46 protein-coding genes and 5 tRNA genes (1 of these 51 cut by a window edge) are annotated in these 55,793 nt (G+C 41.5%); 47 read left to right on the top strand and 4 right to left on the bottom strand.

What is annotated here, in order from left to right; translation table 11 throughout:
• The 19 genes from PE36_RS03945 to PE36_RS03855 form a co-directional block, all read left to right on the top strand.
• Window positions 1–565: NUDIX domain-containing protein (locus tag PE36_RS03945; RefSeq protein ID WP_006030664.1), on the top strand; the 565-nt coding region annotated here is incomplete at its 5' end.
• 232 nt (window positions 566–797) lie between these two features.
• Window positions 798–874, top strand: a tRNA-Pro gene (locus PE36_RS03940).
• A gap of 2 nt (window positions 875–876) precedes the next feature.
• Window positions 877–953, top strand: a tRNA-Arg gene (locus PE36_RS03935).
• Between the two features lie 48 nt (window positions 954–1,001).
• Window positions 1,002–1,077: transfer RNA gene (locus PE36_RS03930), tRNA-His, on the top strand.
• Window positions 1,078–1,148: 71 nt separating this feature from the next.
• Window positions 1,149–1,233, top strand: a tRNA-Leu gene (locus tag PE36_RS03925).
• Window positions 1,234–1,237: 4 nt separating this feature from the next.
• A tRNA-Pro gene (locus PE36_RS03920) sits at window positions 1,238–1,314 on the top strand.
• Between the two features lie 124 nt (window positions 1,315–1,438).
• Window positions 1,439–1,774 carry a hypothetical protein gene (locus PE36_RS03915; protein ID WP_006030663.1) on the top strand — a complete coding sequence of 112 codons (336 nt, stop codon included), beginning with the start codon at window positions 1,439–1,441 and terminating at the stop codon, window positions 1,772–1,774.
• Between the two features lie 369 nt (window positions 1,775–2,143).
• Window positions 2,144–2,797: a GntR family transcriptional regulator gene (locus PE36_RS03910; protein ID WP_006030662.1), complete on the top strand. Its 654-nt coding sequence runs from the start codon at window positions 2,144–2,146 to the stop codon at window positions 2,795–2,797.
• A gap of 375 nt (window positions 2,798–3,172) precedes the next feature.
• Entirely contained in the window at window positions 3,173–5,194 is a 2,022-nt protein-coding gene (locus PE36_RS03905; protein ID WP_006030661.1) for a TonB-dependent siderophore receptor, read from the top strand.
• A gap of 19 nt (window positions 5,195–5,213) precedes the next feature.
• The gene (locus PE36_RS03900; RefSeq protein WP_083797971.1) at window positions 5,214–6,314 is read left to right on the top strand and encodes an ABC transporter substrate-binding protein; all 1,101 of its coding nucleotides are present in this window, start codon (window positions 5,214–5,216) and stop codon (window positions 6,312–6,314) included.
• A complete protein-coding gene (locus tag PE36_RS03895; protein WP_006030659.1) occupies window positions 6,311–7,360 on the top strand; it encodes an iron ABC transporter permease in 1,050 nt (349 codons plus the stop codon). The genes PE36_RS03900 and PE36_RS03895 overlap by 4 nt, the downstream gene beginning before the upstream one ends.
• 2 nt (window positions 7,361–7,362) lie before the next feature.
• On the top strand, window positions 7,363–8,136 hold the full coding sequence (locus tag PE36_RS03890) for an ABC transporter ATP-binding protein (protein ID WP_006030658.1): 774 nt from the start codon (window positions 7,363–7,365) through the stop codon (window positions 8,134–8,136).
• A gap of 74 nt (window positions 8,137–8,210) precedes the next feature.
• Entirely contained in the window at window positions 8,211–8,930 is a 720-nt protein-coding gene (locus tag PE36_RS03885; RefSeq protein WP_006030657.1) for a DUF3450 domain-containing protein, read from the top strand.
• Complete coding sequence (locus tag PE36_RS03880) at window positions 8,930–10,342, top strand: MotA/TolQ/ExbB proton channel family protein (RefSeq protein ID WP_006030656.1); 1,413 nt, start codon at window positions 8,930–8,932, stop codon at window positions 10,340–10,342. Before PE36_RS03885 ends, PE36_RS03880 begins: the two co-directional genes overlap by 1 nt.
• Window positions 10,326–10,853 (top strand): MotA/TolQ/ExbB proton channel family protein, encoded by a 528-nt coding sequence (locus PE36_RS03875; RefSeq protein WP_006030655.1) that lies wholly within the window; start codon window positions 10,326–10,328, stop codon window positions 10,851–10,853. The genes PE36_RS03880 and PE36_RS03875 overlap by 17 nt, the downstream gene beginning before the upstream one ends.
• A gap of 18 nt (window positions 10,854–10,871) precedes the next feature.
• Complete coding sequence (locus PE36_RS03870; protein ID WP_006030654.1) at window positions 10,872–11,276, top strand: biopolymer transporter ExbD; 405 nt, start codon at window positions 10,872–10,874, stop codon at window positions 11,274–11,276.
• Window positions 11,276–11,917, top strand: coding sequence for an energy transducer TonB (locus tag PE36_RS03865; protein ID WP_006030653.1), 642 nt, complete (start codon window positions 11,276–11,278; stop codon window positions 11,915–11,917). Before PE36_RS03870 ends, PE36_RS03865 begins: the two co-directional genes overlap by 1 nt.
• Before the next feature lies 1 nt (window position 11,918).
• Window positions 11,919–13,094 (top strand): lipopolysaccharide assembly protein LapB, encoded by a 1,176-nt coding sequence (locus tag PE36_RS03860; protein ID WP_006030652.1) that lies wholly within the window; start codon window positions 11,919–11,921, stop codon window positions 13,092–13,094.
• A gap of 173 nt (window positions 13,095–13,267) precedes the next feature.
• Window positions 13,268–16,030 (top strand): EAL domain-containing protein, encoded by a 2,763-nt coding sequence (locus PE36_RS03855; protein WP_232286521.1) that lies wholly within the window; start codon window positions 13,268–13,270, stop codon window positions 16,028–16,030.
• Window positions 16,031–16,306: 276 nt separating this feature from the next.
• On the opposite strand, the gene PE36_RS03850 is transcribed toward PE36_RS03855, so the two are convergent.
• Both PE36_RS03850 and PE36_RS03845 read right to left on the bottom strand, forming a co-directional pair.
• Complete coding sequence (locus PE36_RS03850) at window positions 16,307–17,542, bottom strand: NAD(P)/FAD-dependent oxidoreductase (protein WP_006030650.1); 1,236 nt, start codon at window positions 17,540–17,542, stop codon at window positions 16,307–16,309.
• 110 nt (window positions 17,543–17,652) lie between these two features.
• A complete protein-coding gene (locus tag PE36_RS03845) occupies window positions 17,653–18,579 on the bottom strand; it encodes a LysR family transcriptional regulator (protein ID WP_006030649.1) in 927 nt (308 codons plus the stop codon).
• A 244-nt stretch (window positions 18,580–18,823) separates the two neighbouring features.
• Between PE36_RS03845 and PE36_RS03840 the strand changes: the two genes are divergently transcribed.
• Together PE36_RS03840 and PE36_RS03835 are read left to right on the top strand one after the other, a co-directional pair.
• On the top strand, window positions 18,824–20,653 hold the full coding sequence (locus PE36_RS03840) for a 2-oxoacid:acceptor oxidoreductase subunit alpha (protein ID WP_006030648.1): 1,830 nt from the start codon (window positions 18,824–18,826) through the stop codon (window positions 20,651–20,653).
• Window positions 20,653–21,651 carry a 2-oxoacid:ferredoxin oxidoreductase subunit beta gene (locus PE36_RS03835; RefSeq protein ID WP_006030647.1) on the top strand — a complete coding sequence of 333 codons (999 nt, stop codon included), beginning with the start codon at window positions 20,653–20,655 and terminating at the stop codon, window positions 21,649–21,651. Before PE36_RS03840 ends, PE36_RS03835 begins: the two co-directional genes overlap by 1 nt.
• A 257-nt stretch (window positions 21,652–21,908) precedes the next feature.
• Here PE36_RS03835 and PE36_RS03830 read toward each other — a convergent pair whose 3' ends face one another.
• Complete coding sequence (locus PE36_RS03830; RefSeq protein WP_083797970.1) at window positions 21,909–22,385, bottom strand: ferrodoxin oxidoreductase beta subunit; 477 nt, start codon at window positions 22,383–22,385, stop codon at window positions 21,909–21,911.
• Between the two features lie 292 nt (window positions 22,386–22,677).
• On the opposite strand from PE36_RS03830, the gene fdhD reads away from it, so the two are divergent.
• The 24 genes from fdhD to PE36_RS03710 all read left to right on the top strand — a co-directional run bounded on the left by fdhD (window position 22,678) and on the right by PE36_RS03710 (window position 52,753).
• Window positions 22,678–23,694, top strand: coding sequence for a formate dehydrogenase accessory sulfurtransferase FdhD (gene fdhD / locus PE36_RS03825; RefSeq protein ID WP_006030645.1), 1,017 nt, complete (start codon window positions 22,678–22,680; stop codon window positions 23,692–23,694).
• A 35-nt stretch (window positions 23,695–23,729) separates the two neighbouring features.
• Window positions 23,730–26,045 carry an FdhF/YdeP family oxidoreductase gene (locus tag PE36_RS03820; protein WP_006030644.1) on the top strand — a complete coding sequence of 772 codons (2,316 nt, stop codon included), beginning with the start codon at window positions 23,730–23,732 and terminating at the stop codon, window positions 26,043–26,045.
• A gap of 776 nt (window positions 26,046–26,821) precedes the next feature.
• The gene (locus tag PE36_RS03815; protein WP_006030643.1) at window positions 26,822–27,127 is read left to right on the top strand and encodes a PTS sugar transporter subunit IIB; all 306 of its coding nucleotides are present in this window, start codon (window positions 26,822–26,824) and stop codon (window positions 27,125–27,127) included.
• A 232-nt stretch (window positions 27,128–27,359) separates the two neighbouring features.
• A complete protein-coding gene (locus PE36_RS03810) occupies window positions 27,360–28,700 on the top strand; it encodes a PTS sugar transporter subunit IIC (RefSeq protein ID WP_043993822.1) in 1,341 nt (446 codons plus the stop codon).
• 194 nt (window positions 28,701–28,894) lie between these two features.
• On the top strand, window positions 28,895–29,215 hold the full coding sequence (locus PE36_RS03805; protein WP_228140377.1) for a PTS lactose/cellobiose transporter subunit IIA: 321 nt from the start codon (window positions 28,895–28,897) through the stop codon (window positions 29,213–29,215).
• A 3-nt stretch (window positions 29,216–29,218) separates the two neighbouring features.
• Window positions 29,219–30,520, top strand: coding sequence for a 6-phospho-beta-glucosidase (locus tag PE36_RS03800; protein ID WP_006030640.1), 1,302 nt, complete (start codon window positions 29,219–29,221; stop codon window positions 30,518–30,520).
• Window positions 30,521–30,531: 11 nt separating this feature from the next.
• On the top strand, window positions 30,532–31,293 hold the full coding sequence (locus PE36_RS03795; protein WP_006030639.1) for a carbohydrate deacetylase: 762 nt from the start codon (window positions 30,532–30,534) through the stop codon (window positions 31,291–31,293).
• A 168-nt stretch (window positions 31,294–31,461) separates the two neighbouring features.
• Window positions 31,462–31,812 (top strand): hypothetical protein, encoded by a 351-nt coding sequence (locus PE36_RS03790; RefSeq protein WP_006030638.1) that lies wholly within the window; start codon window positions 31,462–31,464, stop codon window positions 31,810–31,812.
• 341 nt (window positions 31,813–32,153) lie between these two features.
• Window positions 32,154–33,629: a PepSY domain-containing protein gene (locus PE36_RS03785; RefSeq protein ID WP_043993820.1), complete on the top strand. Its 1,476-nt coding sequence runs from the start codon at window positions 32,154–32,156 to the stop codon at window positions 33,627–33,629.
• A 483-nt stretch (window positions 33,630–34,112) separates the two neighbouring features.
• Window positions 34,113–34,718, top strand: a complete 606-nt coding sequence (gene betI / locus PE36_RS03780) for a transcriptional regulator BetI (RefSeq protein WP_043993819.1) — start codon at window positions 34,113–34,115, stop codon at window positions 34,716–34,718.
• On the top strand, window positions 34,709–36,172 hold the full coding sequence (betB, locus tag PE36_RS03775) for a betaine-aldehyde dehydrogenase (RefSeq protein ID WP_006030635.1): 1,464 nt from the start codon (window positions 34,709–34,711) through the stop codon (window positions 36,170–36,172). Before betI ends, betB begins: the two co-directional genes overlap by 10 nt.
• A 9-nt stretch (window positions 36,173–36,181) precedes the next feature.
• Window positions 36,182–37,873 carry a choline dehydrogenase gene (gene betA / locus PE36_RS03770; RefSeq protein WP_006030634.1) on the top strand — a complete coding sequence of 564 codons (1,692 nt, stop codon included), beginning with the start codon at window positions 36,182–36,184 and terminating at the stop codon, window positions 37,871–37,873.
• Window positions 37,874–38,195: 322 nt separating this feature from the next.
• Window positions 38,196–39,413, top strand: a complete 1,218-nt coding sequence (locus tag PE36_RS03765; protein WP_043993857.1) for a choline transporter — start codon at window positions 38,196–38,198, stop codon at window positions 39,411–39,413.
• A gap of 170 nt (window positions 39,414–39,583) precedes the next feature.
• On the top strand, window positions 39,584–40,060 hold the full coding sequence (locus tag PE36_RS03760; RefSeq protein WP_006030632.1) for a MarR family winged helix-turn-helix transcriptional regulator: 477 nt from the start codon (window positions 39,584–39,586) through the stop codon (window positions 40,058–40,060).
• A 342-nt stretch (window positions 40,061–40,402) separates the two neighbouring features.
• Window positions 40,403–41,407, top strand: coding sequence for an ABC transporter substrate-binding protein (locus tag PE36_RS03755; protein WP_043993818.1), 1,005 nt, complete (start codon window positions 40,403–40,405; stop codon window positions 41,405–41,407).
• Between the two features lie 108 nt (window positions 41,408–41,515).
• Window positions 41,516–42,406 carry a proline/glycine betaine ABC transporter permease gene (locus tag PE36_RS03750; protein WP_006030630.1) on the top strand — a complete coding sequence of 297 codons (891 nt, stop codon included), beginning with the start codon at window positions 41,516–41,518 and terminating at the stop codon, window positions 42,404–42,406.
• 1 nt (window position 42,407) lies between these two features.
• Window positions 42,408–43,655, top strand: coding sequence for a glycine betaine/L-proline ABC transporter ATP-binding protein (locus PE36_RS03745; RefSeq protein ID WP_006030629.1), 1,248 nt, complete (start codon window positions 42,408–42,410; stop codon window positions 43,653–43,655).
• A 268-nt stretch (window positions 43,656–43,923) separates the two neighbouring features.
• A complete protein-coding gene (nosR, locus tag PE36_RS03740) occupies window positions 43,924–46,092 on the top strand; it encodes a transcriptional regulator NosR (RefSeq protein ID WP_006030628.1) in 2,169 nt (722 codons plus the stop codon).
• Between the two features lie 119 nt (window positions 46,093–46,211).
• Window positions 46,212–48,113, top strand: a complete 1,902-nt coding sequence (nosZ, locus tag PE36_RS03735; RefSeq protein ID WP_006030627.1) for a TAT-dependent nitrous-oxide reductase — start codon at window positions 46,212–46,214, stop codon at window positions 48,111–48,113.
• A 137-nt stretch (window positions 48,114–48,250) separates the two neighbouring features.
• Complete coding sequence (locus PE36_RS03730) at window positions 48,251–49,705, top strand: nitrous oxide reductase family maturation protein NosD (RefSeq protein WP_006030626.1); 1,455 nt, start codon at window positions 48,251–48,253, stop codon at window positions 49,703–49,705.
• Entirely contained in the window at window positions 49,702–50,616 is a 915-nt protein-coding gene (locus tag PE36_RS03725) for an ABC transporter ATP-binding protein (protein WP_006030625.1), read from the top strand. Before PE36_RS03730 ends, PE36_RS03725 begins: the two co-directional genes overlap by 4 nt.
• Complete coding sequence (locus PE36_RS03720; RefSeq protein WP_006030624.1) at window positions 50,613–51,431, top strand: ABC transporter permease; 819 nt, start codon at window positions 50,613–50,615, stop codon at window positions 51,429–51,431. Before PE36_RS03725 ends, PE36_RS03720 begins: the two co-directional genes overlap by 4 nt.
• Before the next feature lie 35 nt (window positions 51,432–51,466).
• Complete coding sequence (locus PE36_RS03715) at window positions 51,467–51,961, top strand: nitrous oxide reductase accessory protein NosL (protein WP_006030623.1); 495 nt, start codon at window positions 51,467–51,469, stop codon at window positions 51,959–51,961.
• 153 nt (window positions 51,962–52,114) lie between these two features.
• The gene (locus PE36_RS03710; RefSeq protein WP_006030622.1) at window positions 52,115–52,753 is read left to right on the top strand and encodes a hypothetical protein; all 639 of its coding nucleotides are present in this window, start codon (window positions 52,115–52,117) and stop codon (window positions 52,751–52,753) included.
• Between the two features lie 99 nt (window positions 52,754–52,852).
• Here the strand turns inward: PE36_RS03710 and PE36_RS03705 are convergent, their stop codons facing one another.
• Window positions 52,853–53,119 (bottom strand): hypothetical protein, encoded by a 267-nt coding sequence (locus PE36_RS03705; RefSeq protein ID WP_006030621.1) that lies wholly within the window; start codon window positions 53,117–53,119, stop codon window positions 52,853–52,855.
• A gap of 306 nt (window positions 53,120–53,425) precedes the next feature.
• Between PE36_RS03705 and PE36_RS03700 the strand changes: the two genes are divergently transcribed.
• Window positions 53,426–54,463 carry an AraC family transcriptional regulator gene (locus PE36_RS03700; RefSeq protein ID WP_006030620.1) on the top strand — a complete coding sequence of 346 codons (1,038 nt, stop codon included), beginning with the start codon at window positions 53,426–53,428 and terminating at the stop codon, window positions 54,461–54,463.
• Between the two features lie 134 nt (window positions 54,464–54,597).
• Window positions 54,598–55,793, top strand: partial view of an alkyl/aryl-sulfatase gene (locus PE36_RS03695; protein WP_043993855.1) — the 5' portion only. 856 nt of this gene lie beyond the right edge of the window; 1,196 of the gene's 2,052 nt are visible here — the first part of the coding sequence; its start codon is at window positions 54,598–54,600; the stop codon falls past the right edge of the window.

The following is a 55,793-nucleotide window of genomic DNA, read 5'->3' as shown; positions in this document are numbered from 1 at the left end:
TTTTGCAGACGTTGCAGCACCTTCAACCCGTTTAATTGACAGTGCGACTGTTAATATCGAAAGCAAAGATGTCGTTATCATGCAGCGTGCGCTGTTAGAAACAAACCCTAAATTTCGCCAGCTTATTCCCTATGTAGTGGTAAAGCAGGGTGACAAATACTTGGCATACGAACGTTCTAAATCCGGTGGTGAATCTCGTTTACATAACTTATTCAGTATTGGTATTGGTGGTCACGTTGATGCCGTTGATGCGGTTTATGATGAAAAAGGCGTATTCCAGTTAACTGATACGTTACGTACCGGTATGTACCGTGAATTACATGAAGAGTTAGGCTTAACAGAGAGTGATTTTCTTGGCATGACGACAATTGGTTACCTTTCTAAAGATGTAACCCCTGTTGATGAAGTGCATCTAGGTATTGTATTGGTTGCTGAAGTACACGCTGATCTGGTTGTAACTAGTAAAGAAGACGCGTTGAATCTAGCGGGTTTCTTAACTGCGGATGAATTAGCTAAGCTAAATTTAGAGTCTTGGTCTGAAACTGTGGTTGCAGAGCTAGTATAAATAGATTAGAACGTCGATAAGCAGGTTAATTTAGACCTGCTTTGTTATTTATTTGCGTTACTATTTAGTAAAAAGTCTGCAATTAGCATCGAAATCGTGCATATTGTTGTTATAATCTCGCTTGGTGTATAACTATTAGGCAGTTGTTTCTTCGGTTTAATAAACTATTTGACGCGAACAGAGCAACTCTGTAATATCCACCCTCGTTGACAGACGTTGTCTTCAACAAGTTCGGTGATTAGCGCAGCTTGGTAGCGCACCTGGTTTGGGACCAGGGGGTCAGAGGTTCGAATCCTCTATCACCGACCAATGACTCCTTAGCTCAGTTGGATAGAGCAACGGCCTTCTAAGCCGTAGGCCATAGGTTCGAATCCTATAGGGGTCACCATATTAAAATTGATTCGTTTACCAAAACGGGTTGATGTGAAAGTTTGTGGCGGTTGTAGCTCAGTTGGTAGAGCCCCGGATTGTGATTCCGGTTGTCGAGGGTTCAATCCCCTTCAGTCGCCCCATATTTGATGACTCACTCAGGTGATGTTATCGACCCTTGTCAGTATTACCTGCTGATAAGTTGATAGTTAGTGCGGAAGTGGCGGAATTGGTAGACGCGCTAGATTTAGGTTCTAGTATTGCAAAGTGTGAGAGTTCAAGTCTCTCCTTCCGCACCATGTTCGGTGATTAGCGCAGCTTGGTAGCGCACCTGGTTTGGGACCAGGGGGTCAGAGGTTCGAATCCTCTATCACCGACCAATTATTTTTCCAAGTGATTGGAATCTGGAAAAGCCTGCTCATTGAGCAGGCTTTTTTCGTTTGACGTTTTTCAAAATCGTGCTACTTATTGTTTAAGTAAGCATTTAACAACAAAGGCCTATTTATGACTGACAATACACAATTTTTAGAAAAGCTAAACAATGACATCGACATCAAGCTACAGTTCGTTGATTACGCTGAGTTAAAAGTAAATAAACATTTAGCTAAAGCAGACCAGCCAGAAACACAACACTTTGCAATTAGCGCTGCATTATTAGCACTAGAAGAAGCGCAAAACACAGCGACTTATTCTGCGCTATTGAAGTTGTTAGTTGTACAGCTTGAAACTTACCTTACGCTACCTGTTAAAACAGTTGCGGATGATTTTCGTTCTGAAATGACAGACAATATCGCGCAAATAAACGCGCTTGTAGCTGAAGTAGAAGCTGCTGCACTGTAAGACTGTTTTAACTTGAATGTGGAACCATGTTTGAGTTGATGGTGAATAGAAAGATAACAATCTGTTATCTAAGCATAATGCCGCTCGTTTAAGAACACTTGAACGATCTTACAGATAGATCATAATCCTCATTCTTATTTAAGAGTGAGGATTTTTTTTAACCAAGATATGAAAACGTATTAACAACTATTGATGCTAATTGGATTTATAAACCCCTTTTCTGCACTCCGTTTAACTTATTATCATGATGGGACTGTTGCGTAATCACTCACACAAAGATTGGCACCAATTTTCATTGCTATAACTCTTTGACTTGTATAATATTCTTTCAGTTAGTCATAATTCATTTATTTCTAGGTGTAACGTCGAGTGAAAGATAAAAAAATATCCGATCAGCTGATCTCTGAATTGGCGGATCTGTTACAGCACAAAATTCAAAATGGTGAATTTAAAGGTTGTGAATTTTTACGCCAGAATGAGCTAGAAAAGCTGCTGGACGTGAACCGTTTTACCGTGCGTCAGGTGTTAGGCGAATTAACCAATCGTAATGTCCTTGAGCATATTCACTATCGAGGTCATCGGGTTCGTGAGCATAGTGCGGAGGAAAGAGAACAAATTACCGAAGCACGGGCATTGTTGGAATTGGGCGCTGCCAGTCAAGTGCTTGCTAGAATTGATACACAGGGTTTAGTGTTACTTACTGAGCATGCTACAAACTTTGCCAAGGCCTTGGCTGAAGGGGACCATAAGAAACTGATCAAGGCTAACCTTGCCTTTCATCAGCACTATTATAGTTTTTGTACTAACCCTTTTTTGTGTGATTTAATTAATGATTTACGTGAGCAGGGCATACGGGTTAGTCGTCCTGGTTGGCTAAATGTTAAAGCCTCTGAACAGGCACGTGATGAACATTTTGCGATGGTTGAAGCATTGCAAAACAAGGATCTATTGAGCCTGAAAAACTTAATTTATCAACACCTTTACGCTTGGAAAAAATACGTAACGAAAGACCAACCGGCGTAATTTTCTGTTATCTACAACATTATAAATATGTATTTCCTTCGTTTTCTCCTCTGATTGTCTTGCTTGGTTATTTCTCTCTTACTGGGAGAGGAATATATCAACGTAAAATTTGGGCATTATTGCCAATTGTTGATTAAATATTAAGCTTATTTTTCTATAACAACTCAATTCCCCCTTCTTCATCCATGTTCATATTGTATTGATAATTATATTATTTTATCCAGCTTAGTCGTCCTTTATTGACTGGCGTGGTAGTAATTCTTTGCCACCCCTTTAATCGTTAATGAAAATTGTTATCATTTAGCTTTACTAATTGGCGCCAATGTATTAAATTTGCATCGTCAATTTTAAAGGGAAAGGATAGGGAACAGGATAATGAATGTAAAATACGGAAATATTTCGAAACTAAGTTTAGCGATTGGCTTAGTATTGGCAGCGAACAGTGTTGTAGCCCAAGACAATACCGAGACTATGGTGGTGTTCGGTGAGCAGCAACCTACTTATAAACCCGCTGATAACCAAAGTGCGCTAAAAGTAGACATGTCATTATTGGAAGTTCCACAAATGGTTTCTGTGGTTGGCCAGCAAGAGATACAAGATAAAGGCGCGTTAACGCTAGGTGATGCCCTAAAAGGTGTACCGGGTATTGCTTCTCCATCGGGTGAAGGTGCACGAGACCATTTCACTATTCGTGGCTTTGATGCGTTATACGATGTTTATCGTAATGGTCTACGTGATGGCGGCAGTAATCAGGCATTTCGTAGCATGGCTAACGTAGAACGAATCGAAGTCATTAAAGGCTCGGCTGGTGCACTTTATGGTCGCGGCAGTGCTGGCGGTTTAATTAACCTTGTGACCAAAAAAGCGGATGGCCGTAGTGTTGCCGATGTAAAATTACAAGCTGGTAGCTTTGACCGTACAGGCATTACTGCTGACTTGGGGGGTCGTCTAACTGATAATCTGAACGGCCGCATCAACCTGGAATATAAGCAGGGTGATAGCCATGTTGATAATGCCGATTACAATACCCTATTTATTGCCCCGACTTTCCGTCTAGAGCTAAGTGATAATACCCAAGTAGACCTTGACCTTGAATTCATGGATCAGGAAGTTTCTCCGGTTCGAGGTATCCCATCGGTAGACGGTCAACCTATTGATGTTGATAACGGTACCTCTTATGCAAGTTCTAGCGATTTTCAGGAAAATACGTCATTTAATGGTGCATTAAGTATTAAGCATTACTTTAATGACAATACGCAGTGGACCAATAAAATCCATTATTCACGTGTAGAAATGGAGCAAGCCGGTACCCGTAATGTGAAAGTTGTGGGTGATGTGTTAGAGCGTAAAGTGGTTGCCTTTGCTTTTGATCCGCAAGAAGACTCGGGTCTGCAATCTGAGTTAAATATTGAATTAGGTAGTCACCAATTATTAATCGGTGCAGATGCTAATCGTATGAAACGTGTGAGCACTTCGGGTGGCACTACTGCACCGGATGCCCCGCTGTATGCGTCGACTGATTTTAGTTATGACAGACCCGAACTAGCACTAAACCGTACCAATCAGGTGGATTCAACTGCGTTATATTTCCAAGATGTATTAAGCCTAGGCGACTCATGGAAAGTATTAGTCAGTGCCCGCTACGATTGGATCAAAAGCACCCAAGATAAACCGGGTGCCGAGAGCTTTGTTATTAAAGATGACAAATTAAGCCCACGTGCAGGTTTAGTTTTCCAGCCAACAGAAAATAGCGCCATTTATGCCGCTGTGGGCCGTTCTTACGCTCTACCTTGGGGTGGGATTTATGCTGCACCGACCAAAGGAGCGTTGTTAAAAACCGACCTCGCTGAGTTAGGTTTTAAACTCGATTTATTTGACAACCGTCTGGCGCTAAACAGTGCAATTTTTAATATCGAGCGAGAAAATCCAGAAACCAATGATCAAGGTGTTGTGACTGCAGTAAATAATGACCGTCATCGTGGTGTTGAATTGGAGTTAAAGGGTGAGTTAGCTGCAGACTGGTTAATTAGCTCGGGTTATACCTACCTTGATGCGGAAAACAAAGACACGGGTTACAAGGCAAATGATGTACCTGAACATACATTTTCGTTTTGGAATACCTACCAAGTGTCGAATGGCTTTAAAGTCGGCGGCGGCGCTAATTATATTGGTGAACGTTTTGTTGGTAGTAAAGAAGCGGTGAAATTAGACGCTTATACCACGTTGGACTTGATGGCTAATTATCAATGGGATGCGCATATGCTGCAGTTGAACGCGAACAATATCACCGATGAGAAATACTATTCGGGCGCAACGGGGAACTCGAGTGCTTTAACTCAAATTAACCAAGGTGCACCAGCCAACTTCTTGCTTACTTATAGCTATTCATTCAAATAAAGGACTATAACGTTAATTAATGAGACAGCTTATTTTGCTGATACTTTTAGTCTTACCCAGTGTGGGTAAGGCTTTTGTGGTTTCGGACCTGAGCGGCAGACAGGTCACATTCGAACAACCACCAAAGAATATAATTCTTTCCGAAGGACGTATGATGTACCTGGTGATGGCGCTGCAGCCTCAGTCTCCAGGGCATAATATTCGCGCTCTGGCGGATGATCTGGCTAAAGCGGACCGAGACACCTGGCAGAAACTCACTGAATTGTATCCATCCTTCGTTAATAAACCAACTGTGGCCAGTCCTAGCACGGGTCAATTTGACGTTGAGCAAGCCTTTAGCTTAAATGCTGACTTAGTCATATTTAGCCTTAATTATCGAGATAACTTACTGCAATCGGAAACATTAAATCGCCTTGATGCTTTGTCTATTCCCTATTTATTTATCGATTATCGTCACGACTTAAGCAATCACCTTCTACCCAGTATGCACATTCTCGGGCAAGTATTAGGGCAGCAAGCGCAGGCGCAGAAGTTTTCTAACTTTGTGCAAAAGCAATTGAATATTGTTGAGCAAAGGTTAGCGGAAAATAAACATAAGCAACCCTTAGTCTTGCTGGAACGTGCTGCAGGCATTAATGGCCCGGTTTGTTGCCGCGTGTTTGGTCAAGCCAATTTTGGTGCATTTGCCGAGATGGCTGGCGCGATAAATTGGGGCAGTAGCAAAACCTCGGGTGTCTCCGTGGATTTAAACCCGGAAACCCTGTTGGTGGAAGATTTTGATATCATTATCGCCACTACGGGTAACTGGTCGCATAAAAAACAAAGCATTTCTCCGCCTCTGGGTTATTCAGCGCAGCAATCACAGGTCGACTCAGGTATGCAAGCCTTAGTGCAGCGTACTGGTTGGCCACAAATGCCAGTGGTGAAAAATAAACAGGTGTATGTAATCTGGCATCAATATTATAACCACCCAGGTTATTTTGTTGCTATTCAGGTGATGGCTAAGTGGATGCACCCGAGTTTGTTTAGCGATTTGGATCCACAGCAAGTCTGGCAGGAATATCATCAGCAGTTTATGCCATTTCAATCTTCAGGTATTTTTTGGAGTCAATTACCGTGAGTAGTGCCCAGCTTGTTATTACTCAGCAGCGTTTTTTCTATCGTCGCCAGCGTTTAACTAAATCACTTATTTTATTGGCTTTAAGCGTTCTATTAGTGTTTAGTTTTATTTGGGATTTAAGCTCTGGGCCAAGCAGTTATGGGTTGCTTGAGGTAGGTGCATGTTTAGTGGATTGCCCTGATCCTAAATTAGATTTAATCCTGTGGCAGATACGTATGCCCATCGCCCTTATTGCTATTTTGGTGGGGGCGATGCTGGCTTGCGCCGGTGCGCAGATGCAAACTATTTTAAATAACCCGCTGGCCGATCCCTTTACCCTCGGGATCTCTGCTGCTGCCGCCTTTGGCGCTGCGTTAACTTTTGTTTTGGATTGGGCTGTGTTGCCCGTTGCTGGCGTATACATCGTCTCGGTTAATGCGTTTCTGTTTGCCATGCTCAGTGCACTGGTGTTGTTTGCCATCAGCAAAATGCGCGGCGTGGGTTATCAAACGTTGGTATTAGCCGGCATTGCCTTGATGTTCAGTTTTAATGCTTTGTTAGCCTTCTTACAATACATCGCCAGTGAAGATGCACTACAACAATTGGTTTTTTGGACCTTAGGATCTCTAGCGCGGGCCAGTTTTGAAAAGGTCATGATTTGCTCTGTGGTATTAGTCAGTATGTTGCTCTTTTTTTTCCGCTACCGAGACCAATTAACCGCGTTACGTTTTGGTGATGAACAAGCCCGAAGCATGGGTGTTAATGTGGACCGGTTACGTTTGTTTTCCTTGTTGGCTTGTGCGTTATTAGCCTCGGTTGCTGTGGCATTTGTTGGCACCATCGGTTTTGTTGGTTTAGTGGCTCCCCATATCGCGCGTTTATTACTTGGTGAAGACCAACGTTTTTTCTTACCCGGCAGTATCTTAGTCGGGGCGAGTTTGTTATCGCTAGCCAGTGTTCTCAGTAAATTAGTGATCAGTGGTGCTGTATTACCCATAGGTATCACCACGTCCTTGATTGGTATTCCTTGTTTCTTCATTTTAATTTTTACAATAAGGCAGAAATAAAGATGGCGTTATCAATGTCCAATATCCACCTCAGTTATGGCAAAAAAAAGGTCTTAAATAACCTTAATATCACCAGCATTAACCGCGGCGTATTAACTGCATTAATTGGCGCGAATGGGACGGGGAAATCGAGCCTGTTTCGCTTGATTGCGGGGATCACTAAAAATCGTAGCGGAACAATAATGCTAGAAGGGCAGGATCTCGAACGCATGCCCAGCAAACAGCGTAGTTTAGCGGTTTGTTACGTGCCTCAGCTAACCGATTACCATATTCGTTTAACGGTTTTTGAAGGCCTGATGCTGGCCCTGAATCTCGCATCGGCACCCATGAATCAACACTCGAAGGAGCAAAAAGTCAGTGATATTATGCAGCTTCTTAATATCAGCGAGTTAGCTAATCAATTTTTAGCGGATTTAAGTGGTGGTCAAAAGCAACTGGTGGCGATTGGTCAGGGCTTGATCCGCAATCCCTCGGTATTACTCTTGGATGAACCCACCAGTGCCCTGGATCTATCGCGGCAGCTACAGGTGATGATGTTATTAGCGGACTATGTAAAGCAGCATAATATGCTGTGTATTATTGCCATTCATGATTTGAATTTGGCCAGTCGCTTTTGCCCACAAATGATAGCCTTGCACCAAGGGGCTTGCTTGGCTCAAGGGCCTACGCCAACGACTTTGAATTCTCAGCTAGCCGAGCAGATGTTTAATATCAGGTTAAACAAGGTGGCGTCGAATTCGGGCTACGATTTGCTCGATGCGCAGTATATCGCTTAGTCATATTTTCACTCTAATGTTGGAACCTAATAAACGTGTATTTCCTCAATAAAAGTTTAATCGTTGTGGCCCTTATGGCTTGCTGTAGCCCAAGTTGGGCAACCTCGGTTGAAAGCTTACAAAAGCACAGTCTGAATAGTCAGGCCAGCAGTAAACAATCACAACTAGAGATTAATAAAATTGACGACCAGTTGATTCAAATTCGTCAGCAAGTTAAGGCGCTGCAGGATGAGTCGGAAAATCTGGAGTTGTATAACCGTTATTTACAGCGTTTATTAACGGATCAAGAGGCCGAGCAGACTTCGCTAGATGAACAAATCGTCAGTGTGAAGGAAACGCGTCAGGGCATTGTTCCTCTGATGGTACGTATGCTTGAAAATCTTGAGCGCTTTGTTGAACTGGATGCACCGTTATTAGCGCAGGAGCGTAAGGAAAGATTAACTCAGCTACAAAACATGATGGCTAAGGCCGATGTGAGTGAGGCTGAAAAATACCGTCGCTTGTTAGGATCCTATGTTATCGAAGCTGAATACGGCAATAAGATGGGCCAATACCAAGCTTCATTAATGATTGATGGTCAGCTGCGTACGGTTAATTACTTCTATCTTGGGCGCATTGTGTTTGTAGCAGTTTCACTCGATGGTCATCAGGTATGGACTTGGGATCGTCAACATAATCAATGGTTAAGTATTGATCCTACCTATGCGCGCGGCATAGAAAAAGCAATTCGAATCAGCAACAAAACAGATATTCCGGCGTTACTTGAACTGCCTCTGTTAAGCGAGGTTAACTAATGAAATTACTTACTAGTTTATTGTTTTTGATCAGCGTTAATCTTTATGCCAATACCTTGGATGAATTGTTATTAACCGTTAAATCTCAGCAACAGCAAACACGTTTACTGGAAAGTGAGCGCAAGCAACAATTCTCCGGGGATTTAAGTGAGTGGCAAGCCAGCTTAAATAAAGCGCAGCAGCGTTTAGCCATGGCCAAACAACAGGCACAAACCTTAGGTCTAGCCTTTGATGATAATGAGAAAAAACTCGCGCAGTTAGCAACTGATTTAGAACTAGCGAAAGACAATCTCGGTGAATTATTTGGTGTGGTGCGTCAAGTTTCCGGTGAGTTTGCTGCGGATATTGAGCAGTCGGTTATTTCGGTACAATACCCTGAGCGTTTATCCTTTGTTACCAGCCTTTCTAAACGCAAAGAATTGCCATCCCTCGCCGAGTTGGAGCAGCTATGGTTTGTTATCCAACAGGAAATGACAGAATCAGCCAAGATCAGTACTTTTAAAACCACGGTATTAGATAGCAGCGGTCTAGCCAGTGAGCAAACCGTGACACGTTTTGGTGCATTTAACCTAGTGGATGATACGCAGTATCTGGTATTAAATAAACAATCCCAATTACCACAACCCTTAACTCGCCCTGTACCAGCTGAAGTGAAAACGACCTTTGATCACTGGTTAAGCAGCAATGAGCCCGTTAAAGCCTTCTATTTTGATCCAGCCAAGGGCGATCTGTTAAAGGTTTTATCTCGTACTCCTACCTGGAGCGAGCGTTTTCAACAGGGTGGTGTGATTGGCTATTTAATCTTTGCGATCCTTATTTTCGGTCTGATCGTGGCATTAGTTCGTTTTATTGTCCTAAGCAAAGAATCGTTAAAAATTAAGGCGCAACTAAACAACACACTGGCTAATTTAGATAATAGTCTAGGGCGCATATTTGCTATTTATCAGCAAAATAAAAAGCAAAACACCCAAGTGCTCGAACTTAAAATCGAAGAAGCGGTTCTGCGGGAAATACCCAGATTAGAGCGTGGCTCGAGTGTATTAAAAGTATTAGCCGCGATTGCACCTATGATGGGCTTACTGGGTACGGTAACCGGCATGATTGCGACCTTCCAATCGATTACCCTGTTTGGTACGGGTGATCCTAAGTTGATGGCGGGCGGTATTTCCATGGCGCTGATCACCACTGTTATGGGGCTAATTGCGGCACTCCCGCTGTTATTAATTCATAGTTTATTACATAGTCGCGCTAACTCGTTAATCAATATTCTTGAGCAGCAAAGTGCCGGTTTAATTGCACTGCAAGCGGAAGCTGAAACAGAAACTGAAAGTAAAAATAATAGTAATAGCCAAATTCAAGCCGTCACGCACACCAACAAAAAAACAGTAGAGCAATATGAACTGGTTAGCTAAACAGGTCGATCTCGTCAGTGACTTTATGAATAGTGGCGGGCAAGTGCTGTGGCTGATTGCGTTTTTATTATTGCTGCTTTGGGGCCTGATTATTGAACGTGGTTATTACTTGCTGGTGGTCTTTCCCAAGTTTAGTCAGCAAATAAGCAGTCAGTGGCAGCAAAGGTTTGATCAGGAATCATGGTTTGCATTGCAAATTCGCCAGGCTTGGATAGCGCAAGCGGAATTAAAACTACAGCAGCACATGTCATTTTTAAATGTACTGATTAAGATTTTTCCTTTGCTCGGTTTGTTAGGCACGGTAAGTGGCATGATCCAAGTCTTTGATGTGGTGGCGGTACATGGTACGGGAAATCCGAGGTTATTAGCCTCAGGAATTTCTATGGCCACCATTCCCACGATGGCCGGCCTTGTTTGTGCCTTATCCGGTTTGTTTTTTTATTCACGCCTACAGAGCCAGCGTAAAAATTTATTAACCAGTTTATTACTGAAGCTGACTAGTCAAAAATAAATTAAAGAGAAGATAGCCATGAGAAGAAGACGTATACGCGCCGAAGATGATACGCAAATTGATATGACGCCCATGTTAGATGTGGTGTTTATTATGCTGATCTTTTTTATTGTCACCACCTCGTTTGTGCGTGAATCTGGCGTTGAAGTCAATCGCCCTAAAGCCGCCACCGCCACCGAGCAAACCAAAGCCGGTATTTTTATTGCCATTAAGGCCGATGGTGAGATATATATGGATAGAAAACAGGTTGATATACAAAGATTAGGGGCTAATTTAGAACGTATTTTAGCAGACCGAGGGGAAGTCGGTTTAGTGATCCAAGCGGATCAAGATACGCGTCATGGCATAGTGGTAAAAGTGATGGATGCGGCTCGGACCGCAGGCATCGGGCAAATATCCGTGGCAGCGGAGCCTAAACAATAATGCGCTTTCTACTTGCCGCTATTGGCGCGCCCTTAATCAGCTTTTCCCTGTTTATCTTTATGGCGAGTCTGATTAATAATCAGGTTAGCCTACCAAAAGATACCGAAGAGAACAGCTATTTTGATTTGGTAATGAGTCAGCAGGATGAGTCTTTTCAATCTAAACATAGACAAAAACCGAAACCACCCGAGCCTAAACCTCAGGTAAGCGCGGTGCCGAGCCCAAGCATTAAACCCGTGATGCAAAATCCTGGGGTGAGTGCCAGCTTAGATATGCCTGCCATGGATCTATCGAGCAGTGTTTCAGCCATGTCCATCAGCATGCCGGGTATAGAACGTGCTTTAGCGCCGCTTGCTCATGTTGGTGAAACAATGGCAATGCCGCTATACCGAGTTGAGCCGAGATATCCGGCTAAGGCATTACGTTTAGGCAAGCAAGGTTATGTGGTTTTATCTTTTGATATTAATGAAGCAGGCAGGGTGGTTAATATTCAAATATTAGAGGCCAAACCTAAGCGTTTATTTGAACGTGATGCCAAACGCGCCCTAAAAAAATGGAAATATAAACCCACGATGGTGAATGGCCAAGCGATATCGCAGTTAGGTCAAAAGATCCGTCTTGATTTTAAATTGGAGTCTTAATATGAAGTGGTTGTTGTTTGCCATGCTATTTTGGGCTAATGGTGTTTACGCAGAAAAAGCACCAAGTTTAAGCCGCAATGTAGGGGGTCAAGTTAGCCTTGCCTTTAAACATTATGAGCAGGATAAATTAACTGATGCACTTAGTGTATTAAATGAAGTGACTACTAGAGAGGGATTTGATAAGGCCTATGTGGATCGCTTTCGCGCTAATTTATATTGGAGCCTAAATCAGCAAGACCAAGCGATAATTATGCTGGAAAGTGCCGTGGCACAACATGCTCTAGTTAAAAAAGAGCAACAGCAAAGCCAACGCATGCTGGCAGATTTGTATTTGAACGCGGGGAAAACTAACAAGGCGATTGATTTATATTTAAGTTTAATCAATACCGCGCCCGATAAAGGCCTCTATCAAAACTTAGCGCAAGCCTATTATCAAACGCAAGCTTGGACATTATTGATTCCCGCTGCCGATAAGGCGATTGTTTTATCAGTGAAATTTAATAAAAGTGTGCACTTACTTCAGCTGAGTGCGTTTTATAAATTGGAATATTATAAAAAGGCCACGGCAACATTAACTCAGTTAACCGAGGCCTATCCGACTGAAAAACGCTGGTGGATGCAACTTGCTGCTATTTATAATTTGCGTCAGGACCATGCGCGTACCCTTTCAACCTATGAACTGGCCTATGCCCGTGGTTATCTTGATAGTGCTAACCAGGTTAAAACACTGGCGCGATTACGTGCCAATCAAGGCGCACCTTACCAAGCCGCACAATTATTAGAGTTATCGTTAGGCCAAGGCTTACTGGCCAAAAATAGTCAATTATATAAAGAGATTGCGGGTTATTGGCAACTTGCGCGCGAGCATGATAAAGCGCAGCAATACTGGGGTAAAAGCGCGCAGCTAAGCGGTAATGGCAAACATTATTTAATTCAGGCCCAGCTATTAGCGCTATTAGGCCAATATGATGCGATGTTGACTAGCTTAAACAAGATCAATACTCAGAATAATACATTTAAGGCGCAGGTTGCTCTGCTAAAAGTACAAGCTGTCTTTGAACTAAAACGTTATCAACAGGCATTAGCATTGGCTCGTTTAGCCGCTAATTATCCTAGCGTAGAAAAACGTGCTTTAGCTTGGTTAAGAGTGATTGAAAGCAAACAACAAAGTTTGTAAGTTGCTGTTTTATAGTCAGAGCTACTGAATATCTAAAGCTGTAACAAAAATATTATAATTGTGCTAGATCATAGTTGTAGGACATTCATGTTTTTTATTCGCTGTTGTCATTTGCAATATTATTATTAACAAGGCAACATGCATTTCCTTATGAATCACAGTGATATTTTATAGTGCTCCAGTCAGTCAAAAATAGCCTACGGATCTACTTTGCTATTGCGATCTATGTAATATGGGTACTCATTTTTTCGGCATTGAATTATGTTAAAGAAAAACGGCAACTATACTCCGAGCTAGATCAGCAGCTGGAAAATGCAGCGCTAAGCATTCCCTCTATGTTACCCAAGGCATTTCATCATAAAGAAATGAACAAAGCCGATCTGTCTAAGCAACAGGATCTTGCTATTACCTTAGCATTAACTGAATATACTCGACGCACTGATATTGTTTATCTCTATACGCTTATCTTGCGGGATAATGACATTTTTTTTACTTCTTTAAGCGCCTCTGGTGCTGAACTAAATTCCAATAAATTTGCATTTAACTATTTTGAGCTATATGACTATGCCTCGCCACGTATTATGGCCATTTTTAAGAAAAACCAGAACCAAATTCATGAATATCATGATCAGTGGGGGGATTTTCGCAGTATCTTCATTCCCATTAAAGCGGACGATGGTAGCGTATATATTGTCGCTGCTGATCTTTCAATTGGTCATATTGATACACTATTAAATGAAACCCTATATTACACCTTAATTGTCTCGGCATTATTTCTACTATTTGCCTGTCCGTTATTTGTTGTGCTCTGTTTAGAACCTCGTCGGCAGGTCAGAATTTTAGTAAAAAAGGTAACAAAACAAACCTCTGAGTTGGTTGAAAGTGAAGCTAAGCTCACGTCCATTTTTGAGTATTCACCTGTGGGCATTTTCCACTATGATAATAACGGCATAATCCAAAAAATAAACAAATGTTTTGAAGGAATTCTCGATTCTGACAGGGATACGCTTATTGGTTTTAATATGCTAGATCGGCTTGAAGATACCGTGCTGCTCAACATGGTGAAGCAGTCATTACAAGGTAAAGTAAGTGTTTATGAAGGTCCTTATACATCAGTATCCGGCCAACGGTTTATGCATTTACAAGCTAATTTTGTCCCGCTTTATTCCAGTTCCGGAGAGATCGAAGGCGGTATCGGCGTATATAATGATACAACAGAAAAACAGCGCAGCACTGCTAACTTAAAAAAGCTGTCTATGGTTGTTGAATACAGCCCTGAGAGTATATTGATAACTGATATTAGCGGTATTATTGAGTATGTAAATCCTAAATTTACCGCAATAACAGGTTTTACTGCAGCCGAAGTTCTCGGTGAAAAAGCCAATGTTTTTCGCTCCAGCGATACGCCTGATAGTGTATACAAAAATATGTGGGCAACGATATTAGCAGGCCAAGAATGGCGTGGAGAATTAAAAAACTGTAAGAAAAATGGTGAACTATTCTGGGCCAAAGTCTGTATTGTACCAGTTACGAATGATGGCGTTATAACCCACTTTATTGGTATTCAAGTGGATGTTACCGAGGCCAGAATTGCGTCGCAAAAAATATCCTATCAAGCGACTCACGATATGCTGACAGGGTTAATCAACCGCTATGAGTTTGAAAATCTGCTGGCGCAAAGCATCATGTCTGCACAACAAGATAATACGACCCATGTATTATGTTTCTTAGATCTGGACCAGTTTAAAATTATCAATGATACCTGTGGGCATATGGCCGGAGATGAACTGCTGCGCCAGTTAGGCCTGCTGTTAGCTGAAAATATTAAACCCCAAGATATATTAGCCCGTTTAGGCGGTGATGAATTTGCCATTTTAATGACGCAATGTGGCCTCACGCAGGCTGAGAAAGCTGCACAGAATATACTGGAATTAATTGCTGATTTTCAGTTTATGTGGGAGAAAAATATATTCAGTATCGGTGCGAGCATAGGTTTAGCTGAGATTAACAGTCAAACTAAAAACACCACAGAAATATTAATTGGTGTTGACTCGGCCTGTTATGCCGCTAAAGATTTAGGTCGTAACCGTATTCATATCTATCACGCCGAGGATGAATTATTAGCCAAACGCGATGGTGAATTCCGTTGGGTTAATGAGCTAAAATATGCATTAAATGAAAATAGATTTGAACTCTATGCACAACCTATCGTGTCGCTCTCAGACCCTTCGCAAAAGCGTATTTACGAAGTGCTACTTCGCCTGCGTACACGAAGTGGTGATATCGTGCCCCCCGGTGCATTTTTACCAGCCGCAGAACGCTATAATTTATCAAACGCTATCGACCGTTGGGTCGTTGACCATACCTTTGCCTGGATGGAGCAACATTTTCAGCAATTAGCTGATGTAGACCATCTGGCGATCAACTTGTCCGGTGCATCATTAGGCAGTAATACGCTGCTGAATCATATTATGCAGCAGATCACATTGCATAACTTACCGCCAAGTATGATCAAGTTTGAAATTACCGAAACTGCGGCGATCAGTAACTTGCGGGATGCGACCTTGTTTATAAAAACACTCAGTGAGTTTGGTTGTCAGTTTGCGCTGGATGACTTTGGCAGTGGTTTATCTTCATTTGCTTACTTGAAAAATTTACCTGTGTGTACATTGAAGATTGACGGTATGTTTGTTAAAGATATTTTGGACGATCCGATTGATGAAGCTATGGTTAAATCAATCAATGATATTGGACATGTCATGGGCATGAAAACGATCGCTGAATTTGTTGAAAATGACGCTATCAGGCAACGATTACAGCACATGGGCGTTGATTTTGCCCAAGGTTATGGGATCGGAAAACCGGCTCCGATCAACGATATCCTGCAACCTCAACGTGCTGGTCATGTCAGTAATTCTATGGTGAGCCTGTTGTGATCATGCGATTTCTATTTTAAGAAATTTAGCCGCGATGATTGCCCCACATAAAACGAATCGAACGTTATATTTTATACAGGGCGACGTACTAATAGAAAAATTTATTAATGGTTCGTTAACAGAGGGGGCTCCGTATGAGTATGGAGAAACTCCGCTCGGATTGGAAATCAGCTTATAACCAATTAAAAAGTAGATTAAAACCAATTCACACCGATTGTCTGCCAAGATCTAGTTTGCCCCTGTATAACCTCCAAGCCGTAATTTTTTGTTATTGGATCATAATAGCTTTGTTGGTGAATTTTTTATTCTACTCCGCAACCAGTCAGCCAATATAATTAATCCTGTTGAATATAACCCAAACAAGGCTTTTTGGTGTGTTCTATAAAGTGCGTTATAGGTATAGCGTGCAATGCGGCCTCGTAATATAGGCCCTTTCTTTAGAATGCCAAAGGCGTTGAACCGGCTAATTGAGATTATTGACCCTTTATCATCAAAAACAAAAGGCTTAGTTGTCTTACCCGCTTGAATTTCGAATAAGGTGATGGCTAGATAGTCGGCCATTTGTCTGGCTGCTTGCGCTCTTGCAGGGACAGTTTTTCCATTGGTTTGTAAACATGCACAACAATCACCTATTGCAAAAACATTACGATCTAGAGTTGTCGATAAATTTGAATTTACATGGAGGCGGTTATTATTATCGGTCTCTAATCCATCCAAGGTTCTCAGTAGCTTCGGTGCAATAATACCTGCGCTCCAAATATTGAATGTAGCGGGGTAGTGTTGGCCTTCGGCAGTAGTTAATCCGTTTGATTGTACTGCATTTACTCTGGTGTTAACGATAACGTTCACACCTATATTGGTGAGTGAATGCGTAGATAACTGAGCGATGTCTTGAGATAGTGCTGGTAAAATACGTTCACTAGCTTCAAGCAAGTTAACTGAGAGTTGACAGGAATATTGTTTTCCCATTTTAGTTAACTCGGCTGCGAGCTCTACCCCCGTTGCACCTGCGCCAACAATATTCACGTTTAATGTATCCGCTGAAGTTGTATCTGTAAGTGCTTGTTGCAAGCTATTTCTGAGTTGTTGAGCCTGGTGGGTACAATCAAGGAATTGGCAATGCTCAGCGGCACCAGGCGTGCCAAAATCATTGGCTTGGCTGCCGATGGCAATAACCAAATAATCATAGTTTAGTCTTTCTAGTGCTTTGTTATCGTCATCTATTATTTGGTATGAGAGGTTTTTTCCTTGTCGATTGATACTGTCGAGAGAGGCATGTAAAAATTGATAGCCATTGGTATTTCCATGACGACGGTAGTCGAGTTTATCGGCAGGCTGATTAAGACCGCCGCCCACGAGCTTATGTAATAATGGTTTCCAAATATGATGGCCACTACTATCAATTAAGGTGATCTTAGCTTGGTTCTGTTTACCTTGTTTTCGGCCTAGTTTGGTTGCTAGTAGCAAGCCACCTGCGCCACCGCCAATAATAACAATATGAGGTATTTGCATGATTTATCCCTTAAACGTTGAGTGCTAAGGGATATATTAGGGCTATGGTGAGAATAGAAAAATAAGCATTCACGCATTTGAGTCGTGAACATATGTCACTTATCCAACGACTATGTTTTCATCCAGCTAGCATGTGCTGATTCGTCTTGTGATGCTAATTTTTGCACTATGTATTCAATGAACAAGCGCACTTTAGCGGGTAAGTAATCACGACTGAGATAATACAAATAAACAGCCTGTTCTGGATTGCGCCAAGGGGAAGATATCAGTGTTAATTTTCCTTCCTGTACTAAATCTCGCACAAGAAAATGAGGCATAAAAGCCAGACCTGTGCCTAGACTTGTTAATTGAGCTAATGCATTGCCATCATCAACTAACACATAGGACTTAGGATCTAGCTCTACTATTTGTTCTGCTTGTGGCAGCATAATTGTTAATATGCGACCAGATTGTTTGAAGCGGTATTTTATCCAGTTATGTTGCTCAAATTCGGCAGGCGTTGTTGGCGTACCAAATTTAGCAAGGTGATCGGGACTGGCAAAAATTCCCATGTCCATAGGACATATACGTCTTGCGATTAAACGGCTGTCGTTTAATTTACCACTGCGTATCGCGATATCTATACCACTCTCGACGATATCTGTGTAGTCATCTGAAAAACTAAGTTCGAGTTTAATATCAGGGTATTGCTGACAAAACTCAGGTAACAATGGCACCACGTAGAGCTGGCCAAAAGACATAGGTAGATTGATTTTTAAGGTGCCTGTGGGTGTTGAGATATTTTGTGTCAGCTTGCTTTCAGTATTCTGCAATAAGCTCAGAACTTCCCGCGCTGTCTGTAAATAGCTCTCGCCTGCTTCGGTAAGTTGTAATTGCCGTGTGGTGCGATGTAATAAGCGTACACCTAAATCTTTTTCGAGTCGCGTAATCGCTTTACTGATGGTGGACGGTGATTGGCCTGATTGGTTAGCTACGGCAACAAAACTACCTTGTTCGGCAAGAGAAACGAATAGCTGTAACAGATTAATTTTATCCATAAACCTTCCAAAATCCTTATTCGTGAAAAACATTCATCAGTAACGTGAATGGATGGGTATTTTTACACACTCGGAACTACTTTAATATCACAACATCAGATCAAGAGACGGTATATTCATCTTATTTTATATTGATAATGAATAACGTTGATAAAGATTAAGTGTGACTCATGGCAATCGATATAAGTTGTAGACGTAACAAGTTGTAACGGACGTCAAGACGAATAAAAATTTGGAGGTAATAATGACAGTAACTGCGTTGAAAAATGAAGTGATTTGCTTTGCAGGTGATTCGGGTGATGGTATTCAGCTCTCAGGTAGCCAATTTTCCCTTAATATTTCTGAACATAATGAAGTTATTACACAGCCGGATTATCCCGCCGAAATTCGTGCACCAGCGGGTACATTAGATGGTGTTTCGGCATTTCAAATGCAATTTTCAGCAAATGTAATTCATACGGTTGGCGATGAGTTTTCAGTATTAGTTGCCATGAATGCGGCAGCATTACACTGTAAAATTGGTGAATTAAAGAAAGGTGGATTGATTCTCGCCGATACCGATGGCTTTCAGAGTAAAAAATTAGCATTAGCGACGTATGCGTCCGACCCTTTGAATGATGGTAGTTTATCTGAATATCGCGTCATTGCTGATGATTATACCCGTTTAACGATGCAGTCGTTGAGTCATATTGATTTACCAAGTAAATACCGTAAACGCAGTAAGAATTTTTTCATGCTGGGCATTGTATTATGGATTTATGGTCGTTCTACAACCGCCACTGAAACATGGATTGAAAAACAATTTAGTATAAAGCCAGAAGTATTGGAGGCGAATATACTCGCACTACAAGCTGGTTTCAATTATGGAGATACGACAGAAATTTTTGAGGAAAGTTTTCATGTTGAATCTGCACCGAAAACCGCGGGTTTATATCGCACAATTTCGGGCAATGAAGCATTATCGTTGGGCTTTGTCTGTGCCGCGGATAAGCTTCATCGTCCGTTATTTTTAGGATCTTATCCGATAACGCCCGCGTCTGAAATTTTACATACCTTGGCAAAATATGCACATTTAGGTGTGAAGGTATTTCAGGCAGAAGATGAGATCGCCGCTGCATGTGCTGCGCTGGGCGCGTCTTATGCCGGCGCTTTAGGGATCACATCGACATCGGGACCTGGGTTATGTTTAAAAGCAGAAACCTTGAATCTAGCGGTTATGACAGAACTGCCGCTGGTGGTCATAAATGTTCAACGTGGTGGCCCTTCAACTGGGTTACCGACCAAAACTGAACAATCTGATTTATTGTTTGCTATGTATGGCCGTAACGGGGATTCTCCTATGCCAGTATTGGCTGCAGCTTCTTCGGCAGATTGTTTTGATATGGCTTTAGAAGCCAGTCGAATTGCCACCCAGTTCATGACCCCTGTTATATTACTGAGCGATGGTTATCTTGCTAATGGCGCTGAATCTTGGCGAGTACCTACGCTTGATGACATTCAATTTCCAATTATTAAGCAAGAACAACAGACTGAAAATTTTCAACCCTACTCGCGAGATCCAGATACTGGCAGTCGGCGTTGGGTGATCCCCGGAGAGATGAATAATATGCACCGTATTGGTGGTTTAGAAAAACGTTCAGTCACGGGAGAAACTTGTCATGATGGCGAAAACCATCAACAAATGACGCTGCAAAGGGCCGCTAAAATTGCGGGTATTAGTCGCTTTATTCCTCAGCAAACATTAACAGGGACATTTGACGATCAAGTTCTTGTGTTGAGCTGGGGCAGTACCCGCGGTGCGGTATTATCTGCGGTTACTCAGTTAAGAGAGCAAGGCATGAGCGTTGCCCATACGCATTTACGTTACCTTAATCCGTTTCCTGAAAATCTTGGAGAGCTGATTGCTTCATTCAAACACGTATTGATATTGGAACTGAACAACGAGCAATTAGTGAAAATGATCCGTGCTGAGTTTGTTATTCAGGCGCGTTGTATTACGCAAGTAACGGGTGCGCAATTTAAGGTGAATGATGTGATGGACTCTATTTGTCAATTTATCGAGGAGATACAGTAATGGATATAACCACGTTAAATCGTAAAGATTTTGTCTCAGATTCGCAAGTTAAATGGTGCCGGGGTTGTGGTGATTTCAATGTATTGAAAGTAATGCAATCAATGTTAGCCAAGACCGGAAGAAGCCGTGAAAACAGTGTCTTTATTTCTGGTATCGGCTGCTCTTCTCGTTTTCCTTATTATCTTGAAACTTATGGTTTTCATACGATTCATGGTCGAGCGCCTGCGATTGCAACTGGGGTTAAAGCAACAAATCCAGCATTGGATGTGTGGGTGATTACGGGTGACGGTGATGCGCTTAGTATTGGTGGTAATCATTTCATGCATGCTATCAGGCGTAACCAAGATATTAAAATATTATTGTTTAATAATGCAGTTTACGGTCTGACTAAAGGGCAGTTCTCGCCTACATCTGCACAAGGTTGGATCTCTAAATCTAGTCCTAATGGTTCGCCAGACCGTGCGATTCGACCGCTGGCGTTAGCCGCATCTGTGGGGGCGACTTTTATCGCGCGTACTTGTGATAATGATCCTAAGCATTTAGCCATGGTATTAGAAGCGGCGGCGGAACATAAAGGCACGGTTGTGGTAGAGATATTACAAAACTGCGTGATCTTTAATGATGGCGTGCATGAACCTTATTATGGACCGAAAAATAAAACGGAAAACTTACTGTATTTAGAGCAAGGTAAGCCACTTTCATTTGGGGAAAATGAAGACAAAAAATTAATCATCAATGGCTTTGGTTTTAAAAAAACAACTGTTGCAGATCCGCAACAGTTTATTCATAGGCAAGAATTGCAGGATCTTGAGTATGCTTTTGCGTTAGCTAATTTAAGCTATCCTGAGTTTCCTGTGCCAGTCGGTATTTTCCGTCAAGTACAACAACAGACATTTGATCAGTTATTAATGGAGAAGGAAAAAAAAGCCAAACAACAGCATGGAGGCAGTGACCTAACTGCATTATTACAACAAGGCAGTTACCAACGGGTTGTTTAGTTAAACCGAAAATTGATCTAAACTTTATGACAATTAAAAGTATCAGGAGAAACTCATGAGTGACCATGTATACAAAAAGGTGACGTTAATGGGTTGCTCGGCGGTGAAAATGGGAAGAGCTGTAAATAACGCGATAGAATAATCCAGCAAAACGATAAAAATATGGACTGGTTTGAAATTGTAGAAGCTCGCGGTCATTTGCAAGATGAAAGCCTGCTATCTTGAAGTGACCCCGTTAACTTAAACAGAGGGTTTTTCTAAAAAGAAAAACCAATCATAAATTCACCAGTGGCCTCATTATCAGAGAATATAGCTCTGTCTGATGTATATTTTTCTTGTCTAAGACCGGCGCTAAAGAACATTGGTGACTTAATATAGGCGATGCCAATACGATAACCATAAGCATCTATATCACTGTTATCTTCGACAAAATAATGGCTATATAGCAAACCAAAATATGGTTTTAGCTGTTCAGATGCGGGAATATAATAGGTTGACTCTACAGTGGCTTTTGAGACAGTAGGCTTGCCTGAAAACCAGTATTCATAGGCGGTACCAACAGAAAGATTATCTAAGGCAAAGTAGTTAACTGAGACACCTGCAATGGTATAGTTTTCGGGACCAATGGAAGCGCCGCCCAGTTTTATCCCCACTGACTTACTACCCGCAATTAACGAGGCTGAGTGGCTAAGGTTACTGAGTAAAAGAAAAGTAGTTAAGAGTATTAGCCTCATTATGATCCCTTCAAAAATTAGCTTGGTGTGTCAAGTTTATACCAATAATGCTCAACTCACTTCAATATGCTTAAATTGATATTCACAAAGATTGCTTGATGAACCCTTTGTTTACCTTACGTTGAGTAAACTGATAGATTTTTCTTATCAAACGAAAGAATTTTCCCGTTATATTTATTGCCACATAAAAGGTAATGTAAAGCTCTTATTTTGCGAATGTTAAAGATCACCGCTGCAATGATGGTGGTAAATATCCAATTTTAGCATCGATCTATTAGAGTGAAGCACGCCCATGGCTGAACAGAAAATAAATCCGGAAAATTATGCGATAGCTGAGCGAGACTCTGCTTTTAATGTTACCTATCCTCTAGCTCACTATCAAAATAGTCATCCAGCGCCTCAATCCATCCCACATACCGCAGGTGTTGCGACATGCTCGCTGCAACAGATAAATGGCACTAATGTAAGCCTTTCTATTGATTCAGTGATTATTGAAGAGCCTTTAGAGATACGGCTCATTTACAACGATAGCGCGGGAAAAGAACAAGAACGAGTTTACCTGGTAACGATGCGTACACCGGGTGACGATCTTAATCTGGTTACAGGCCTGTTGTTGGCAGAAGGTATTATCAACAGCGCGAGCGATATTGTTGGTATCAATGAGCAATTTGATTTAGATGACATTTACCACAATGACATTTATTACAATGATATTAATCAAAATGAAATACATCTACGCTTATCACCAGATGTTGTTGTGGACTGGACATTAATCAATCGAGATACAACGTCATTCTCCAGTTGCGGTGTATGTGGAAAATCATCAATAAAGTCTTTAGAACTACGCAATATTCCAGATTTAGAGTCCAATAAAGTTTGGTTGTCAGGTCATATAATTCCGCACTTTAGTGAGCAACTACGTCAATATCAAGCGATGTTTAACCAAACGGGCGGTGTACATGGTTGCGGCTTATTCGATGCAAAAGGGGAGCTGCTACTGAGTTGTGAAGATGTCGGTCGCCACAATGCGTTAGATAAATTGCTGGGTAAATTAGCAAGAAGTACTGAGCTTGATAAGCAACAAAAAATTGTGTTCCTAAGCGGGCGGATCAGTTTCGAATTGGTTCAAAAAGTACTGGTTTCTGGCATATCGGTATTAATAGCGGTGGGCGCGCCATCCAATCTTGCGATCAACATGGCGAAACGCTTCAACCTTACCCTGATTGGCTTTAGCCGTAATGGCGGATTTAACGTCTACCATGGTGCTTTCCGTTTAAAGCGACTTAATGAAACCGATCATCTGATATAAGCCATTTGATATAGACTATCTTATAGAGAATCGACATGACAATTAAAAAATACGAAGGCTCAGCTGGTGGTTGGGGTGCGTTATTAAGTACCACCAAACATCTGGTAAAAAGCGAAAATGTGTCACGAAACATTCGCAACTTACTGAAAACAAATCAAGACAAAGGTTTCGATTGTCCGGGTTGTGCATGGGGTGAATCGAAAGAACCAACGCGGTTTAAATTCTGTGAAAATGGTGCTAAAGCGGTTAATTGGGAAGCCACAAGTCGACGTGTTACCCCCGCATTTTTTGTAAAACATCCGGTAAGTTGGCTAACCCAGCAAAGTGATTATTTTTTAGAGTCGCAAGGGCGGCTTAGTCATCCTGTGCAGTACAATCGTGACACGGATTGCTATGAAGCGGTTAGTTGGCAACAGGCATTTACCCTGATCGCTAAACACTTAAATACACTTGATCATCCCAATCAAGCAGAGTTTTATACCTCGGGTCGGGCAAGTAATGAAGCGGCATTTTTGTATCAACTTTTTGTGCGTAAATTTGGTACTAATAACTTTCCTGATTGTTCCAATATGTGCCATGAAGCCAGTGGTGTAGGCTTGAAACAAGCGATTGGTATTGGCAAGGGAACAGTGACACTGGAAGACTTTGAGTATGCTGATGCTATTTTTGTGTTTGGTCAAAACCCAGGAACAAACCATCCACGCATGTTAGATACACTGCGCCAGGCATCACGTCGCGGGGCGGCAATCGTCACTTTTAATACTTTAAAAGAAAGAGGCTTAGAGCGTTTTACTAATCCACAATCAGTGAAAGAAATGCTGACAGATGGTTCGACACAAATTAGTCAGTGTTATTTCACGCCTAAACTGGGTGGGGATATGGCCGTTGTACGCGGTATGGTTAAAGCACTTGGTGTGATTGATAAAGCCGAATTAGCCGCAGGACGACTATCTATATTTGATCATGTATTTATTGCTGAGCATACTCAGGGTATTACTGAATACTTAACCGCAGTCGAAGCAACGTCGTGGCATGAGATCACCGAGCAGGCTGGATTATTACAATCTGAAATTGAGCAAGCAGCCAGTATTTATCGTCAATCTAAGCGGGTGATCATCACGTGGGCGATGGGCATTACTCAGCATAAGCATTCGGTTAAAACCATTCAAGAGATCGCCAATTTACAGCTGTTGTTTGGCCAGTTAGGGCAACAAGGTGCTGGATTGTGTCCCGTGCGTGGACACAGTAATGTGCAGGGCGATCGCACCATGGGTATTGATGAAAAGCCAACTGCTGCATTTATCAAAAGCATATCGAATGAATTTGATTTTTCAGCACCGTCAAAACCCGGACATAATACGGTTGAAGCCATCAAAGCCATGCTTGCTGGTGATAGTAAAGTGTTTATTGGCCTAGGCGGAAACTTTGCGGCTGCAACGCCTGACACAGTATTAACACAACAAGCACTTTCAAACTGTAACTTGACGGTTAATATCGCCACCAAACTAAATCGTACGCATTTGATAACGGGTAAAGACTCGCTCATATTACCTTGCTTAGGACGTACTGATATTGATATGCAAGCATCTGGGCCACAGCGCATCACCGTTGAGGACTCGTTTAGCATGGTGCATGCATCAGCTGGTGTAGTTGCAGGTGATACTGGCGAAATGCGCTCTGAGCCTGCTATTATTGCCGGTATTGCTGAAGCGACGTTAGGCAAGCAACCAATAGACTGGACTTGGGTGATTGAAGATTACGCACGGATCCGAGATCTGATTGAAAAAACGATTCCTGGTTTTAGCGATTTTAATCGCAAGATAAAACAGCCTGGTGGTTTCTATCTTGGTAACAGTGCTGCTCAGCGACAATGGAACACACCCTCGAAAAAAGCACAATTCATGCAGCATGATCTGCCCGTTCATTTACTGCCCGCAAGCTTACGAGAGCTCAGTAATGATCCCGTATTCGTATTACAAACGATGCGCTCACACGATCAATACAATACTACTATTTATGGTTTTGATGACCGCTACCGTGGTATTTCAGGAGAGCGTAAAGTCCTTTTTATTAACGACAATGACATCTCTGCACTAGGCATGGAGAATAACCAATTAGTCGATATTGAATCGCTGTGGCCGGATGGTATTGAGCGTAAAGTGTTTGGTTTTAAGCTGGTGGCTTATGATATTCCAGAAGGGAATATTGCCGCTTATTTCCCTGAAACTAATCCATTGGTATCTATCTATGGGAAAGGGGACTTGAGTGATACGCCAATTTCAAAAGCGATCCCTGTTGTGTTATCCGCGACCGTATTGAAGAGTGATCAAATTGATACGGTTAGTGCTTAACTCTTAACTCTGTGTTTTATAGCTATAAACTGCTGATTCATTGGCCGTTTATAGCTAACCTATAAACTATCCCCTACGGATCGGCATTCAAGATGTAATAAACCTCGTTGGATAACATATTTTGTAGCGCTATCAACTTTTTCTCACCTAATCCACGTTAACGATGTGCAAATATAACAATGCTTATTATTGTGGCTCATGATCTAACTCCCTATCAATAAACCTAAAATACCTTACATCTCTTTTTCAATAATATTTATTCTACGCCTCTTTTGTCAGGCTTAAATCTTAAAAATACATTTATATTTTTATGGTAAAGAGACTTGGCTCACATGAAAAAACACCAAACCCTAAAGAAATTCAAGCTCAAAGTGAGAGATAGTTCACAGGGGGAAGTAAGTCCTGTTTTTTATTTTAATTGATGACTAGGAAACTATAACCCATTATTTAATAGGTGATTATAATATATATTATAAATGCACATTTCGCATGTAACCAGTTGTTTTTAAAGGTTAACACCCTGTAATTCTGGCTGTTTATCAGACCTGGAATGTTAATTATTCTGTAGGTCATACGTATGTTTATGCTTAACACTTTAGTTTATCAATTTAAAACGGAACATATTTCAGATCACAAATTAAGTTTTCTGTAATTGTAATAAAAAATACATTAGCGCAACATATACCTCAAAGGGGGCGTGGGCTTAGTTAGGTGAATAAGCCGTTCATTGATTCCTTATAATAATTATAAATCTACAAATCAAGAGGTTATTGAATATGATTAAAATTTTCCTTTGCTGTGCAGCAGGTATGTCTACGTCGATGGTTGTTAACAAAATGCGTAAAGCTGCTGAGGAAGCTGATATTAAAGCTGAAATAAATGCTTACTCTATTTCTGCATTCGAAACTGAAGTTAAGAAAAATGATGTTTGTCTCGTTGCTCCACAAGTGAAATACAAGTTTGCGGAATTCAGCAAGCGTTGCGAAGAAGAAAACGTGGCGTGTGGGCAAATTGACATGATGCAATACGGCATGATGAAAGGAAAAGAAATCCTCCAACAAGCGATTAATTTAAAAGGCTAGTCGTCGGTTGTAACCAGTTTTTATTTGAATTTTAACTTAAATCATAAGCGTTCAGGAATGAACACGTGTCGTATGAAATAGGATAATTTATGAAAAACACATCATTAGCAATCTTGGTAGCTTCAGCTATCGCCGCCCCATTCTCAATTAAATAATTAATCAGTGCGTAGCCCTCACGCTGCGCATTTTTTCAGACTTATTCAATACATATTTTTATAAATAAGGAAATTTTATGTCACTTATAAATGCCACAATGGATTTTGTTGAGCGCGTCATTGCGCCCATTGCAGGTAAGGTTGCTAGTCAAAAGCATATCTGCGCTATTAAAGACGGTTTTATTTCAACAATGCCATTCCTGATTGTTGGTTCGTTACTGTTAGTATTTGCTAACCCTCCTGGTACGGGTAACTGGTTCTTAGACGGTTGGCACGCAGTTGTTCAAGGCATCGGTCGGGATAACATTGTTGGTCCATTCTTTGTCAGCATGGGTATTTTCGCAATGTACTCTGCTTATGGTATCGCATATAACCTAGCTGAGACGCTTAACACGAAAGGTGTTATCCCAATGAACTCAGGTATGTTGTCTATGTTCTCTTTCCTATTAGCTGTTGCGCCAGCTGTTTGGGTTGGTGGCGAGTTAGGCAGTGTGATTCCTATGGCTTACTTAGGTGGTGCGGGTGCATTTACTGCTATCATTTGTGGTCTATTCGTTCCTACGCTACAAACGTTTCTTGTTGAAAAGAACATTCGTATCAAAATGCCAGAAGCGGTGCCTGAAAAAATCGCAGCGTCATTTGACCTACTTATTCCCGTCGTTGCAATGATCTTAATTGTGCAAGTTATCAATGGTGTATTGGGTAACTTTGACCTAAATATCGCAACGGGTATCATGGCATTGTTTAGCCCACTTGTAGCCGCTTCTGATACATTCTTTGCTTTTGCGCTGGCTATCTTGTTAATTCAATTATTGTGGTTTGCTGGTATTCACGGTGCATCCGTTGTTCTAGGCGTTATTGGTCCACTACTGCTAATCAACTTAGGCGCAAACCAAGAAGCACTCGAAGCAGGTAAAGCATTACCGGCTATCTTCATCAATCCTACCATGGACTTCTTCGTATTTATTGGTGGTTCTGGCGGTACATTAGCGCTAGTTTGCATGATGGCTCGCTCTAAATCAGTTCACTTACGTACTGTCGGTAAAATGTCATTCATTCCTGGTTGTTTCAACATTAATGAACCTGTTATTTTTGGTACGCCAATCGTAATGAACCCAACCTTCTTTATTCCTTGGATTGCTGCGCCATTAGTCAATGCATGTATCGTTTGGGGTGCATTCAAGTTTGACTTAGTGTCTAAAGTTGTTGCTTTACCACCATGGACTATGCCTGCGCCAATCGGTGCTGTCATGGCGACTAACTCAATGATCGCTGCCGTTGTCGTAGCGACCTGTTTCGTAGTCAGTGGCTTAATCTTCTACCCATTCTTCAAAGCGTATGAAAAAGAATTATTAGCGCAAGAAGAACCAGAACCGCTTGCTGAAGCAGGGTCATTATCACCAGCTAAAGCGGCTTAATAAACCCAGTGTAGCAATCACAAATAGCTATACCTTTAATAGCGGTATTTCATAAATAGAAAATAGCCATCTTTTACACTTAATTTACAAGGTAATACCAATTGCATTAAATAATGATCATCTATTTATTGTGATTGGTATAAAAGATGGCTCATCAAAGTTTAGATTCAAGAAGATTAAAGATAAAGGAATGGATGATGGAAATTACAGAAGAATTTTTGATGACACTTTTATGCCAGGCTGGTGCCGCGCGTTCAGCAGTGATGCAAGCAATGCTAGAAGCAAGGCAAGGTGATTTCGAATCAGCAAAAGCATCACTTAAAGCCGCCGATGAAGCATTAGCAGAAGTACATAAATCACAAACAGAACTCATTAGCTTTGACGAAGGTGAAGGCAAAGTAAAAATGACCCTGATCTTAACGCATATTCAAGATCACATTATGAATGCGATGCTGTGTAAAGACCTTGCATTCGAAATTATTGAACTTCAAAGACGAATCCAAAATGAGGACTAAAGTATGTTGAAAATTACAATTATCGGTGGTGGTTCTAGCTATACACCTGAAATCATTGAAGGCTTCATTAATCGTCACCACGAATTGCCAGTGACACACATTGATTTATTTGATATCGAAGAAGGTCGTTACAAAGTTGAGACTGTTGGCGCATTAGCGAAACGTATGATTAAAAATGCAGGTCTTGATATTGAACTGAATATTGAGTTTGACCGCCGTAAAGCGTTAACAGGCGCTAATTATGTGTGCTCTCAAATGCGTGTTGGTATGATCCCTGCGCGTATTCAAGATGAATTACTGGGCAACAAGTACGGCATGATTGGTCAGGAAACCAATGGTATCGCAGGTTTTGCTAAGGCAATGCGTACTATTCCAGTGACACTTTCTTTATGTAAAGACATGGAAGAGATCTGCCCTGACGCATGGTTAATTAACTTCACTAATCCATCGGGTATTATTACTGAAACAGTGCTTAAACATACCAACATCAAAGTAATCGGCCTGTGTAACGTGCCTGTTTGTACCCAGTTTGGTATTGAAGAATTGATGGGAACGAAAGATCTGCAAGTTCAGTTTGCAGGACTAAATCACTTCATCCATGCGTTCCATATTTGGGATCATGGTAAAGATCGCATTGGCGAATTAATCGATAAAGTGTGTTCTGGTGAAGATTTTGCATTGCCTAAAAACTTAGGTGAAGTCACTTGGGTTCCTGAGCAATTAAAACACCTAGGTGCATTACCTTGTGGTTACCATCAGTATTATTACAAGCAAGATGATTTAGAGCAAAAAGAAGTTAAATCTGAAGGTTACGTTACACGTGGCGAGCAAGTTCAAGAAATTGAAAGAGAATTATTCAAACTCTATGAAGATGTAAACCTAAACGAGAAACCGAAGCAATTAGAAGAACGTGGTGGTGCACATTATTCTGAAGCAGCATGTGAGTTAATAAATGCGATCCATAATGACAAACGTACATTAATGCATGTCAATATACGTAATAATGGCACAATATCGGAACTGCCAAATGACTGCGCGATTGAAGTGACATCGGTCATTACATCATGCGGTCCACAACCATTGAACGTTGCGCCAATTACCAATCCGGCGATACGTGGTACGTTACAATTACAAAAAGCCTTCGAAGAACTCACTGTTGAAGCGGGTGTCTTTGGTAACTATGGTGCGGCATTACAAGCATTAACAATCAACCCATTAGTGCGTAAAGGTACGGTAACGAAACAAATCTTAGATGAGATGATTGAACTGAATGCGAAATATGTACCTCAGTTTAACAAAAAGTAGCAGAGTGTATTATGAAGCTAATCGTAAACATAGATGATTTAGGCTTAACTGAAAAGGTAAATGAATCAGTTGTCGCGTGTTTTAAAGTTGGCGTTGTTCAGTCAACAACAATAATGATAAATCAGCCAGCAACCGACCATGCGATTGCATTAATCAAGCAGGGCTTAGTCCCCAATGTCGGATTACATTTAACGCTAACCAGTGGTAAACCTATTTTAGACCCGAGTTTGGTGCCTGATTTAGTCGATAGTGATGGGTACTTTTTAAAGCAAGACAAAGTGCTCGCGTCTGAGGTCTTAAGTTTTGATCAAGCTTATAGTGAGTTTAAAGCGCAATATGATAAAGCGATCAATGCGGGTATTAAATTAACACATATTGATAGTCATCATTTTGCGGCGGTATTCCCGCCATATAAAGCAGCATTTATTGCTTTTGCGAATGAAACTGGCATCCCTGTACGCCGTGTCGATCATGTTGTTTCTGGTTGCGAAGGCTTAAAAGTACTAACAACGGATGCATTTAGTGCAAGGTTCTACGCTGACGGTGTGACATTGGAACGATTGCAAGCGTTGATCCTTGAGTTTAGTACTCAGATCCCGAATGGTACGTTAGAGCTAATGAGCCACACAACATTAGCGGGGGATACGTTATTACCAACGCTATCTCGCTACGTTGATATGCGTGTTGATGAGTTTAATATCTTAACTTCTCAAGAATTAAAAGATTGGTTAGAAGTTAATAAAATAGAATGCATAGGCTTTGATTCAATTTAACTTTTAACTTAATAAAAATAGCTAAAATGAATGCCCATTACATCAAGTCAGAGGTAATGGGCATTTATGTCATTGTCTAACCGAATGTCTAAACGTTAACCATATGTTACTAATTTTGCGATATATTATAGATTTGTGTACACTCCATACAAATCTATAGAGTACCGTATGAAAAACAGTTCTTATTTTAAAAAATCAATGTTGCTTGCTAGCCTGCTTAGTTGGGTTTTAGTCACGCTGATGCCGGTGATTAACGCCAATAATGGTGTTGGTGTATGGGCGACGTTGTGTACCGTTAATGGATTAGAACTGGTTCAGATCGAAGAAGGTAAACCTCAAACCCATGAGGGGAAACCTTGCCCATTCAGCCATTATTCTTCTTTTCATGATCTTGCGTTATTAACCCTGCCTGTATTGGGTCGTGTTAGTGTTTCAATTCAAGAACATTATTCGTTTTTAGCGCATAACGTGCGTTATCAATGGCAAGTTCCTCGCGCACCGCCCGCAGCCCTTTCTTAACTTAAATAATCGCTGTACGACTCGCTGTACTATTCACTGTAATCGTACGCAGCATTCACGTGATCAATATACCGTTAAACCTTTGCGTTTAATCGGGGATTGATGACGAAAAAAATTTAGCTATACCAATTGCATTAAATAAGTGATCAATTATTTCGCCGGAAAAATTGACAATAACAAGACGTTAATTGCCGTAACTAGTTATTCTAATTACCAAATTAACAACGCAGTTAGTGGCAGTTTTAACCAGAAATAATGTTCATCTATTTATTGTGATTGGTATTCATATGGATGACCATCGTTAGCTCGATAGGGATTTTGTAGAAAGGAAAATGCAAAAGATGTCGAAAATTAATCAGCCTGTAAATAACGCTTCGTCTAACAGCGAGGAATTTGCACGCTCAAAATCACGTTACTTTTTAACTTGGCGCTGGCACTTTTATGCCGGATTATTTGTGATCCCGTTTATGTTAATGCTGAGCCTGACAGGTTTAGTCATGTTGTTTGATGATGAAATTGAATTTAGTCGTTATCAATCAGTATTAGAAGTGTCACCACAAGCATCCACAGTTGCTACATCTCTGCAAATGGAAAATGTACTTGCTGCTTATCCTAATGCAAGGGTAACTCAGTTTATACCTGCGCCAAGCCGCGATCTTGCTAACCGTTTTTCTATTACGCTTGAATCAGGCAAAACGGTGTTTGTTACTGTGAATCCTTATAACGGGGATATACTCGGCACTATTGATCGCAGTGATAGCTGGTATGAATTAGCGAATGATATACACGGTACTTTATTGTTGGGTGATTGGGGCGATTACCTTATTGAAATTGCAGCAAGTTTAGGCGTGATCTTATTAGTGACAGGCGTTTATCTATGGATACCACGAGACAATGCCAGCAAAGCCGGTTTTCTTAAAGTGAGAATGACAAGTGGACCACGTATTCTCGTGCGTGACCTACATGCAAACATTGGTGGGTTATTGTCGTTTGTATTGTTATTTTTCTTTATTTCAGGTCTTGCATGGGCAAGCGTTTGGGGTGGTAAATTTGTGCAAGCATGGAGTAGCTTCCCTGCTGAAAAATGGGATAACGTGCCACTGTCGACACAAACCCATGCGTCAATGAACCACGGTAGTGAAGAAGAAATGCCGTGGAATTTAGAGCAAACACTGATGCCTGAATCACATGATCATGCCGCGATGTTAGCAGCAGGAGTGGGTTCGATGCAGCATGATACAAAGATGGCTCATGACATGAACATGCACACAAAGGCTAAAATTGGTATCGATGAAATACTAGATCAAGCTGATATGCTTGGCTTTACCCAGTTTAAGCTTAACTTCCCTCGCAGTGAGACAGGGGTTTATACGCTAGCGGCGAATACCATGAGCGGGGATATTTCCGATCCAAGATTAGATAGAACCACGCATATCGATCAGTATTCAGGTCGGGTCTTAGCCGATGTAACCTGGAATGAATACAACCCAATGGCCAAGTTCATGGCAGCGGGTATTGCACTTCATCAAGGTGATGTCAGCGTATTGAATAAAGTCGTTAATGTACTCTTTTGTGTAGCGTTTATCTTTATTGCAATATCCGGTGCTGTGATGTGGTTGATCCGCCGTCCTACAGGAAAGAAAGTGCTTGGTGCGCCACCACGATTTGAACATGAGGGTGTTTGGAAAGTAGGGTTAATTACTATCGTTGCCTTATCATTTATGTTGCCTATGGCTGGTGGCACTATCGCCTTAGTATTGCTTGCTGATTGGCTTGTGTTCAATCGCATGAATAGAGTAAAACTGGCGTTGAATTAGTTTTTAAACCTAGAGCGATACAGATATAAATAAAGATAAAGCCTGTTTGAAAGCAGGCTTTTATCGTTTAAATCCCCAACGTTATATTCCCCAGTTAAACGCTAAGCAGTATTAAAGTATATTCCCTTGCTAAATAAAATCGACCTATCAGCAGTGGTGTTAGTGCTTTGTTATTATTTGGTCTAATACTTACATTTCTAATTATTACGGTTGAAACTATTAATTTATTTACGGCTATTTTACTGCTAATTAACCTAGAATTAACGGTAGAGTAATATGCTTTTAAAACAGTGGTTTAACCTATTGTTCATCGATTGTTTATGTGTGAGTTATTTTATTGTAAGCATCTGAGCGACAAGGTGGGGGGGTTGATAGTTACAGCTCTAACTATTATAGTTGTAGTTAATTGAGCGTTCAATTAACAACTTTTAACAACAGTTAAGCATTTAATTATCAACAACCAAACATGGATAGTTACTTTTTATGCCCAGACCAGCAATGAAAACGGTAAGACAACAACAGCTGATTGACGCGACGTTGATCTCTGTTGAACGTCACGGTTTACATCACACAACAATCAATACCATTAGTGGTTTAGCTGGACTGTCATCTGGCCTTATTAGTCATTATTTTGGTGGTAAGCAAGGTCTCATTGAAGCAACGCTCAAATATCTACTCGATGAATTAAAACAAGCATTATTAAGCCGGATTTTAGGAAAAAACCTATCAGCAGCGGAACGCTTGTCGATGATCGTCGAGTCTAATTTTACTGAATTTCAACGCTCAGCCGCAGCGACTAAAACTTGGTTAAGTTTTTGGTCTCAAGCAGTCCACGATCCTGGATTAGCCAGACTGCAACACATCAACAGCCAGCGTTTGTATAGCAACCTCGCCTTTGCATTTAAACAATTAATGCCTGAGGACGTGGCGATTAATGCTGCGAAACAAACCGCAGCGATGATTGACGGTTTTTGGCTGCGCAGTGCCTTGAGTAGTTGCCCTGAAAAAGAATTCGAACAAGCCCAAATTTTATGTAAAGCCTTTATCGAGGCTGTGATCATGCAGCACGGAGAAAATAAATGTCGTTAGTTACTTATAAAAATTATGTCCACGGACAGTCTCTCTCCAATGACTCAGGTGAAACCTTTGAAGTCATTAATCCGGCTAACGGAGAAGTAAGTTATCTCGTCGAAGTTGCTGATGCGAGTATTCAGCAAGCGACAATTGAAAGTGCAAAAGTTGGTTTTGCAACCTGGTCAAAACTGACAGCGATGGAACGTAACCGAATTTTATTAAAAGCAGTTGCCTTGTTACGTGAACGTAATGACGAACTCGCTGCTATCGAAGTGCAAGATACAGGTAAACCTTGGCAAGAAGCCTCTGTGGTAGATGTGGTGACGGGTGCCGATTCAATTGAATTTTTTGCTGGTATAGCACCAAGCATCGAAGGTAATCAACAACAGGTCGGTGATGATTTTTATTATACCCGCCGTGAGCCATTAGGCATTTGCGCTGGTATTGGCGCTTGGAATTATCCACTACAGATCGCTTGTTGGAAAGCCGCGCCGGCATTGGCTTGCGGTAATGTGATGATCTTTAAACCATCAGAAGAGACACCTCGCGGCGCAATCAAGTTAGCTGAAATATTTACCGAAGCGGGCGTACCAGATGGCGTGTTCAACGTCGTTCAAGGTGATGGTCGTGTTGGCGCTTGGCTAACCACACATGACGATATTGCTAAAGTATCGTTCACTGGTGAAGTAGGTACTGGCAAAAAAGTGATGGCAGCAGCTGCGGGTTCACTGAAAGAAGTCACAATGGAATTAGGTGGTAAATCACCACTTATCATCTTTGATGACGCTGACATTGATAATGCCGTATCGGCTGCCATGCTGGCAAACTTTTATACTCAAGGTGAAGTGTGTACTAACGGTACGCGTGTATTTGTGCAAGAAGCCATTTACCCGCGCTTTATCGAAAAATTGCGTGAGCGTACTGAGAACAACATCATCTGTGGCGATCCAATGGATCCAGAGACTAACTTTGGCGCGTTGATCTCGAAAGAGCATCAAGACAAAGTATTGAATTTTATTGAGATAGGTAAATCAGAAGGTGCTGAACTCCTTACCGGTGGTCATGCTCTGCAACCTGATAATGCGCCGAATGGTTACTTTGTTGCGCCAACCATTTTCACCCAGTGCACTGATGAAATGACATTAAGCAAAGAAGAGATCTTTGGTCCTGTTATGTCTGTGTTCACATTTGCTGATGAAGATGAAGTGATTGCGCGTGCTAATGATACCCGTTTAGGTTTAGCTGCCGGTGTATTTACGCAAGACATTACCCGTGCTCACCGCGTTATTCATCAAATGCAAGCCGGTATCTGTTGGATCAATGCGTATGGCGCGTCACCTGCCGAAATGCCCGTAGGCGGTTATAAAATGTCCGGTATTGGCCGTGAAAACGGTAGCGAAACCTTGAAAGCGTATACTCAGATTAAAGCTGTGTATGTTGGTATGCAACCACTTGAAAGTCCATTTTAGGGAGTAGACATGACTCAATCAAAAGGACTATATGATTACATTATTGTTGGCGCGGGTAGTGCGGGTTGTGTATTAGCCAACCGACTATCAGCGGATCCCGCTAACAAGGTGTTGTTATTAGAAACCGGCGGCAGTGATAAAAGTATTTTTATCCAAATGCCAACCGCGTTATCTATTCCGATGAATAGTGCGAAATATGCGTGGCAGTTTGAAACTCAAGCTGAACCTTATTTGGATAATCGCCGTATGCATTGCCCTCGTGGCAAGGTATTAGGCGGTTCATCTTCTATTAATGGCATGGTTTACGTGCGTGGTCATGCTCGCGATTTTGATGAGTGGCAGCAAAGCGGGGCAAAGGATTGGGATTATGCCCATTGCTTACCTTACTTTAAAAAAGCTGAAAGCTGGGCATTTGGTGGCGATGATTATCGTGGTGACACAGGACCACTTGCTGTCAATAACGGCAATAACATGAAAAACCCATTGTATAAAGCATTTGTCGATGCGGGTGTTGATGCCGGTTACATGGCGACCGATGATTATAACGGGTCGCAGCAAGAGGGCTTTGGTCCTATGCACATGACCATCAAGAATGGTGTGCGTTGGTCGACTTCGAATGCGTATTTAAGACCTGCAATGCACCGCAGTAACCTAACTGTGATCACCCATGCGTTAGTTCACAAGGTATTGTTTGAAGGTAAACAAGCGGTAGGGTTGGAGTTTGAGCGTAAAGGCAAGCTAACTACACTGTATTGCAACAAAGAGGTCATCCTTTCTGCTGGTTCTATTGGTTCACCACATATCTTGCAATTATCAGGTATCGGCAGGGCAAGTACGCTAGCAGAAGCGGGTATTGAGCAAGTACATGAATTGCCGGGAGTGGGCGAGAATTTACAAGATCATCTCGAATTTTATTTCCAATTCAAGTGTCTTAAGCCAATTTCTCTTAATGGTAAGCTAGATCCATTAAACAAACTGTTTATTGGTGCGCGCTGGTTCTTTGATAAATCAGGGCTAGGGGCTACAAATCACTTTGAGTCTTGCGGATTTATTCGTTCAAAACCAGGATTAGAATGGCCAGATTTACAGTACCACTTTTTACCTGCCGCAATGCGTTATGACGGTAAAGAAGCGTTTGCTGGGCATGGTTTTCAGGTTCACGTTGGTCATAATAAACCGAAGAGCCGTGGCTTTGTGAAAGTGGTCTCTAACGATGCACATGTTGCGCCGCATATCCAGTTTAACTATCTTTCGCATGCTGAAGATATTGAAGGTTTTCGGGCTTGTGTTCGGTTAACGCGTGAGATCATTAATCAACCAGGATTGGATGAATACCGCGGTGAAGAGATCCAGCCGGGAATCGATATTCAAACGGATGAAGAGATCGACCGTTTTGTTAGAAGCGCGGTAGAAAGTGCTTATCATCCTTCTTGTTCGTGCAAGATGGGCGAAGATCCAATGGCTGTGGTGGATTCAGAAACCAGAGTGCATGGTATTGAAGGGCTAAGGGTAGTTGATTCCTCTATTTTCCCTTCCATTCCAAATGGCAATCTTAACTCACCGACCATTATGCTGGCAGAGCGCGCCGCTGATCTTATCTTGGGCAATACACCACTTGCAGCAAGTACTGCAAATGTAACCTTGGCCCCTGAGTGGCAGAAAACACAAAGGTTACAGGATCCTAAGCGGCAGACTGTTTAAAAACTGTTTTTAATGAAATAGACCTAATGCGTTGTGAAAACGGCGCATTAGCAATATATACCCAAGTTACTTCAAGATGCAAAATCAGCAAACCGAAAGTAGCTTGGTATAGGTATCAGACCAGCCTAAGCCACTCTGGCTGAATGGTCTTTTAATGCCAAACTCAATTTATCAGGGTTTAAATATCGGTAATACGATATTTAAGGTTTGAGGGTTAATGCTATCTAAAAAAGGTTGCTAACCTAAACGTTGAGTAAGGCTTTTTAAAACGCAAGCAGGATTAAGCTTGTGTTTTACATAATATTTACATGGAGTTTAAATGATGACTACCTGGCTTAGCATCGGTATTTTATTTACCTTTGCTGCAATTGCATTTGTAATTTTTCGTTGGGGTAATGTGCGCTGTGTGGGTGTTACGCCTGTACGCACATTTACCTTTATCGCCATTTTATTTACTTCAGGTTTGGACGTGGGACTTATCATGTTTCCGCTTACCGAGTTTGCTGGTTATGCAAATCTTGCGGCAAGCCCTGAATATAGCTTTAGTAATCCACTGGCGATTGAATTTGGTTTCTGGGCATTTCTGATCTGGGCGTTTTACTTTTTAACTTGTTTCTATTTTTGTGTCATTGAACCAAGAGTTAAATTTTTTGAAATCCCATTAATTAAATTCATCAACAACCTTATCATTATCGGTACTTGTGCGTTTACTGCTTACTTATTACTGACCAATCTACCTTGGTATTTACCTGAATTAGGCGATGGCGAAACGATAGTGGGTAGTTTCTATCTGATTGTGTTTGTTGTTATCGCAGCGGCGGTTTATTCAAGTACCAGTATTCGTTATGTGCGTATATTAAGTTTAGCGAGTACCTGGTTATTCTTAGGTCTAATCGTAGTGATGTGGGCTGGCGCGTTCTTATCTGAAGGATCAAGTGTCAGTGAGTTTGCAACTACCTTTGCGTTGGTTGGCGACTACTTTGGTAATATACATCACTTTGTTTTACCTATGAATGATTACCATGAATTCTACTTATTCTGGTGGTTCTCTTGGAGCATCATGATTGGTCAATTCACGTCGCGTTTTGTTGGTGGCATGAAAACCTATCAAGTACTGATTGCAATGATGGTATTCCCGTCTATTCCTATCGCTGTGTGGTTCTCGGTACTTTACTACTACAGTGTGAATGAGATCGCGACAACTGGTTTCTATAACCTCGCGATGATATTAGTGGGCATCACCTTTGTGATTAACTCACTGGATTCATTAGTGCGACTTTATACGGATAATTTAAACTTAACCGTAGCACGTTTCGGCAAGGTTAAATACATTATTGGTAACGTGGCATTAATGAGTGGCTTGACGTTATTGTTCAAACTTGATTTCTTACAAATCCAGTGGGTTGGAGCTCTAGCTATCGCACTTATTCTTGGTTGTTTTGGTTATATATTAGCCACGAAATACAAGCAAGTTGCAGCTATTGAGCATTCACCAAAAGAAAATAAAATTGATTTTGGTAAGATTGATTTAGTTAGCTAGCGTGCTTTCCGCTCCCTTTTGAACACGTAAATTGGTTCGATAGTGGTTAGGAATACAACAAAAGCAAAATAACATTTAAGTGTTATTTTGCTTTTTTCATATTTGCAGTATGGCTCTGGGGTCAATTTCTGTTATTGTTTCGAAAAATAGCGGCGAATTTTGGAAAAGTTATGGAAAAGTATGAAGAATTATTAGTTTCATTGCGCCAAGTGATCAGAGCCATTGATATACATTCTCGCCAGCTGAATAAACAGTCTGGTTTAACAGGTCCTCAGCTTATGGTGATGCAAAATATTGCCGTGCTTGATGCGCCACTAGCGAAAGACATTGCTAAAGAGATCGCCTTAAGTGCCGCGACAGTAACGACTATTATCGACAGACTTGAGAGTCGGGCGTTAGTGATCCGAACGCGAAGTAAAACCGATAAACGTAAAGTGCATTTGTCACTGAGTGAATCAGGTAAATTATTACTGAGTAGTTCGCCCAAGCCGCTTCAAGACCATTTTATCAAGCGTTATCAAAATCTTGAAGAGTGGGAGCAAAGTCAACTGTTGTCCGCTGTCGAACGTATAGCCTCAATGATGGATGCAGAAAAGTTAGATGCTGCACCAGTATTATTGGTTGGCCAAATTCAGGCCGAAGAATAAGATTTAGACCGCCAATTCACTGCCGTAAACGTTCAGCTCTTATCTGTGCGACTTCGCTGTTTCTGTGAATATCAATTTACCAGTAATAGCGACTCGCACTGCTAATTTCTTAGTAAAACGAACACTATATTGAAATGAATTATAACAAAAAACCGAAATGTTGGTCACTGATTATTTAGTAATATCAACAGAGTCTTAGTTGATGTATTACATAGTTTAAACTGCATATATTAGGGGGGTATTTTAACGATATCTTAGCGTAATTAGCATAAATCTAAGATTTTAGTAGTGAAATCCTGTATTATTAACACAACTTCATACAATAATAAGGATATTATTTATATGCGGAAAATTTTCGCTACCTCACTACTTCTTGCTTCTACATCTCTTTCTACCTTCGCTAATGCGAGTGAATGCGGCAGTGTTACCATTGCTGACATGAACTGGAATTCAGCCACCTTAATTGCCAATATTGACCGCTTCATTCTCGAACATGGTTTTGATTGTGACGCTGAACTCGTTCCCGGCGACACGATGCCAACGGGCACGGCTATGATTGAAAAAGGCCAACCTGATATTGCCCCAGAATTCTGGAGTAACTCGATGAAATCGGCGCTTGATCAAGGCGTCAAAGATGGGCGTATTCGTTATGCCGGTGTTACCCTTAGCGATGGCGGTGAAGAAGGATTCTGGGTGCCAGCCTATATGGTTGAGAAAGACCCAAGCTTAGCGACTATTGCTGGCATTAAAGCTAATGCTAAACTATTCGAACACCCTGAAGATCCGAGTAAATCGGCATTTATGGGCTGCCCAGCTGGTTGGAACTGTCAAATATCAACATCGCAACTCTTTGATGCAATGGATTTAGCCGCTTCTGGTTTTGATTTAATTGATCCAGGTTCCGGTGCAGGTTTATCGGGTTCTATCGCTAAAGCCTATGAGCGCGAAGAAGCTTGGTTTGGTTATTATTGGGCACCGACCGCTGTATTGGGTAAATACAACATGGTTAAGGTTGATTTTGGTACCGGTATCGATGAAAAACATTTCAAGGAATGTATCACCCAAAATGATTGCTTAACCCCGAAAGCAACCATGTATCCGCCTTCTGCAGTAGACTCTGTTGTTACCGAAGAATTTGCGGCGAGAGCACCTGAAGTAATGGCTTACCTTGCAGCCCGTTCATTTAAGAATGCGCAGATGAATGAATTACTTGCTTGGATGGAAGATCAACAAGCTGATGGTGAATACAGTGTTGAACACTTCATTATCAATTATGAAGATACTTGGTCACAGTGGGTTGATTCAGCAACCGCGAAGAAAATCAAGAAAGCAGTCTCAGAACTATAGCCTTTCATTATACCCAAACAACTTCAGTTTGCTGATTATGCAGATTGAAGTCGCTTGAGTATATATAGCCCGAATCATTCGGGCTTTTTCATCTTAGGAAATAATAATATGTCAGACAGTTCATGGCTTTCGGAAATACCGCAGCTAGATCGTCACCAATTACTCGGTATTAGAAAAACATTGGATGGCGCTTATCGCAGTTTTTCGCGTGAATACGGTGATAGTATTGAAGCGTTTTTTGATCCCTTACTTACTTTTCTCATCTGGTTTGAAAAATTATTACTCAGTAGCCCTTGGTGGATAGTGATTGCTGTATTAGCGGTGTTTGCTTATATAGCTAGTCGTTCTTGGAAATTAACCTTAGGCGTCGTTGTGGCCTTTTTCCTCATCGGCTTTTTTGGTATGTGGGACAATACCATGCGAACCATGAGTATTATTCTCATCTCCACTATGCTCGCGGTGATCATAGGTATTCCGATCGGGATCTCGATGGCACGCTCTAATCGTGTTCAGTCCGTCGTGACGCCCATCTTAGACATTATGCAAACGATGCCAGCATTTGTGTATTTGATCCCTGTGGTGATGCTATTAGGCATCGGTAAAATTCCTGGCGTTATCGCCGTTATTATCTACGCCGTGCCGCCTGTTATCCGCTTAACGAACTTAGGTATCCGTCTGGTAGACAAAGAAGTATTAGAGGCCGCGACTGCCTATGGTGCTAGCCCTATGCAACGTTTATTCGGTGTGCAGTTACCGCTGGCGATGCCTAACATTATGGCGGGTATCAATCAGACGATTATGATGGCATTGGCTATGGTGGTGATCGCATCTATGATTGGTGTTAAAGGCTTAGGCCAACCGGTATTAAAATCAATCACCAATCAATATTTCACCCTTGGTTTGATGAATGGTTTAGCCATTGTTGCATTGGCGATTATCTTTGATCGGATCTCGCAAAGTTACGCAAAACGTACATTACAAAATTTTGGAGGGCAGTAATATGAATTCGCATGACAAGAGCAGTTCGAATGAGAAGAAAAGCCCGTTAATTCGTATTAAGAATTTATACAAAATTTTTGGTAAAAATGAGAAAAAGGTACTCGAGTTAGTCAAAGCGGGTAAATCTAAAGATGCTATTTTAGCTGAAACGGGTCATACCGTGGGTTTATCGGATATTAACCTGGATATTTATCCGGGAGAAATATTTGTCATCATGGGGTTGTCAGGTTCGGGTAAATCGACCTTGATCCGCCATTTTAACCGCCTAATTGAACCGACTGCCGGGGAAATAGAGATCGCAGGTAGTGATGTCATGCAATTGACGAGTAAAGATCTGCAAGATTTTCGTCGTAATAAAATGTCGATGGTATTCCAACGTTTCGGCTTAATGCCACATCGCACCGTGTTAGAAAATATTGGTTATGGTTTGCAAGTGAAAGGCCTTAAGAAGGCGGAATGGCAAAAATGCGCAACACAGTGGCTGGAAACGGTTGGTTTGGATGGTTATGCCAATCAATATCCAAGGCAGCTGTCTGGTGGCCAACAGCAACGTGTCGGTTTAGCGCGTGCCTTGTGCACCGATGCCGATATTCTGTTAATGGATGAAGCATTCTCAGCATTGGATCCGCTGATCCGCAGCGAAATGCAGGATCAGTTGATTGAACTACAAGAGAAACTACATAAAACCATCGTCTTTATTACCCATGATCTTGATGAAGCATTACGCTTAGGTGATCGCATTGCAATTTTGCGTGATGGGGTATTAGTACAACAAGGGACACCTGTTGATATTTTGCTTAACCCGATTGATGATTATGTTGAAGCCTTTGTTAAAGATGTAAATCGCGCGCGCGCATTGACGGTGGAAACGGTGATGCAACCGCAAATTTGTCGTATCTCTGCTGAAACAATCGGTGAAGCAGTATTACAAATGCGCAAGTCAAAACAAGATTATGGTTATGTTATTAACGAGGATGGTTATCAAGGCGTGATCACACAAGATACCTTGGATAATATTGAAAAAAGTGATTACAACAATACGCTTGATGCGTCGTTATTAGATGATGTACCTGCGGTGCAAAGTGATGCGTTACTGGAAAGTGTTATTCCTGAAATGCTGGATAATCAATTACCACTGCCGGTATTAAACGAGGATGGTGAGGTTGAGGGGCACTTGTGTCGTTCTACACTGGTTGAAGTATTAAGTGATCAGCCTAGTGCGGAAAAGGATAAAGTAACTCACGTTTGATGGCTCGTGATGATGTATTAATTGTCAGATAAATATAAAAATGCCTATTACAGCAGGTCAGAGGTAATAGGCATTAAGTACTCATTTTTCAGAAACAGCCGCTATATTAATCGTGACCAGCTTCAACATATTTATAAATAGTGAGTCAAATAATAAATATGTTAGTGAGAAATTGACTTAAGTCATTCGTCATCTCCAAAGAGGTACTTATGATGCTCCTTATGGACTGCAACTTACTCGGTATAAGTTGCAAAATTAAGGGGCGATTGTGGTTAATTTTAGTTATTTAGTGAATAAAAAAAGTAGATTTCAGCAAGGGGTATCAGCTTGTATCACTGTGATGTTGCTGATAGCCACTTTTTTTATACCGTCAAGTTATGCCCTATTTGTCAGTCCGCCAAAAGATCCGATGCCATTTATTCAGGCGCAATTCCCCGATGCTACCGCTATTTCTGATAAAACCCCAACGGAAGTCGGTGGTTATCCTATCTGGACAGTGCGTAAACATGATGAAGTCTTAGGTTATGCCTTTGAAACCAACGATATCGCTAGGATCCCTGCTTACTCTGGTGAACCCGTTAATATGCTGGTGGCAATCGATCCACAAGGCACATACCTCACAGCGCAAGTATTAGAACATCATGAACCGATTATTCTAGCTGGTATTCCAGAGAGTAAACTATGGGCTTTTACTGATCAATATGCCGGTTTATCCGTGCGTGACCGGTTAAAAGTCGGTGGCAACAACAGCGAAAACTATGTAGCGATTGATGGTCTTTCTGGCGCGACTGTTACCGTGATGGTGATGAACGTCGGGATCACCAAGGCAGCCAAGAAAGTCGCACAAGCACTGGCTATCATCAAAAAATCCAGCGGTATTATCCAACCTATTTCAACCATTAAAACTGAGTTATTTGAGCCAGCCAACTGGACGCAACTAACCGGTGATGGCTCTATTCGTAAGTTATTCCTGAGCCGTGAAGCCGTTGATAACAGTTTTTTCGGCACTGCTGCAGAGCATGTAGACGAAGCCGATAGTGATGAAAAGCAAGATATGTTTGCAGAGATCTATTTCACCCTTATTGATGTTCCAACGATTGGTAAAAACTTATTTAGTGCTTCTGATTACCAATGGCTAACCGCCAACCTTAAACCCGGTGAGCATCTGGTTGGGGTATTTGGTAACGGTTACTCATTTAAAGGCTCGGGTTATGTGCGCGGTGGCATTTTTGACCGTATCCAAGTACATCAAAAGGACAATGCTATCTCTTTTCGGGACCTGCAGCATGAACGTGTTACCGATATATTTATTGCTGGGGCACCAAAATTTAAAGAGATGTCGGTATTTAGAATCGAAGCACATCACGAGTTTGATCCCGGTGCCGAGTGGGCGTTTGAACTGTTAGTTCGTCGTCAAACTGGCCCTGTCGACAGTTTGTTTAATAGCTTTAGAGGTCAATATGACATGCTGGATAAGTATGTTGATACCCCGCCAGCTATCATACCGCCACCTGAGTTAACCCTGACTCAACAGGTATGGCAAGAGCGCAATACCGAAGTCATCCTCCTCATTGGACTCATGGTGGTATTACTGCTGATCTTGTTTTTTCAAGATGTGTTGGTTAGGCATCCTAAGTTCATGCATAACTTGCGTCATGGTTTTCTGGTGGTCACCGTGGTACTTATCGGTTGGTCATGGGGCGGGCAGTTATCCATTGTTAATGTGTTTACCTTCTTACAAGCCCTGATGAATGACTTTTCATGGGATCTGTTCTTGCTTGACCCGATCATCTTTATCTTATGGTGCGCCGCGGCTGTCACCATGCTGTTGTGGGGGCGCGCAGTATATTGCGGTTGGTTATGCCCATTTGGCGCCCTGCAAGAACTGGTTAATGTGTTTGGCCGCTTTATTAAATTACCGCAAATCGAATTGCCGTACGCCGTACATGAGCGTTTGTGGGCAATCAAATACTTAATTCTATTGGCTTTATTTGGTGTTTCACTCGAGTCACTGGCCGCCGCAGAACAGCTTGCTGAAATCGAACCTTTTAAAACCACGTTCTTATTAAAGTTCGATCGTGAATGGCCATTCGTTGCCTGGGCAAGCTTGCTGATCTTATCGAGTTTGTTTAATCGTAAAACATTCTGTCGCTATTTATGCCCGTTAGGTGCGGCCTTATCCGTACCCAGCAAACTGAGTTTGTTCCAGTGGCTTAAGCGCCGCTCTGAATGTGGTCAGCCCTGTAAAACATGCGCCAAAGAATGTGAGATCCAGGCGATACAACCAAATGGTGAGATCAATATGCGTGAGTGCCATTACTGTCTGGATTGCCAGGTGACGTATTTTAACGAGGAAAAATGCCCACCATTGAAAAAATTAGCCAGGAAGAAAAGAAAAATCAGTGATGAGCAAATTATCGACATCACTAACATTTAATAAAGAGCACCGAATACTGAATAAAGAGCACCTAACATTTAATAAAGAGCAGCTAATACCGAATAAATAGAAGCTAATCGCATAAAAATAAACACAATTTTAATATCACGGAGAATCTTATGATAGATAATAAAAATAACAATATTGAAGTATCTGAAGAAACAACGCTAGAGAATGCCGATCGTCGTAGTTTATTTAGCAAAACGGCTATGTTAGGTGCGGGCGCGGTATTAGCGCCGATGTCAGCAGCAATGTTTTCGTCAATGGCACAAGCGAAGCGTGTTGAATATGGCAATAGTACAGTAGTACATCCTGGCGAACTGGATGAGTATTATGGCTTCTGGAGTGGCGGTCATTCTGGCGAAGTACGTATCATGGGTTTACCTTCAATGCGTGAATTAATGCGTATTCCTGTTTTCAATATCGATAGCGCGACAGGCTGGGGTTTAACAGAAGAAAGTAAACGCATTAAAGGCGAAAGTGCTCATATTCTGGCTGGTGATGCGCATCATCCCCACATGAGTATGACGGATGGTCGTTATAACGGTAAATATGTGTTCATTAATGACAAAGCCAATTCACGTGTTGCTCGTATTCGCTGTGATGTAATGAAAACAGATAAAATGCTCACTATTCCAAACGTACAAGCTGTGCATGGTCTACGTGTGCAAAAAGTACCTTACACTAAATACGTGATCTGTAATGGTGAGTTCGAAATTCCAATGAACAATGATGGTAAAGCATCAATGGAAGACGTAAGCACATACCGTTCGCTGTTTAATGTGATCAATGCAGAAACAATGGAAATGGCGTTCCAAGTAATGGTAGACGGTAACCTTGATAATACCGATGCTGATTACGATGGTAAATATTTTGCATCAACCTGTTATAACTCTGAAATGGGCATGACCTTAGGAGAAATGATCTCTTCTGAGCGTGATCATGTGGTGGTATTCAGCCTAGCGCGTTGTGAAGCAGCGCTAAAAGCCGGTAAATTCAAAACTTATAATGGCAATAATGTACCTGTACTTGATGGTCGTAAAGGCTCAGAACTTACGCGTTACATTCCAGTGCCAAAATCACCACACGGCATTAATACTTCGCCAAGTGGTAAATATTTTGTCGCCAATGGTAAGTTATCGCCAACGGTTTCAATTATCGCGATTGATAAACTCGATGATCTGTTCAGTGATAAGATCAAACCGCGTGACACCGTTGTTGCTGAACCAGAATTAGGTTTAGGTCCACTGCATACGGCATTTGATAACCGCGGTTATGCTTATACAACGTTATTCCTTGATAGCCAAATTGCGAAATGGGATGTGGAAGAAGCAATCCGTGCCCACAACGGTGAAAAAGTTAACTACCTTAAACAAAAACTGGATGTACATTACCAACCAGGCCATAACCATACATCACAAGGTGAAACGCGTGACGCTGATGGTAAATGGTTAGTCTCTTTATGTAAATTCTCGAAAGATCGTTTCTTAAATGTGGGACCTTTACGCCCAGAAAACGATCAGTTAATTGATATCTCTGGCGACGAAATGAAGCTGGTACATGATGGTCCCGCGTTTGCTGAACCACATGACGTTATCATTGTTCACCGCAGTAAAGTTAAACCACAGAAACTGTGGACGCGTGACGATACTATGTTTGCTGAAACGGTGGCCATGGCAAAAGCGGACGGTGTTAACGTGATGACGGATAACAAAGTTATTCGCGATGGTAACAAAGTACGTGTGTACATGACATCTGTTGCGCCAGTTTATGGCATGAGCGAATTCAAGGTTAAATTAGGTAATGAAGTCACGGTGGTGGTGACTAACTTGGATATGGTTGAAGACGTTACGCATGGTTTCTGTATGACCAATCACGGTGTGCAGATGGAGATCGGTCCACAAGCGACCGCTTCAATCACCTTTACTGCGAATCAACCAGGCGTACAGTGGTATTACTGTAACTGGTTCTGTCATGCACTACACATGGAAATGCGTGGTCGTATGTTCGTTGAAGCATAACCGTTAATAAGCGTAATAAGGCCTAGTAATAGGCCGGATAAATGAGGGGAGTCGCACTGTTATTGCTCCCCCTTTGTTGTATTTAACTATTATTTTTAATTATGGTTATTATATTAATTATAGAAAAGAGAGTGTTAATGGCTAAACGTGCATTTATCGTATTTACATGGTTTATATTATCGCTCAGTGTTCCATTGGCTGTTTTTGCGAAAAATATTCATGTCACCAGCGATGATAATCTCCAAGCTTCATTAAATCTTGCTGATGATGGTGATATCGTTGTTATTGCTGCGGGTGAATATATCGGTAATTTTATCGTTAACCATGCTATTACTGTTACTGGTGAAATTGATAGTGTCACCGGTGAAGCGGGCGCTATTATCAATGCCAATGGTGAAGGTCATGCCATTGAGTTACGAAATTCAAATATTACTATTCAAAACCTGACCATCATTAACTGGGGCCGAGACTTAACAGAGCAGAATTCAGGTATCTACACGGATAAAAAATCCACTAACATCACCATACAAGAGAATAACCTCAGTGGTGATGGTTTTGGCATCTGGATCCAACGTAGTCAAAATGTCGTCGTTAAAAACAATATCATTAAAGGCAATGCCAAACTACGTGCGTCTGATCGCGGTAATGGTATTCAGCTTTCTATGGTTCAAAAAGCCTTAGTAGTAGGCAATACGGTGAGCGAAACGCGAGATGGGCTGTATGTTATTTCCAGCCAAGATAACGAGTTGAGAAACAATACCCTGCACGATCTGCGTTTTGGCGTGCATTACATGTATTCGCATAACAACAAGGTATTGAATAACTTTTCTTATAATAACCGCGTTGGTTATGCCTTAATGAGCTCTCGTCAGTTGGTTGTGTCTGGTAATCGCAGTTTGAATACTGAAAACTATGGTTTTTTACTGAATTTTATTACCTTTTCGGAAATCTCCAACAATCATATAAAAGACGTGTGGACCAAGCCTGAAAACAAGGTTTTAGGGCGAGATGGTAAAGGTCTATTCATCTATAACTCAGGTTACAACACCATCAAATATAATACGGTTGATACCGCTGAGATTGGTATTCACCTAACAGCAGGTTCTGAGCATTCAAAAGTGTACGGTAACAACTTTATTAATAACCCCGTCCAAGTGAAATACGTGTCCAACAAACGCCAAGAGTGGAGTGTTGATGGCGTCGGTAATTACTGGAGTAACTATTTAGGCTGGGATCTTGATGGTGACGGTAAAGGTGATACCGCATTTGAGCCGAATGACGGTATTGATAAGATGATATGGCAATATCCAGAAGCGAAAGTATTGCTTGATAGCCCAGCGGTATTGTTATTACGCTGGGTGCAAAATCAATTCCCGATATTAAAACCCGGCGGTGTAAAAGACAGCCATCCATTAATGACGCCGAGTCGTATAGTCACCACCCCAGATTCAGAAAGTATGACGGCTAACAATCATGTTGTACAAGATAGCGCTTCTATCACGCACGACTCTTCAACAAGCGATTCTTTAACAAACAACTCTTTAACAAAAAATACGTTCACCACCAGTAGCGAGGCAACAGACTTATTATGACCTCTTCAATCATATCAATGACAAATGTAAGCAAGCATTTTCAGCAATTAAAAGCATTAAACAATGTTTCACTACAGCTTGCAGAAGGTGAAGTACTGGGGTTGTTTGGCCATAACGGTGCCGGCAAAACCACCATGATGAAACTTATCTTGGGGATTGAAAAAGCCACAACGGGTGAGCTCGCTGTGTTTGGTCGAGATCCGCAATCGAAACAAGCATGGCAAGACCGCCGTCATATCGGTTACCTACCTGAGAACGTGAGCTTTTATGATCACTTAACCGGCGTTGAAGTATTGAGTTATTTTGCCAAGTTAAAATCGGTACCACGTCGACAAGTTGCCGAGTTACTGGAGTTAGTAGGGCTGACTCACGCAATGCAGCGTAAGGTTAAAACCTATTCCAAAGGTATGCGACAACGATTAGGGTTAGCGCAAGCCTTTCTTGGCGAGCCAAAGCTGTTGTTATTGGATGAACCTACGGTAGGTTTAGATCCCACTGCGACCCAAGAATTTTATCATTCTGTTGATCGCTTGAAACAGCGTGGCGCCAGCATCATTTTATGCTCTCACGTGTTACCTGGGGTTGAGCAACACATTGGCCGTGCGATGATCTTATCGGGAGGGCAAGTGATCGCGATTGGTAGCTTGGCGCAGTTACGTGCACAAGCCAGTTTACCTGTGGTGATCCATACCCTAGGTATCACGGAACAGTTAAATTCAGACCCATTGTTAACGCGTTACAAGGGCGGCAAGGATAGCTTACATGTGCAGGAAGACGAGAAGATGGCCGCATTAAAACAAATTATGTCATATGACAGCGTGGTTGATGTACGTGTGGAATCTGCCAGTTTAGAGCAGTTGTATCAGTACTATTTATCTAATGGTACACCAATTCAAGGAGTCGCATCATGAATGCTATTTTAGCGGTTGCGAGTAAAGAGTTTCAAGATGGGTTAAGAAACCGTTGGTTTGTGTCTATTACTGCGGTGTTCGCCATTTTATCATTAGGCTTGAGTTATTACGGCGCGGCTGCATCTGGCGGGGAAGGGGGTGGTTCGCTGTCTTCAACGATTGCGAGTTTGTCTAGTCTGGCGGTATTTCTGATCCCGCTCATTGCGTTATTACTGAGTTACGACAGTTTTGTCGGCGAGCAGGAAGCGGGCACCTTGCTGTTGTTACTGACTTACCCGTTAAGTAAGGGACAGCTGTTATTGGGCAAGTTTGTCGGACAGGGCGCGATTATTACTTTAGCGACGGCGCTGGGTTTTGGTAGTGCCGCGGTGATGATTGGCTTTCAATCTGGGTTTGAAGGGGTGTTTGCTGCCTTTGGATTATTCATTGTTACCGCGACCTTGCTTGGGCTGGTATTTATCAGCGTGGCTTACGTGATCAGCATTGCTGTGAATGAGAAATCACAAGCCGCCGGTATTGCCTTATTGGTGTGGTTTTTCTTTGTATTGGTATTTGATCTGGCTGTGCTGGCTGCGCTCGTGAGTGTGGACGATGGTTTGACCCAGCAGGGGTTAGTGAATGTGATGATGTTTAATCCTGCCGATGTGTTTCGGTTGATTAACCTTGCAGCCCTTGATAGTGGTGATGTCAATGGCGTGATCGCGGTGGCGATTAATTCGAGTCAATCTATCACCGTATTAATGACGATCATGGTGGCGTGGATAGCGGTACCGTTGACTGCGGCGAGAGTTGTGTTTGCCAATAAAAAATTATAATTATTAAATTGCATTAAATTAATGAAGGAACATTTATGTTTAACTCAAAATTAAGAATTTTGTCATTAGGTATGTTGCTGGCGTTTGTTGTCGGCTGCGGTGAACAAACAAAGCAGCAGGTAATGGTACAGCAAGCGGTAAAGATAGAACAAGCTGATAGCTGTCATTTATGTGGTATGACAATCAGTAATTTCCCAGGGCCGAAGGGGGAAAGCTATGCTTCAACCCAAGACGATATTAATAAGTTTTGCTCTACACGGGATCTGTTTGGTTTTATTCTGCAACCTGAGAACAAACGCCAAGTGAAAGAAGTCTTTGTGCATGACATGAGTAAAACACCTTGGGGTCAACCGAACGACGAGCACTTCATTGATGCTAAACAGGCTTGGTTTGTCATCGGTTCCACTAAAACTGGCGCAATGGGACAAACATTAGGCAGCTTTAGCGTAAAATCGGATGCTGAAGTCTTTATGCAGGAGTTCGGTGGCCAGTTGTATCAATTTGATGACATCACGCTTGCTGATCTGTAATTAATTCTCTCTGTGAACGTGGCTTATGTTGTAATGAACAGGCTGCGTTTACTCATCCACGTCTTTACTTCTTATCTACAAGTTTATTATTTATAGCGACATAAATGGTCTGCTGCTATCTTTGAATAATATATTCAAACGTTAGGAGAATATATGCTATCAACCGAAAATATAATCACGCAAGTGAAACGTAGTGTTCAGCTGCTATCTGCAACCTACATTGTTCTGTTTGGCTTATTGTTTACTATCACGATGATAAGCGGCTATTACAATATACCGATCTCGTCGTTTACCCGTGATCCAACCGTGGTGCTCGGTGGTCCTTCGTATGTTGGTTTCATATCTAACATAGGTATATTATTTTGGGCATTTACTGCGGCGATCTGTCTTTTTTCTTCAGTTATTCATAAGCATAGCAATAACCAAACCACCCCTCAATTTTTGCTCTATTCAGGGCTACTTACCTTGTGGTTGTTATTGGATGATATGTTTATGTTGCATGATTCATTGTTACCGAATCATTTGATGATACCCGAAAAACTGGTTTACTTAGGTTACGTAACAATCGTTCTAGTCTATTTGGTGAAATTCAGAACTGAAATATTAAACCACGAGTACGCCACTTTATTTATCGCTTTTAGCTTCTTTGCACTGTCAGTTTTGGCTGATTTATTATTAGAACAACAAGGGTTTGAATTTTTGCTCGAGGATGGCTTGAAGTTATTCGGGATTGTTACCTGGTTTATATTCTTTTTCAGAACATGCCGGGTTTATCTTCAACAGGAGGAGTAAAAATGGGTCCGTAACAACGGCTCAGTAATAAGAAACACACATACAGTTCCCTTGTCATGTGTGTTTTCGGTGTGCATTGCTGCAGACTGTATCGTCTAATTAAACAACTACGTATTGTTTTGCTTGTCTTGCTTCAACGATATATCTTCTTTTTAGCTTTTTAGCCATGTCTGGTGTTAGATCTGAATGCAACATTTCTAACGTGCTTTGACCTTTACTTTTCAGGTACGCGACAACTAATGGACGTGTTGGGTCTGCGTGATTTTTAGCCCATTCATAGCTTTTTACTGCGTTTGCTGGTGGCGTTTTTTTCGCTGCGATATATACACTACCATCAGGAAAAGATACACGGTAAATATTGATCATTTTGTTCTCACTTTAATCTTCGTCATCAAAATACTAAATTTTATCGGCCTAGTATGACAGCTTTTCGAGTGTTAAACATAATTACTTAGATCTCGCACCGAGCCAACTGTACTTATTGCTTGAATCCAGTACCACTTATTTAATGCAATAGGTATTAAACGCTGATGGTTTAAGTCATTCACCCGCTAGTGTCGACGCAACCTTGATTATATCGGTGATTTTCTGTTAATTTGGCATATTAGTTGTTAACTTAAATGGAGTAGCATTTTTACTTATAAATAAGTGATTTTTAAGGGTCTACCGATAATGAATCAAACAATCAAATACACAACTGTCGCGGCATGGAGCTTATCAATTGCTAACGCATTACATGCGATGGACTTTGATCCCAATGAAGTGTTTAAAAATGCCGGGATCTCATTAGCTAATGTACAAGATGACCCTTATTCCTTGCTTGATATAAAAAATATGACCGCGCTTTGGAAAGAAGTGGCGCAGATCACCCAGATGCCACATTTTGGTCTTATTGTCGGTCAACATTCAAATATAAAAAATAATCATGTTTATAACCACCTGATAAAAAAATCGGATTCATTACTGCAAGTACTTGAAGGGCTGCCGAGTTATTACGGTAAGTTAAGTAACTCAGTATGCCTTACCTTGAATAATACTCCACATTTGGTTGGCGTCACGATCTCACCTCTGGAAGGTGTTGAAATTAGTGACATGGCTATTGATGCGTTCTTCTCTTCTTTTGTCATAATGATCAATGGCTTTGTCGAGTCAGATGCGTTTATACACCATGTTGAACTGGTTCGCAGTAAACCTAAAAGTACCCGACCTTGGTTAGACAGTTTTAATTGTGAGACCAAGTTTAGTCAGGACGTGAACTGCTTATGGCTGAATAAATCGGTGTTAACCCAGTTCTCAGTAAAAAATCTGCAGCTGGAAAAGAAAATGGCCGTTAATCTTGCGCTCGATAAGATGACATTAACGGAAAAAATTGAGCGGTTGATACACAGTTCAATTGCAAATAGCGAGCCAACACTGGATGAGATCGCGGCGATGCTGAACATGAGCGTACGCTCTATTAGTCGCAGTTTGAAAGAAGAAGGACTAACGTTTAGAGATATCTTGAAGCAGAAACGCCAAGAACTCGCTGTGCATTATCTGACAAAAACGGAAGATCCGATTTTAACCATCTCTGAAAATTTAGGCTATAAAAACATGGGTAACTTTACCCGTGCATTTCAAACTTGGTTTGCTCAATCGCCATCACACTATCGTGAAAAGAATCGTGAAAATAGTCGTGACAAAAGTCGTGAACAACATCAAATAAAATAGTCTTTCCTGCATTCTCAAACCTTGAAGTTTAAATCTATTAACGCGCCTATTAAAGTGGGCGTAAAATGATAAACGGCTTGTTAACAAGTTGTGATACGGTTGTTGTATTCATAACTACTAATGGCTATATGAACATGTTTATTAAAAAGAATTTAACTACCCTAATTCAAAATACGATCTACAACAATTCTAATTTAAAGAAACGCTTACCATTAGCAGTTATTGCTTCTGCCAGTTTATTGTTAGCGGCTTGTGGTCCCAACGCAAACGAGACATTATCTAGTACTAAGCCTGATCAATACGGTTTTACGCCCGCCTCAGAATATACCGTCGAACTAAATAACGCGGTATTAGGACAACTGCCTTTCGAAAATAAACAAGATTTTACTGATGCTAACCGTGGTTTTATTGCCACGCTACCTGAGTTTGTCGTTAAATATAGCGATGGCGAAACGATTATGGATCTGTCTGATTATGACTTTGTTAACGGCCAAGCACCAGATAGTGTCAACCCAAGTCTATGGCGTCAAGCGAAGCTAAATAATATTAATGGCCTGTTTAAAGTAACGGCAGGTATTTATCAGATCCGTGGTTTTGATTTAGCCAATATGACGGTTATTGAAGGTAAAACAGGCTGGATCATTGTTGATCCACTTACTACTGCCGAAACGGCTAAAAAGGCCCTTGATTTTGTCAATAAACAACTTGGCTATCGTCCAGTGTCGACCATTGTATTTACCCATAGCCACATGGACCATTTTGGTGGTGTAGCAGGCCTACTTGAAGCGGCTGGTAATGATGTTGCTGATATTGAAGTAGTCGCACCGGGTGGTTTTATGGAAGCGGCGACCAATGAAAACATTATCGCGGGCCCTGCGATGACTAAACGAGCGAGTTATATGTACGGTAATTTATTACCTCGTTCAGCACGAGGCCATGTTGATGCAGGTTTGGGTAAAGCGGTGCCGTTTGGTACTTTTAGTATTCTAACGCCGACATTAACAGTAAATAGCGATGAAACGAAGATAATTGACGGTGTGGAATTTGAATTCCAAATTGTATCGGGTAGTGAAGCACCATCAGAATTTACTTTCTACTTACCTAAAATGAAAGCCTATTGTGGTGCCGAGATGGTATCCAAGACAATGCATAACTTGTATACCCTACGTGGCGCGCAAGTACGTGATGCTGTGGTGTGGAGCAAGTCGATTGATGCAGCGATCGAAACGCAAAAAGACGCTGAAATATACTTTGGTAGTCACCATTGGCCGGTATGGGGACAAGAAAACATTAATGAATTCTTAGTGACCCAGCGCGATACTTACCAGTA

The sequence above is a fragment of the Moritella sp. PE36 genome, from assembly GCF_000170855.1.
Taxonomy (GTDB): Bacteria; Pseudomonadota; Gammaproteobacteria; order Enterobacterales; family Moritellaceae; genus Moritella.
Note: the sequence above shows the minus strand (reverse complement) of the source record. Positions and strands in the feature narration are given on the sequence as shown.

Excerpts from the sequence above, each read along its gene's own strand:
- PE36_RS03745 (WP_006030629.1), top strand. The coding sequence starts at position 42,408 with ATGAATTCGCATGACAAGAGCAGTTCGAATGAGAAGAAAAGCCCGTTA.
- PE36_RS03705 (WP_006030621.1), bottom strand. The coding sequence starts at position 53,119 with ATGATCAATATTTACCGTGTATCTTTTCCTGATGGTAGTGTATATATC.
- PE36_RS03850 (WP_006030650.1), bottom strand. The coding sequence starts at position 17,542 with ATGCAAATACCTCATATTGTTATTATTGGCGGTGGCGCAGGTGGCTTG.
- PE36_RS03845 (WP_006030649.1), bottom strand. The coding sequence starts at position 18,579 with ATGGATAAAATTAATCTGTTACAGCTATTCGTTTCTCTTGCCGAACAA.
- betI (WP_043993819.1), top strand. The coding sequence starts at position 34,113 with ATGCCCAGACCAGCAATGAAAACGGTAAGACAACAACAGCTGATTGAC.
- PE36_RS03915 (WP_006030663.1), top strand. The coding sequence starts at position 1,439 with ATGACTGACAATACACAATTTTTAGAAAAGCTAAACAATGACATCGAC.
- PE36_RS03805 (WP_228140377.1), top strand. The coding sequence starts at position 28,895 with ATGATGGAAATTACAGAAGAATTTTTGATGACACTTTTATGCCAGGCT.
- PE36_RS03880 (WP_006030656.1), top strand. The coding sequence starts at position 8,930 with ATGAAATTACTTACTAGTTTATTGTTTTTGATCAGCGTTAATCTTTAT.
- betB (WP_006030635.1), top strand. The coding sequence starts at position 34,709 with ATGTCGTTAGTTACTTATAAAAATTATGTCCACGGACAGTCTCTCTCC.
- PE36_RS03750 (WP_006030630.1), top strand. The coding sequence starts at position 41,516 with ATGTCAGACAGTTCATGGCTTTCGGAAATACCGCAGCTAGATCGTCAC.
- betA (WP_006030634.1), top strand. The coding sequence starts at position 36,182 with ATGACTCAATCAAAAGGACTATATGATTACATTATTGTTGGCGCGGGT.
- PE36_RS03890 (WP_006030658.1), top strand. The coding sequence starts at position 7,363 with ATGGCGTTATCAATGTCCAATATCCACCTCAGTTATGGCAAAAAAAAG.
- PE36_RS03900 (WP_083797971.1), top strand. The coding sequence starts at position 5,214 with ATGAGACAGCTTATTTTGCTGATACTTTTAGTCTTACCCAGTGTGGGT.
- PE36_RS03835 (WP_006030647.1), top strand. The coding sequence starts at position 20,653 with ATGGATATAACCACGTTAAATCGTAAAGATTTTGTCTCAGATTCGCAA.
- PE36_RS03865 (WP_006030653.1), top strand. The coding sequence starts at position 11,276 with ATGCGCTTTCTACTTGCCGCTATTGGCGCGCCCTTAATCAGCTTTTCC.
- PE36_RS03800 (WP_006030640.1), top strand. The coding sequence starts at position 29,219 with ATGTTGAAAATTACAATTATCGGTGGTGGTTCTAGCTATACACCTGAA.
- PE36_RS03795 (WP_006030639.1), top strand. The coding sequence starts at position 30,532 with ATGAAGCTAATCGTAAACATAGATGATTTAGGCTTAACTGAAAAGGTA.
- PE36_RS03765 (WP_043993857.1), top strand. The coding sequence starts at position 38,196 with ATGACTACCTGGCTTAGCATCGGTATTTTATTTACCTTTGCTGCAATT.
- PE36_RS03860 (WP_006030652.1), top strand. The coding sequence starts at position 11,919 with ATGAAGTGGTTGTTGTTTGCCATGCTATTTTGGGCTAATGGTGTTTAC.
- PE36_RS03715 (WP_006030623.1), top strand. The coding sequence starts at position 51,467 with ATGTTTAACTCAAAATTAAGAATTTTGTCATTAGGTATGTTGCTGGCG.
- PE36_RS03730 (WP_006030626.1), top strand. The coding sequence starts at position 48,251 with ATGGCTAAACGTGCATTTATCGTATTTACATGGTTTATATTATCGCTC.
- PE36_RS03840 (WP_006030648.1), top strand. The coding sequence starts at position 18,824 with ATGACAGTAACTGCGTTGAAAAATGAAGTGATTTGCTTTGCAGGTGAT.
- PE36_RS03905 (WP_006030661.1), top strand. The coding sequence starts at position 3,173 with ATGAATGTAAAATACGGAAATATTTCGAAACTAAGTTTAGCGATTGGC.
- PE36_RS03820 (WP_006030644.1), top strand. The coding sequence starts at position 23,730 with ATGACAATTAAAAAATACGAAGGCTCAGCTGGTGGTTGGGGTGCGTTA.
- PE36_RS03755 (WP_043993818.1), top strand. The coding sequence starts at position 40,403 with ATGCGGAAAATTTTCGCTACCTCACTACTTCTTGCTTCTACATCTCTT.
- PE36_RS03885 (WP_006030657.1), top strand. The coding sequence starts at position 8,211 with ATGGCTTGCTGTAGCCCAAGTTGGGCAACCTCGGTTGAAAGCTTACAA.
- PE36_RS03815 (WP_006030643.1), top strand. The coding sequence starts at position 26,822 with ATGATTAAAATTTTCCTTTGCTGTGCAGCAGGTATGTCTACGTCGATG.
- PE36_RS03830 (WP_083797970.1), bottom strand. The coding sequence starts at position 22,385 with ATGAGGCTAATACTCTTAACTACTTTTCTTTTACTCAGTAACCTTAGC.
- PE36_RS03760 (WP_006030632.1), top strand. The coding sequence starts at position 39,584 with ATGGAAAAGTATGAAGAATTATTAGTTTCATTGCGCCAAGTGATCAGA.
- PE36_RS03875 (WP_006030655.1), top strand. The coding sequence starts at position 10,326 with ATGAACTGGTTAGCTAAACAGGTCGATCTCGTCAGTGACTTTATGAAT.
- PE36_RS03720 (WP_006030624.1), top strand. The coding sequence starts at position 50,613 with ATGAATGCTATTTTAGCGGTTGCGAGTAAAGAGTTTCAAGATGGGTTA.
- PE36_RS03725 (WP_006030625.1), top strand. The coding sequence starts at position 49,702 with ATGACCTCTTCAATCATATCAATGACAAATGTAAGCAAGCATTTTCAG.
- nosZ (WP_006030627.1), top strand. The coding sequence starts at position 46,212 with ATGATAGATAATAAAAATAACAATATTGAAGTATCTGAAGAAACAACG.
- PE36_RS03790 (WP_006030638.1), top strand. The coding sequence starts at position 31,462 with ATGAAAAACAGTTCTTATTTTAAAAAATCAATGTTGCTTGCTAGCCTG.
- PE36_RS03700 (WP_006030620.1), top strand. The coding sequence starts at position 53,426 with ATGAATCAAACAATCAAATACACAACTGTCGCGGCATGGAGCTTATCA.
- PE36_RS03870 (WP_006030654.1), top strand. The coding sequence starts at position 10,872 with ATGAGAAGAAGACGTATACGCGCCGAAGATGATACGCAAATTGATATG.
- PE36_RS03785 (WP_043993820.1), top strand. The coding sequence starts at position 32,154 with ATGTCGAAAATTAATCAGCCTGTAAATAACGCTTCGTCTAACAGCGAG.
- PE36_RS03810 (WP_043993822.1), top strand. The coding sequence starts at position 27,360 with ATGTCACTTATAAATGCCACAATGGATTTTGTTGAGCGCGTCATTGCG.
- fdhD (WP_006030645.1), top strand. The coding sequence starts at position 22,678 with ATGGCTGAACAGAAAATAAATCCGGAAAATTATGCGATAGCTGAGCGA.
- PE36_RS03710 (WP_006030622.1), top strand. The coding sequence starts at position 52,115 with ATGCTATCAACCGAAAATATAATCACGCAAGTGAAACGTAGTGTTCAG.